Source organism: Alkalibacterium sp. MB6 (assembly GCF_009935905.1).
Classification (GTDB): Bacteria; Bacillota; Bacilli; order Lactobacillales; family Carnobacteriaceae_A; genus Alkalibacterium.
In genome coordinates this window covers 1-50,245 of record NZ_PREX01000019.1, presented here as the reverse complement: position 1 = coordinate 50,245, position 50,245 = coordinate 1, and the positions used below count along the sequence as shown (strand labels likewise).

The 50,245-nt window shown below is 38.5% G+C and carries 45 protein-coding genes and 1 pseudogene; 35 read left to right on the top strand and 11 right to left on the bottom strand.

From position 1 onward, the window contains the following. Nucleotides 1-91 precede the first annotated feature (91 nt). The 5 genes and pseudogenes from pglX to C3945_RS08355 form a co-directional block, all read left to right on the top strand. Nucleotides 92-2,701 (top strand): annotated as a pseudogene (pglX, locus tag C3945_RS08375) (BREX-1 system adenine-specific DNA-methyltransferase PglX); the annotation flags it as partial. 13 nt (nucleotides 2,702-2,714) lie between these two features. After that, nucleotides 2,715-5,267, top strand: coding sequence for a BREX-1 system phosphatase PglZ type A (gene pglZ, locus C3945_RS08370; RefSeq protein WP_161879248.1), 2,553 nt, complete (start codon nucleotides 2,715-2,717; stop codon nucleotides 5,265-5,267). A 55-nt stretch (nucleotides 5,268-5,322) separates the two neighbouring features. Continuing rightward, on the top strand, nucleotides 5,323-5,526 hold the full coding sequence (locus C3945_RS08365; RefSeq protein WP_161879247.1) for a hypothetical protein: 204 nt from the start codon (nucleotides 5,323-5,325) through the stop codon (nucleotides 5,524-5,526). Between the two features lie 154 nt (nucleotides 5,527-5,680). Beyond that, on the top strand, nucleotides 5,681-6,130 hold the full coding sequence (locus tag C3945_RS08360) for a hypothetical protein (protein ID WP_161879246.1): 450 nt from the start codon (nucleotides 5,681-5,683) through the stop codon (nucleotides 6,128-6,130). A 61-nt stretch (nucleotides 6,131-6,191) separates the two neighbouring features. After that, nucleotides 6,192-6,557 (top strand): DUF6718 family protein, encoded by a 366-nt coding sequence (locus C3945_RS08355; RefSeq protein ID WP_161879245.1) that lies wholly within the window; start codon nucleotides 6,192-6,194, stop codon nucleotides 6,555-6,557. Nucleotides 6,558-6,719: 162 nt separating this feature from the next. Here the strand turns inward: C3945_RS08355 and C3945_RS08350 are convergent, their stop codons facing one another. Together C3945_RS08350 and C3945_RS08345 are read right to left on the bottom strand one after the other, a co-directional pair. Next, complete coding sequence (locus tag C3945_RS08350) at nucleotides 6,720-7,034, bottom strand: hypothetical protein (RefSeq protein ID WP_161879244.1); 315 nt, start codon at nucleotides 7,032-7,034, stop codon at nucleotides 6,720-6,722. Further along, entirely contained in the window at nucleotides 7,016-7,285 is a 270-nt protein-coding gene (locus tag C3945_RS08345; protein ID WP_161879243.1) for a type II toxin-antitoxin system RelB/DinJ family antitoxin, read from the bottom strand. The genes C3945_RS08350 and C3945_RS08345 overlap by 19 nt, the downstream gene beginning before the upstream one ends. Nucleotides 7,286-7,473: 188 nt before the next feature. Here C3945_RS08345 and C3945_RS08340 point away from each other — a divergent pair, with 188 nt between their 5' ends. From C3945_RS08340 to C3945_RS08320, 5 genes are all read left to right on the top strand, one after another. Next, complete coding sequence (locus C3945_RS08340) at nucleotides 7,474-8,973, top strand: TIGR02677 family protein (protein ID WP_161879242.1); 1,500 nt, start codon at nucleotides 7,474-7,476, stop codon at nucleotides 8,971-8,973. Further along, nucleotides 8,966-10,129: a TIGR02678 family protein gene (locus C3945_RS08335; RefSeq protein WP_161879241.1), complete on the top strand. Its 1,164-nt coding sequence runs from the start codon at nucleotides 8,966-8,968 to the stop codon at nucleotides 10,127-10,129. The genes C3945_RS08340 and C3945_RS08335 overlap by 8 nt, the downstream gene beginning before the upstream one ends. Nucleotides 10,130-10,133: 4 nt before the next feature. Next, nucleotides 10,134-14,261 (top strand): TIGR02680 family protein, encoded by a 4,128-nt coding sequence (locus C3945_RS08330; protein ID WP_161879240.1) that lies wholly within the window; start codon nucleotides 10,134-10,136, stop codon nucleotides 14,259-14,261. Continuing rightward, nucleotides 14,248-15,549 (top strand): TIGR02679 family protein, encoded by a 1,302-nt coding sequence (locus tag C3945_RS08325; protein ID WP_161879239.1) that lies wholly within the window; start codon nucleotides 14,248-14,250, stop codon nucleotides 15,547-15,549. Before C3945_RS08330 ends, C3945_RS08325 begins: the two co-directional genes overlap by 14 nt. A 122-nt stretch (nucleotides 15,550-15,671) precedes the next feature. After that, nucleotides 15,672-15,836: a hypothetical protein gene (locus C3945_RS08320; RefSeq protein ID WP_161879238.1), complete on the top strand. Its 165-nt coding sequence runs from the start codon at nucleotides 15,672-15,674 to the stop codon at nucleotides 15,834-15,836. 427 nt (nucleotides 15,837-16,263) lie between these two features. On the opposite strand, the gene C3945_RS08315 is transcribed toward C3945_RS08320, so the two are convergent. From C3945_RS08315 to C3945_RS08305, 3 genes are all read right to left on the bottom strand, one after another. Then, nucleotides 16,264-16,830: a hypothetical protein gene (locus tag C3945_RS08315; RefSeq protein ID WP_161879237.1), complete on the bottom strand. Its 567-nt coding sequence runs from the start codon at nucleotides 16,828-16,830 to the stop codon at nucleotides 16,264-16,266. A gap of 187 nt (nucleotides 16,831-17,017) precedes the next feature. Beyond that, nucleotides 17,018-18,337 carry an IS1380 family transposase gene (locus C3945_RS08310; protein WP_161879236.1) on the bottom strand — a complete coding sequence of 440 codons (1,320 nt, stop codon included), beginning with the start codon at nucleotides 18,335-18,337 and terminating at the stop codon, nucleotides 17,018-17,020. A 343-nt stretch (nucleotides 18,338-18,680) separates the two neighbouring features. Beyond that, entirely contained in the window at nucleotides 18,681-19,817 is a 1,137-nt protein-coding gene (locus tag C3945_RS08305; RefSeq protein ID WP_161879235.1) for an RNA-guided endonuclease TnpB family protein, read from the bottom strand. A 90-nt stretch (nucleotides 19,818-19,907) separates the two neighbouring features. On the opposite strand from C3945_RS08305, the gene tnpA reads away from it, so the two are divergent. After that, entirely contained in the window at nucleotides 19,908-20,330 is a 423-nt protein-coding gene (gene tnpA, locus C3945_RS08300; protein WP_161879234.1) for an IS200/IS605 family transposase, read from the top strand. 140 nt (nucleotides 20,331-20,470) lie between these two features. Here tnpA and C3945_RS08295 read toward each other — a convergent pair whose 3' ends face one another. Together C3945_RS08295 and C3945_RS08290 are read right to left on the bottom strand one after the other, a co-directional pair. Further along, on the bottom strand, nucleotides 20,471-22,393 hold the full coding sequence (locus tag C3945_RS08295) for a right-handed parallel beta-helix repeat-containing protein (protein WP_161879233.1): 1,923 nt from the start codon (nucleotides 22,391-22,393) through the stop codon (nucleotides 20,471-20,473). Nucleotides 22,394-22,510: 117 nt separating this feature from the next. Further along, complete coding sequence (locus C3945_RS08290) at nucleotides 22,511-22,816, bottom strand: helix-turn-helix domain-containing protein (protein ID WP_161879232.1); 306 nt, start codon at nucleotides 22,814-22,816, stop codon at nucleotides 22,511-22,513. Between C3945_RS08290 and C3945_RS08285 the strand changes: the two genes are divergently transcribed. From C3945_RS08285 to ffh, 7 genes are all read left to right on the top strand, one after another. Beyond that, nucleotides 22,797-23,105 (top strand): sodium-independent anion transporter, encoded by a 309-nt coding sequence (locus C3945_RS08285; protein ID WP_337249274.1) that lies wholly within the window; start codon nucleotides 22,797-22,799, stop codon nucleotides 23,103-23,105. The two genes, C3945_RS08290 and C3945_RS08285, sit on opposite strands and share 20 nt — an antisense overlap. Before the next feature lie 218 nt (nucleotides 23,106-23,323). After that, nucleotides 23,324-24,025: a ribonuclease III gene (gene rnc / locus C3945_RS08280; RefSeq protein ID WP_161879230.1), complete on the top strand. Its 702-nt coding sequence runs from the start codon at nucleotides 23,324-23,326 to the stop codon at nucleotides 24,023-24,025. Nucleotides 24,026-24,070: 45 nt separating this feature from the next. Then, nucleotides 24,071-27,658 carry a chromosome segregation protein SMC gene (gene smc, locus C3945_RS08275; protein WP_161879229.1) on the top strand — a complete coding sequence of 1,196 codons (3,588 nt, stop codon included), beginning with the start codon at nucleotides 24,071-24,073 and terminating at the stop codon, nucleotides 27,656-27,658. Beyond that, nucleotides 27,648-28,460 (top strand): Cof-type HAD-IIB family hydrolase, encoded by an 813-nt coding sequence (locus C3945_RS08270; RefSeq protein WP_161879228.1) that lies wholly within the window; start codon nucleotides 27,648-27,650, stop codon nucleotides 28,458-28,460. The genes smc and C3945_RS08270 overlap by 11 nt, the downstream gene beginning before the upstream one ends. A 41-nt stretch (nucleotides 28,461-28,501) precedes the next feature. Further along, nucleotides 28,502-29,557, top strand: coding sequence for a signal recognition particle-docking protein FtsY (gene ftsY / locus C3945_RS08265; protein WP_161879227.1), 1,056 nt, complete (start codon nucleotides 28,502-28,504; stop codon nucleotides 29,555-29,557). A 26-nt stretch (nucleotides 29,558-29,583) separates the two neighbouring features. Next, a complete protein-coding gene (locus tag C3945_RS08260) occupies nucleotides 29,584-29,931 on the top strand; it encodes a putative DNA-binding protein (RefSeq protein WP_161879226.1) in 348 nt (115 codons plus the stop codon). A gap of 4 nt (nucleotides 29,932-29,935) precedes the next feature. After that, nucleotides 29,936-31,369, top strand: coding sequence for a signal recognition particle protein (ffh, locus tag C3945_RS08255; RefSeq protein WP_161879225.1), 1,434 nt, complete (start codon nucleotides 29,936-29,938; stop codon nucleotides 31,367-31,369). 75 nt (nucleotides 31,370-31,444) lie between these two features. On the opposite strand, the gene C3945_RS08250 is transcribed toward ffh, so the two are convergent. Beyond that, complete coding sequence (locus tag C3945_RS08250) at nucleotides 31,445-31,783, bottom strand: hypothetical protein (protein WP_161879224.1); 339 nt, start codon at nucleotides 31,781-31,783, stop codon at nucleotides 31,445-31,447. 187 nt (nucleotides 31,784-31,970) lie between these two features. Between C3945_RS08250 and rpsP the strand changes: the two genes are divergently transcribed. From rpsP to rplS, 5 genes are all read left to right on the top strand, one after another. Next, on the top strand, nucleotides 31,971-32,243 hold the full coding sequence (gene rpsP / locus C3945_RS08245; protein WP_161879223.1) for a 30S ribosomal protein S16: 273 nt from the start codon (nucleotides 31,971-31,973) through the stop codon (nucleotides 32,241-32,243). A gap of 99 nt (nucleotides 32,244-32,342) precedes the next feature. Beyond that, a complete protein-coding gene (locus C3945_RS08240; protein ID WP_161879222.1) occupies nucleotides 32,343-32,588 on the top strand; it encodes a KH domain-containing protein in 246 nt (81 codons plus the stop codon). 122 nt (nucleotides 32,589-32,710) lie between these two features. Further along, nucleotides 32,711-33,223 carry a ribosome maturation factor RimM gene (gene rimM / locus C3945_RS08235; RefSeq protein WP_161879221.1) on the top strand — a complete coding sequence of 171 codons (513 nt, stop codon included), beginning with the start codon at nucleotides 32,711-32,713 and terminating at the stop codon, nucleotides 33,221-33,223. Continuing rightward, nucleotides 33,220-33,969 (top strand): tRNA (guanosine(37)-N1)-methyltransferase TrmD, encoded by a 750-nt coding sequence (gene trmD, locus C3945_RS08230; protein ID WP_161879220.1) that lies wholly within the window; start codon nucleotides 33,220-33,222, stop codon nucleotides 33,967-33,969. The genes rimM and trmD overlap by 4 nt, the downstream gene beginning before the upstream one ends. Nucleotides 33,970-34,112: 143 nt before the next feature. Further along, nucleotides 34,113-34,466 carry a 50S ribosomal protein L19 gene (gene rplS, locus C3945_RS08225; RefSeq protein ID WP_161879219.1) on the top strand — a complete coding sequence of 118 codons (354 nt, stop codon included), beginning with the start codon at nucleotides 34,113-34,115 and terminating at the stop codon, nucleotides 34,464-34,466. 61 nt (nucleotides 34,467-34,527) lie between these two features. Here the strand turns inward: rplS and C3945_RS08220 are convergent, their stop codons facing one another. Further along, nucleotides 34,528-35,130, bottom strand: coding sequence for a hypothetical protein (locus C3945_RS08220; protein WP_161879218.1), 603 nt, complete (start codon nucleotides 35,128-35,130; stop codon nucleotides 34,528-34,530). Between the two features lie 225 nt (nucleotides 35,131-35,355). Between C3945_RS08220 and C3945_RS08215 the strand changes: the two genes are divergently transcribed. The 5 genes from C3945_RS08215 (at nucleotide 35,356) to C3945_RS08195 (ending at nucleotide 41,128) form a co-directional block, all read left to right on the top strand. Next, a complete protein-coding gene (locus C3945_RS08215) occupies nucleotides 35,356-35,841 on the top strand; it encodes a hypothetical protein (protein ID WP_161879217.1) in 486 nt (161 codons plus the stop codon). A gap of 16 nt (nucleotides 35,842-35,857) precedes the next feature. After that, a complete protein-coding gene (locus tag C3945_RS08210) occupies nucleotides 35,858-36,280 on the top strand; it encodes an OsmC family protein (RefSeq protein WP_161879216.1) in 423 nt (140 codons plus the stop codon). Nucleotides 36,281-36,412: 132 nt separating this feature from the next. Next, entirely contained in the window at nucleotides 36,413-37,126 is a 714-nt protein-coding gene (locus C3945_RS08205; protein ID WP_161879215.1) for a SatD family protein, read from the top strand. Next, on the top strand, nucleotides 37,116-38,126 hold the full coding sequence (locus C3945_RS08200) for a hypothetical protein (RefSeq protein ID WP_161879214.1): 1,011 nt from the start codon (nucleotides 37,116-37,118) through the stop codon (nucleotides 38,124-38,126). The genes C3945_RS08205 and C3945_RS08200 overlap by 11 nt, the downstream gene beginning before the upstream one ends. A 107-nt stretch (nucleotides 38,127-38,233) precedes the next feature. Continuing rightward, complete coding sequence (locus C3945_RS08195) at nucleotides 38,234-41,128, top strand: insulinase family protein (protein WP_161879213.1); 2,895 nt, start codon at nucleotides 38,234-38,236, stop codon at nucleotides 41,126-41,128. Nucleotides 41,129-41,190: 62 nt separating this feature from the next. Here C3945_RS08195 and C3945_RS08190 read toward each other — a convergent pair whose 3' ends face one another. Further along, nucleotides 41,191-42,621 (bottom strand): leucyl aminopeptidase, encoded by a 1,431-nt coding sequence (locus tag C3945_RS08190; RefSeq protein WP_161879212.1) that lies wholly within the window; start codon nucleotides 42,619-42,621, stop codon nucleotides 41,191-41,193. Nucleotides 42,622-42,687: 66 nt separating this feature from the next. Continuing rightward, on the bottom strand, nucleotides 42,688-43,461 hold the full coding sequence (locus tag C3945_RS08185) for an NRDE family protein (RefSeq protein WP_161879211.1): 774 nt from the start codon (nucleotides 43,459-43,461) through the stop codon (nucleotides 42,688-42,690). Between the two features lie 125 nt (nucleotides 43,462-43,586). On the opposite strand from C3945_RS08185, the gene C3945_RS08180 reads away from it, so the two are divergent. The 7 genes from C3945_RS08180 to C3945_RS08150 all read left to right on the top strand — a co-directional run bounded on the left by C3945_RS08180 (nucleotide 43,587) and on the right by C3945_RS08150 (nucleotide 50,061). Beyond that, nucleotides 43,587-44,150, top strand: coding sequence for a hypothetical protein (locus tag C3945_RS08180; RefSeq protein ID WP_161879210.1), 564 nt, complete (start codon nucleotides 43,587-43,589; stop codon nucleotides 44,148-44,150). A gap of 244 nt (nucleotides 44,151-44,394) precedes the next feature. After that, nucleotides 44,395-45,258 (top strand): hypothetical protein, encoded by an 864-nt coding sequence (locus tag C3945_RS08175; protein WP_161879209.1) that lies wholly within the window; start codon nucleotides 44,395-44,397, stop codon nucleotides 45,256-45,258. A 110-nt stretch (nucleotides 45,259-45,368) separates the two neighbouring features. Continuing rightward, the gene (locus C3945_RS08170) at nucleotides 45,369-46,226 is read left to right on the top strand and encodes an SDR family oxidoreductase (protein WP_161879208.1); all 858 of its coding nucleotides are present in this window, start codon (nucleotides 45,369-45,371) and stop codon (nucleotides 46,224-46,226) included. A gap of 208 nt (nucleotides 46,227-46,434) precedes the next feature. Then, entirely contained in the window at nucleotides 46,435-47,166 is a 732-nt protein-coding gene (locus C3945_RS08165; RefSeq protein WP_161879207.1) for a tyrosine-protein phosphatase, read from the top strand. A 107-nt stretch (nucleotides 47,167-47,273) separates the two neighbouring features. After that, nucleotides 47,274-48,302 (top strand): M42 family metallopeptidase, encoded by a 1,029-nt coding sequence (locus C3945_RS08160; RefSeq protein ID WP_161879206.1) that lies wholly within the window; start codon nucleotides 47,274-47,276, stop codon nucleotides 48,300-48,302. A gap of 19 nt (nucleotides 48,303-48,321) precedes the next feature. Next, nucleotides 48,322-49,167: a patatin-like phospholipase family protein gene (locus C3945_RS08155; protein WP_161879250.1), complete on the top strand. Its 846-nt coding sequence runs from the start codon at nucleotides 48,322-48,324 to the stop codon at nucleotides 49,165-49,167. Between the two features lie 42 nt (nucleotides 49,168-49,209). Continuing rightward, nucleotides 49,210-50,061 (top strand): DUF368 domain-containing protein, encoded by an 852-nt coding sequence (locus tag C3945_RS08150; RefSeq protein ID WP_237585520.1) that lies wholly within the window; start codon nucleotides 49,210-49,212, stop codon nucleotides 50,059-50,061. The last annotated feature ends 184 nt before the right edge of the window (nucleotides 50,062-50,245 follow it).

Genomic DNA, 50,245 nt, shown 5'->3' with positions numbered 1-50,245 from the left:
GGCTGGCAAGCCTTTTTTGTTTGTTCAAGCTTCTAAGATTTTCGTTGCAATACTATCTACTTTTATATTGCCATAAACACCAAGTTGTGGATCGGGTCATATTTTAGTTTATGCCTTTGAAGTCTTTCATAAATTATACTTATCTCGAGGATATCTAGAACGAGACATACCTAAGTTAATTATTGAAAATAATCTGTATGGGTTAGACATCGACAAGCGTGCTGCTCAGTTAGCAACATTTTCTGTTGTCATGAAAGCTAGAGAATATGATCGTCGCTTATTTAGTCGTGACTATAGCGTTCATATTTATAGCATTGAAGAGAGCAACACGATAACTGAAGAGCAGATGCAGTTGTTTTCTAAGAATGATGACCAAGTAAAAGAAGCCATACAGTCACTATATACCACATTTTATGATGGTAAATTGTATGGTTCAATTATTCAAGTACCAGAAATTGACATCCCATTAATTGAAAAGCAATTAGAATACTTCAGAAATGAGTCGAAACTAGACATATTTACAAGTGAGCTCGTTGAATATGTTTTTCCATTAATTGAAGATTTAATAGATCAATATAGAGTATTAGTAATGCAATATGAAGTCGTTGTTACAAATCCGCCTTATATGGGTAGCAAAGGTATGAATGCATACTTAAAAAAATATGTAAATAAAAACTATCCCGATGAAAAAAGTGATTTGTTTGCAGTGTTTATAGAAGTGACTAAATATTTTACAAAGGATAATCATTACACAGCTACAATAAATCAGCAGTCATGGATGTTTTTATCTTCTTTTGAAAAAGTTCGTAGTAAATTATTAAAAAACCAAACAGTTATTAATATGATTCACTTGGGAACTAGAACTTTTGAAGAAATCGGTGGGGAAGTTGTACAAAATACAAGTTATATTTTAAGAAACACTCCTATTAAGAATTTTAACGGTCAATATATTCGTATGGTAGACATTAAAAATGCCGAGGAGAAAAAACTGAATTTTAGAAACCAGAAATTATATTATTCAAATCCAGAAATTAACTTCAGTAAAATACCAGGAAGTCCAATAGCTTATTGGGCTAGTGATAAAATAATTGAAGCATTTCAAACGGGTTCTACTTTAAGTGATATTGCAGAACCTAGACAAGGTTTAGCGACTGCGGATAATAATCAGTTTTTAAGAATGTGGTATGAAGTTCTCCATAATAAAATAGGATTTAATTTGAAAAGTAATATAGAGGCTAAAGGTAGTCAATTAAAATGGTTCCCCTACAACAAAGGAGGCAGTTTCAGGAAATGGTATGGAAACAATGAGTACATTATAAATTGGGAAAATGACGGTAATAGAATTAAGAATTTTAAGTTTTCAAATGGTAAACAAAGATCAGTTATTAGAAATCCTAATTACTATTTTAAAGAAGGCCTGACTTGGTCATCTCTTACATCAGGTAATATATCATTTAGAAAAACTCCAAATGGATATTTATTCGATAGCAAGGGTCCAATGTTATTCTTAAAAGATAACAATTTAAATATAGACGACTACTTAATGTTTTTGAATTCAAAAGTTACAATGTATATTTTAAAATTATTGGCACCGACTTTAGATTTTAATCAAGGACCAATCGGAAATATTCCACTTGTTGCTTTCCAAATAAAAAATAAACAACGAGCTGAAAATATTGTTAAATTATCTAAATCCGACTGGGACTCCTTCGAAACGTCCTGGGACTTTGAAGAGCACCCATTCTTAACTTACAAAGAAGGTAGTTCTCGTATTAAAGACAGCTTTGAAAAATGGGAAGAAGTCGCTAAAGATCGCTTCTACCAACTAAAAGAAAACGAAGAAGAGTTAAACCGAATCTTTATTGATGTCTATGGCCTTCAAGATGAACTGACACCTGAAGTGGAAGAAAAAGATGTAACGGTTCGCAAAGCGGATAGAGAAAGAGACATTAAGAGTTTCCTATCCTATTTAGTAGGCTTGATGTTTGGTCGCTATTCTCTAGACAAAAAAGGTTTGGCTTTTGCTGGTGGAGAATGGGACACAAGTCTCTACACGAGCTATCAGCCGGATGAAAACAACATCATTCCTATTACTCAGGATCAGTACTTTGAAGATGATATTGTGAAAAAAATAGAAGAATTATTAACCGTTATTTATGGAGATGAGTCACTAGAAGACAATCTGATGTTTATAGCGGAATTTTTAAAGAAGAAGGCCACTCAAAGTGCTAGGGAACGTATCCGTGAGTACTTCATCAAAGACTTTTACAAAGATCACGTTAGAACCTATCAAAAACGCCCGATATACTGGCAGTTTAATAGTGGTAAACGCGGCGCATTTAAAGGACTGATGTACCTTCACCGCTATGACAAAGATACTATCGGTCGTTTGCGTACTGATTATATCTTGCAAGAAAGTAAAGTGTTGGAGAACATGATTGGGTATGAAGAACAAATCTTAAATGATGACACCAGTACCCAGCAGCAAAAAGCACGTGTTCAAAAAATTATTGAAAACCACATGAAAGACCGCGAAGAACTAGCTAGGTATTCTGAAGTCGTTAACCACGTTGCTCGAAAACAAATCGAACTCGACTTAGATGATGGCGTGTTGGTCAACTATGAAAAATTCCAGAATAATGAACTCGTCACAAGCGAAACCACGAAGCCAATTAAGCAAAACATATTCGACAAATTATAAAGGAGGCAAAGAGATGGCGAATGATGTAATCAAACGAATTGAAGAGTCTTTTTCCACTCCTTTAAAAGACGGCGAAGCCCGCAAAATCCTTTATCTTTATGATGAAGAAGAGACTTATTTAGAATCCATCACTGAATGGTGTCAAGAAACAAACCAGTGTACGGTCATAAAAGTTACGCCATCCAACTATTTTCACACTAGTTTTCTAGTTGAAAGAGAACACGTAAATGATAATCTCTTTTTGTACTTCGCAATGGAAAAACCAGCTTTGGGTGATAACCCTTTGATGGATATCGTGCTGTACAGTGACGAGCTCAAAATTGATGCAGAAAGTCAGTTGTATATTACCTTGGGCATTGAAGAGACTAATACGGAAGTCATTGATGCTGTTTCTCAGTATCCCGTCTTTTTCCGTTCAAAAGACAGAATCAACCGGTTTAAACGATTGTTTGATCAAAGTCCCTTTCAAACGAAAGAAGCGGTCGACTACAGCGTTTTTGCTGCTTTAACTAAAGCCTCTTCACCAAATTGGATGAGTGTATTAATTGAACTCTTTGAAGAAGCAGCTTCTCAAGAGTCAGATAAATGGGAAGCTATTGTTAAGTTTGGAAACGAAGAACGCTTTTGGGATGTATTCGATTTTATAATAGGTTACGGACCAGAAACGAGTCATTCAGGTTATCTGTCGATCGGCGAGTTAATGAAACAAGTATTCTTAACCTATTTAGATACTGAACTGGAAGGCAAGTCTCCAAAAGCCTTCCAGTCGTATCTTTTACCTAAAACCAATCCTGTCATTGTATTTATGAACCAGTGGATGAACCAAAAGAATAAAGAAGAAAGCTTTGCATTTGTTTCTACAGTTATTGAAAGCCAACTGGTTCTAGATGCTCTTTTCCAAGACTTACCAAGCACCGTGCTTGCTAGACTTGAGACATTTAAGTGGTTTGACAAGGCCTTGATTAAGCAGAGCGCTGAAGCTATAACTATAAATGCAACCGATTATGAACGACTGACGCCTCTACTTTCCAAGAGACGCAATACGTTTTGGTATCCTGAGTTTCGACCGGTCTACCACTTTTTGCAGTGGAGCGTCAAATTGTTGCATTATGTCGAACAATTCAACTCTGATTTTTCAGGAATGACGGATGTAAATGATATTTGGAATTATTATGCTGAACATAGTTACCATATCGATCAGGCTTATCGCAAACTCTACACCTATTGGGATCAGTTAAGTAGTGGCCACAAAGACACGGTTAACTTAGTGAAGGAAGATTTAGAAAGACTGTATGTCAATCAATTCCTACCTAACTTCACCAGCAAGTGGGATCGATACTTCTCTAACCAAAGCACCTTTGCTAAAAATAAATTACAACATCACTTCTTTAAGCAAGAAGTTAAACCCTATAGTAATCAAGATAGACGGATTGTTGTGTTGATTTCTGATGGGTTACGCTATGAAGCTGGGAAGGAATTGTTCCTAGAATTAACAAAGGAAACGCGTTTTAATGGAGAAATTGACTGGATGCAAACGGAATTGCCTTCAATAACGTCTCTTGGTATGGCGAATTTGTTGCCGCATGATAGAATACAGCTTTTAGAAAATGGAGAGGTCTTGATTGATGGCCGTTCAAGCAAAGGTTTAGCTAATCGAGAAGCTATACTCAAAGAAAATGGTCATCCTGATTCCATTGCAGTGACTGCTGATCAGTTGCAACAATTCAACAAACTTCAGTTAAGAGAAACTCTAGCTGGTAAAAAAATTATTTATATTTACCACAATAAAGTGGATGCGATAGGAGATAACCGCCCAACAGAGCAAGACGTTTTCTCTGCCACACGGGATTCTATATCTGAATTGAAACAACTAATGCACCGCCTAACTAACGAATTAAGTGTGAGTTCGTTTTTAGTTACGGCCGATCATGGTTATCTCTATACTCGATCTGCTATTCCTACCAGCGCCAAAGTGCAGCTAAATGCTGATATGGATGCGTGGATTAAAAATAAACGATTCATTTTATCTGAAAAAGAAAAAGAAGATACGAAAGGTTTGAGTTTTGCTTTATCAGAACGTCTGGATACTGATGGATATGTTACCGTTCCAAGAGGCTTAAATCGCTTTGCCTTACAAGGCGGAGGGTATCAATACGTTCACGGTGGACACTTGCCTCAAGAGATGATGGTTCCACTTTTGCGTATCAAGACAGACCGAAGCAAGAATGAAATACCGGAAGTAGAAGTTAACCTGGTGAGCCAAACTCGTCATATTACAAATAACATTGTATGGTTAAACTTCCTACAGCTCGAAGCAGTATCAGAGAAGAAGAAAGAAAAACGATTGAATCTTTACTTTGAAGATGAACAAGGCAGAAAGATCTCAAACGAAGTTGTTCTCATTGCAGATAGTGAGATGACCAGTAGTGACGAGCGTGTCTTTACTGAGAAGTTTGTCCTGCTAAATGAATCCTACAGTCCTTATGAGACCTATTATTTTGTAATGGAAAATGCCAATGACTCAACTGATGTAAAAAAAGAAGCTTTTAAACTGGATTTAGCATAGATAACAGCACTGTCTTTAAATAGGCAGTGCTGTTTATTGAATAGGAGGTGAAAAAGTGGGCTACAAGAAAAGAAAAAATGAAAACAATGAAATGGAAACCATGACTGAAGAAGACTATTACGGGTATTACTTCATTGCTGGGTTTACAGACGGTGGCGCCCCGTATGGGATTACGATGGAAGGGGCAGAAGAACAAGGTCTGCTTGAAGATGAAAAGAATCCTCAACAAACAGTATCAGATGATGATTTGCCGTTTTAATGTGATGAGCCAAAAAACAGTACTGGACTTAAATTTGGACAGTACTATTTTCTTTATTAATTGTAAGGGATTGCATTGTATAAAATCGTCTAATAGATTATACTGTCACTATAAAGCGGAACGTACGTTCGCTAAAAATGAGGAGGACGATGTCATGCACTTGATGAAATTTGAAGACCACGTTGATTTTGAATTATTAAAAATTGGGAAGGAATTTTATGAACGAGGATTAGTATTAAGAGTGGAACAAACTTTTAATGACAGATATACTATTTGGATAGCTGATTCATTAGATGTGCGCATAGTTAATGTAACAGTCAGTGATTTCTATGAAGTTTTTTATAATCATTGTGATTGTACTTCAGATAGAGACCATAAATGTGAGCATCAAGTGATTGCTTTGTATGCTGTAAAGGATTATTTAAAATATGAACAACTTACCTGGAATTTTGATTCATGTAAAAAACAATTAGAAGAAGAACTTTATGATATTCAGAAAAGAGATTTAGTAGACCGATTGGTAGAGATTATTAAAATCAATCCGTTAATAACAAAGATACTTTTCTCAGAAAGTGAACTGAAGAGAGTCATTTATAAAAAATAGCAAAGTGGAAGAAGTATGTTATTAGTTAAAAGATTAGATACTGATTTCGAGGAGGTGTACAATGATTTATATTGTAGCTAAACAATTAAGGTTAAAAGGATCTATTGCTTACCCATTTGACAAATCAGACCCTGATTATTCAAGTTATTTGGCAGACAAATATTGCGAAAGAGGTATTCAAATTATTATTGCTGGTAACTTAGGGAGTCTTGATGAATATAATCCAGTTACATATGTACAAGATAAAAGTACATTTGAAACTATAATAGATAAATTAATTGAAGAATTGGAAAGTAAACTTCTGTACGCAGAAGCAGTTAAACGCTTGGAAGAGTTCGAAAAAGATCCGGTAACTTATACTGATGAAGAAGTAAGAGGGAACCGTTCAAAAGTCAATCTCTACGATTCTAATGATGAATGGGAATGATTTATGTGTAAGATAGTCTCTTTTTAAATGCTAAACTATTGTTCATAAAAAAGCAGTGACTATACTTTGGCAGTGCTTTTTTGGTTGCGGTTCACTTTTTTTGCAACTAAAACACAAGCGTCATTAATCGGTATAACCATAATAGTTTTCTATAAATTCTTTTTAACCTTTTATATCTGCGAATGAAAGGTTGCCCATCTGTTTATATGAAATAGTTATTAAATCGATAGTGGCTGTTGCACCGACATCAATCCAAGACTTCATTTGCAACCCGGCACTTTTCCAGTCTTGAACTGGATAATACTGTCCTTTTATGGCTACAGACTTATTTTCATATTTACTTGATATTCTAAAACATACTAATGTCTTGTCCATTTTTCTTATAACAACTGCTGGTCTCGCTTCACCATCTGTAGAATGGGCAAATTCTCTAAAAACAATCACAGTACCATGCGGTTTCATGCTACGTCTAACCATTTCATTAATTCTTCGGTGGTGCTAAATTCTCTGTTAGGAATAAGTTCAACCGCTTTTTGTAGTGTAATTATACTTTTTTCTTTTTCAGTTAAGCTTAATGCAAATGGCATTTCTCCTTTTACTGCTACTCTTTTGTATAGTGCTGTAATTATAACGGTAGGATTAATTCCTAAAGATTCTAAAACATCATCAACTTCATTTGCTAAATCTCGTTCGATATTCACTTGGATTTTTTTCTTTTCAGTTGCCATGAGAAACACTCCCTTTTTTGTTTAAATTATTATGATAATCATAAAATTTTTATATAGAAAACCAGACGAAGATAGTGATTTTATAGACTGCCAAACAAAAATTCTTTCAAAATTAACAGAACAGGCTTTCTCCTATATATCAACTATGCTAAACTGAAAGAACTAACACAGTTAAAGGACGGTTATGAATGTCTCTAAGAAAAGTGAAGGAAGCCTCATATTTAACAGCGGAAAATCATGTGCGGTACCGGATGATTTTGCGCTATTTTTATATCCAGCATGAACGTATGCGAGAATTCATGTTTCCTGAAGAAGTGTTTACCTACTTAAAGGAACAGGAAGGTTTTTTAGATTATCAAGAAGATACCCTGCATCAAGATTTGGATCAATTAGTAAAGTGGGGGAACTTAAAACCGACTCAAGAGATGGGTCATTCGAAAACGATTGAAGAATATAAGAAAAAACGATTTCGCTATCAGCCGTCTCCTTATACGATTGAGTTTGAACGCATGCTAATTGAGATGGAAAACAAAGAGGAATCTTTTGGAGGAGCTTTGGAACGGACTCAGTTTACACGGCTGTATCAACTGCTTCAAGAGGTTGAAGACATTGTTTTTCAAAACAAAGTAGTCAGTGACGAAGAAACCAGTCAGCTTTGGGAAGACATACAGACTTACTTCCGCCAAATTGCTAAAAACACATCGGATTATATTGCCTACATAAATAGTGAAGAAGTAGAAGAACGAATGAAAACAGAAGCCTTTTTGACCTACAAAGATCAGTTTACTAAATACTTGAGAGAATTTATCCGAGCCATGCAGTCAACGTCGGAGCAAATTAGAGAACTGTTGAAAAGTCTTTCGACTGCTGAAATGACTCGTTTTTTTGAACAAGTCTGGAGACACAAATCCCAAGCACGTTTCGAAGAAGTGGATGTGACTGAAGAAACGAAGCCCTTCGACGAATACTCAGGTAAATGGGAAGCGATACAATCCTGGTTTAGAGGAAACCACTCTTTTGGTGCTAGTGAATCTGACATGTTACTCGAGCGTACGACTGAAGCAATCCGAAAAATCACACAAGTTGTTCAGCGTATGGGTGAACGGAATCAGAACTTTAGAAGTCGTCGGGAAGATTACATTCATTTATCCAAATGGTTTAATGACATAGAAGATATAGACGATGCTCATATTTTATTTGCAGCAGCTTTCGGTGTGAGTCATACTCGTCATTATTATATGACTCAGTATCCATCTGATGATATTTATACGGATACCTGGGATTTAAATCCAGTTATTCACGAAACTAAACCGATGATACGTGCCTACCGTGAAAAAAGTAGTCCTGGAGCGGTTATTGACCGTTCTGAAAAACGACAAGAAACCAGAAATAAGTATTTAGAAGAAAAACGACAGGAACGTCAGTGGATTGACGAGTATATTAACGATCACCGGATTGATTTAGATAAAATTGAGAAGATAGAACCAAACGTTCGACAGATTTTTTTATCATGGATAGGAAAAGCTATGGGCAAGGATGATCAAACGATACAAACAGATATTGGCATGCGTGTAAAAGTAATCAGGCACACAAATCGAATCGTTTTGCACTCAGATGACGGTGATTTAGAGATGCCCAATGTATCATTTATAATAATGAAGGACAAAGGAGAAGGAACCGATGCTTGAAACGGGATTTAACAGCAACCAACAAGACGCTTTTACTATTCTATGTGAAAACTTCTGGGTTCTTCGAGAAAAGGATCCAAAGAACTACCAGCTCATTCGCGAAAATGAAAGAACATTAAAATACTATATTTCGGACAAACTAGGTTTCTCCTTAATTGTCCAGAAAGACTTTATAAAGATGGAAAAAGTTCCTGTTAATCCCAAAAGGTGGATGGGAATAATGGATTTTCAAACGCCTAGAGATTATGTGTTGTTTACTTGCGGTCTCGCTTTTTTAGAAACACATGCTGTTGATGCTCAGTTTTTATTGTCGGAAATGGCTTCTGAAATCGAGGAACTCTATCCGGGATTGTATCCACTAGATTGGACTAATTATCAGCATAGACAATCACTGGTTCGTGTGTTAAAGAAACTCGTTGAATTGGATTGCATTAAAGAAATTGATAGTTATACTGGCGGGCTGGAAGAGTTTTCCCATTCACAGGAACAAGAAGTCTTGTATCAGGCAACAATCTATTCGCGATACTTCATGCGTAACCACAGTCGCTCATTAAAGGAATGTCAGACAGTAGAAGATATTTTACTCATGGACTGGGAAAGTAATCAAGAAGACTTAAGACGGAAAAGGGTCTACAGAAAATTACTACTGGAACCAGCCGTGTACCGAGAAAATGAAGAAGATCAGGACTTTGATTATATTAGACGGTACCGAAACCGTGTGCGAGAAGACATTGAAGAACATACACCATTTGAAATGGAAGTAACAAAGAATACCGCGATGCTAACGTTGCCCGAACAAAAGCAACAGTATCAATCTTTTCCTGACCGAAAAGCGCTGTCAAATATGACACTTCATATTCAAGCACATGTTAACCACAATCAAGATAGCTTTGAACCCAATCCATTTGGAGAAGTACGTTTAACACGCGCCCAATTTGAACAACTGATTGAACAAGTAAGAACGGACTATCAAGATGGGTGGAGTATCGAATATCGTGAAAAAAGTGGACTGAAAAAGATTGCGGATGATGTCCTTCATCACATGAGAGATTGGGCCTTTGTGAGAGTGGAAGAAGAGACAGGGTTAATTGTATTCCTGCCAGCAATTGCACGCATGATTGGAAAATACCCGAGTGATTTTGAAAATGGGGGATAATGGAATGAAAACAATAGGGAACAAATGGCAAATCAATCGAGCAGGCTTATTTAACTATTGGTACTACGAAGATGAAACCTTTGATTTTTCAGGAGGAAAACTCCTTCTTAGAGGGAACAACGGCTCCGGTAAGTCCGTTACGATGCAAAGTTTTTTACCTGTTTTACTGGATGGGTCTACTCGGCCAGAGAGACTCGACCCCTTTAATTCAAGAGCTAGACGGATGGAAGATTATTTGCTGGGTGAAAAAGAAGTCTCTGGTATCGATGAGCGGACAGGTTACCTTTATATGGAATTTAAAAAGCAGGAAACGGATCAGTACATAACTATTGGGATAGGCCTTCATGCAAGGAGAGGGAAACCATTAAAGTTCTGGGGGTTTTTAATCACAGATAATAGACGAATAGGTCATGATTTTTCTTTATATACAGATGACATTCATGATGGGACACGAGTCAAAATACCCCTTTCCAAAATACAATTGCGTAATCGTGTAGAGATTGGTGGTCATGTCGTCGATACAAGACAAGAATACGCTCATCTTGTGAATCAATCTATCTTTGGATACGAAACAATGGGAGAATACGACGATTTAATCAAACTGCTGATTCAACTGCGTAGTCCTAAGTTATCGAAAGATTTTAAACCGACTGTAATCTATGAGATTTTAGAAGACGCTCTTCCTCCTTTGACAGATGAGGATCTAAGGCATTTATCAGATACGATTGAACAAATGGATCAGACAAAACAGCAGTTAGAACAGTTAGATCTCGAAAGTCAGGCGCTGTCTGAATTGAACCGGGTCTATACATCTTATAATAAAAAAGTGTTAGTGGATCAGGCAGAAGGCTTTACTCAAACATCAGATGAATTGGAAAATGAAAAGCATGCCTATGACTTAAAATACAAAGAAATTCGTTCTCTAGAAGAATTAATCAGCCGTTTAGAAAAAGAAATAAAGGAACATGAAATTGATATTAGTGTATCGGAAAAATTAGTTGACCGATTGAAACAGCATAAAGTTTGGAATTTGGAAAAGGAACACAAGGAAAAAAGAGAAGCTTTAGAGAAAGAGACAGGCCAGTTAACAGCCATTCAGTCTCGCTTGTCTTCAACTCGAGAAAAAGAATACAGTAACCGCAAATCGCTAGATACGGTAGAGTTATCCATTCATAAAAAAGAAAAAGCCTTGCAGTCTATTTTAGAAGAGCTGGAAACGGATGCAACGGAAGCATCTTTTTATGAGACACATCGCCTTCATGAGGACGATTTTAGTGCCAATAAGACAGTCGTTTTTTCCTTTTCAGCATGGCATTCTCAAATTAGCAGCCATCTCGTTCGTCTAGAAGCTATTTCAGAAGAACTACGTAAATTGGATCTTTTAAAAGACAAGTATGCAGAAAAATCGAGAGCCTTAGGTAAAGTTGAAGAACAAAGAGATCGTTTGCGACATGAAGAACAGGATTGGTCGAACTGGTTTAAAGAAGAAAAAAGAAATCAGTTGAACGCTATTCATAACTGGATGAAAGATGCAGATCACTTAACCATTTCGGACGAGGTGATTCAGTCCATTTCACAACAAATGGATTATTTATATGAGGACGCAACTTACGCAAACATTAGAGAGCCCATTCGAGACGTATTGTCTGATTATGAATCTGTTCAAAATCGTGAGCTTGCTGAGTTGGAGACGAAAAAATTAGCTTCACTCAAAAGAGTAAATGAATTAAACCTAGAACTGACTGAATGGAAGAATAAAAAAGATCCTGACCCGGACACTCATCCTCTAACCAAAGAATCTCGTCAAGTATTATCGAAAAAAGGCGTCCATGCGTCTCCTTTATATAGTGTGGTCGAGTTCCAAGATTGGATTAGTGAAGATACTAAAAAACGAATCGAAGCGGCATTGCTGGATACGGGGTTGATGGACGCACTCATTACAGATAAAGATACGGATATACGACATGACCGAGTACTGAAATCTAATCCTCAGCTGATGGCCTATACGCTCGCGGATATATTGAAACCTGATTTAGATGAAGAGGACAGTCTATCTAAAGAAGAAGTAGACGATATCCTTAGAAGTATATTAATAGATGAATCAGACAATCAAGTCCTATCCATTTCAGAACAGGGAAACTATTCGATCGGTTTAATGAAGGGGCATGCTGTTCCAGTAGAATCAGTCCGCTTTATCGGAAGAACTGCCCGTAAACGGTACAGAGAAGAAAAAATAGCAGTTTTAGAATCTGACATCTTAGCAGAAGAAGACATATCCAATGAACTAGACCATTTAATTGATACTTTAAAGCAGACTATTGTATCTGCGAAAGAACAGTTTGCACGCTTTCCAAATGATGAAGACTTATCAGAGACCTATAGAAACTTAGAAAAAGTCCGCTTTAATTACGGTCAGTTAAATACTCAAGTGTCAGACTTGTCAGAGGAATTAATGCAAATTGATAGCGCTACTCGTCAATTAGCAGTCCAATTAGATAAAGAAAGAAAAGGCATTTCTTTACAGTTAGAGCTTGCTATTTATCTAGAAGCGATTAAACGCATGCGTACCTACCAGGGACACGTACGGGAATTATACCGGGAACATGGCCTGTATTTGATTGAGAGCCAACGTAAAGAGGAAATAGGCAATCGATTAGACGATCTGGAAGAGGACATGCTTCAGTTGAAAGGGGACGAACAAGTTAGCGAGGGAAGGATTAGTCATTTAATAAAGGAAATTGACCAAATAAATAAACAGATGAAACAAGAAGGCTTATTAGATATTCAAAAAGAAATTGAACGTGTACAGACGACATTAGAGCAATTAACTCACTCCAGCATGAAAAAAAGAGAAGAACGTTCCGCAAGTGAAAGAGACTTGCATCATGCAGAAGAAGAGATAGGTAAACAAAAAGAACGCGTGTCATTTTGGGCACAGTTGAAAAAAGAATGGCAAAACTCTTTTGAAACAGAGTATAAAAGAGGGTTTTATCAGCTTGATTCAAAAGGGTTAAACTGTGAAGACTTGGCACGAAGTGTAATTAAAGAATTAAAACCATCTTTAAAACAAGAAACATCTCAGCTCGTTGCACGCTTATCTCGTGTCAGAAATGATCAGCAGGATTATCTGATTAGGTACAGTCCTCTACAACGAACGATTCATATGGATAGTCCAGAGTGGATGAGTAAAAATACCACTAGTTTTTATCAGTCTTATATTGATAAATGGACAAGTGTTCGTTCAAGAGACTTAATTGAAATGACTCACACAGAGAAAAAAGTAAGTCCTTATAAAGTAGAAATTGATTTAAACCAGGAACGCGATCGTCAAAAGGTATTCCTAGATGATCAAGACAAGCAATTATATGAAGAAATACTTTTTCACTCTGTTGGAAATAAACTACGTGCCCGAATTGGACGAGCTGAACGCTGGGTTGACGAAATGAAAGCTTTAATGGAATCTAGACAGGATTCCAGTGGCCTGCATTTCTCAATAAAGTGGAAAGCGCGAACAGCAGATACTGAAGAAGAATTAGATACGAAGGACTTAGTATCCTTACTCCGCCAAAATCCGCGATTATTAAAAGATGAAGATATTGACAGTGTCACGACTCATTTTCGTAAAAAAATTGATCGTGCAAAAGCGTTGATGGATGACACGACTGAAATACAAACTCTGCTTCAGGTGTTAAAACAAGTCTTGGATTATAGACACTGGTTTTCATTTGAATTAAGTTTCCAGCGAACCGGAGATGAGAGGAAACGGCCATTAACTGACAATCAGTTCAATAAATTTAGTGGGGGAGAAAAAGCAAGAGCGATGTATATTCCTTTGTTTATTGCTACTTATTCACGGTATCTGGAAGCAGGGGAGAATGCACCTTATATCATCTCCCTCGATGAAGCTTTTGCAGGAGTCGATGATCAAAACATTGCGGATCTCTTTGAAGTTGTAGAAGAACTTGGCTTCAATTATATTATGAATTCTCAAGCTCTTTGGGGAGATTATGAGACCGTCTCTGAATTAGCTATTAGCGAATTGTATAGACCCCAAAATGCGGATCATGTGGCAGTCATTCGTTACAACTGGGATGGCAAAAAAAGGACGTTGTTGACGAATGAAGAAGGATAAAACAAAAGTGAATGCTGCAGTTCAGTACTTTAAGTTAGATTCTGTTTATCAAAAATTGTTTAAAGACTTTAAGAAAAAATATGAGTCTTTAGGACGAGTTGCTGGCACAGTCTCATTAAGCACATATTCAGAGGAAGAAAAAGCAGTTCTCGCTGAGTTTTTAGGGTTGCGTAAAGATAAATTAAGTGAAAAAAACAAAGTATCATTAGTTCAGTTTGAAAAACAGTTAAGTACCTATCGTTATGGAGATATTGACTTACATGAGTTACTCGAAACGTATTTTAATCAAGTCATTATGTCTAATAAACAAAGAGCGCAAAACAAGTTAAATGAAAAAGATACATTCTTTTCTCATTTAAAAAACTCCTATACCTCCATCAATGAATGGGTAGATTATATTGATTCAAAGCCTATCAATAGTTATTGGATTCATCGTTTGATTGATGAATCTTTTGAACGGTTTGAAAATTATGCTAAATTATTAAATAAAAGCATCGAGTCACTGCCTGAAAAACCAGTGCGCTTACCCGTTTTGGCTCAACAAATGACATCAAATCCGCATGCATTTGATCGCAATGAGATGTTAGGTAGACTCTTGATTCATCTTTTAGCTTTTAAATTGGGTGAAGAACAAAACGTTCCGAATACCAGCGAAGAAATAAGTGAATTACTATTCTCATATAACATCTTGAGAGATGATATAACGAACTTTGTGACAGTAGCTAATCTCCTAGCTAGAACAGATTCACCTAAAGATGACTTATGGCATGCAGCAAGTAAGACCAATAGTGTCTTAAATATTCCGATTAGGGAGTTACTTTATGTGCGTTCCTTATATCCAAACACTACAAAAAAAGAAGTTTGGGTAGTTGAAAACTCCGGGATTTTTTCGAGTTTGTTAGATGAAGTACCTTCTATACCTCTCATTTGTACTCATGGCCAGTTTAAGTTAGCTGCCTGGAAGACTTTTGATTTACTCATTGAATCAAATTGCACATTACATTATGCAAGTGACTTGGATCCTGAAGGGTTGGGCATGGCCTATCGTTTACTAAATCGGTATCCTCAACATGCTAAACTCTGGAAGATGGATACACCATCCTACCGAAAGTCATTATCTAAAAATGAGACACTCTCTGAAGCTCGTTTGAATCAACTTTTAAGCATTGATCATCCTCAACTTCAAGATGTCAAAAATGAAATGATGAGAGAAAAATTTCCGGGGTATCAGGAAGCCTTGTTAGATGAAATGGTAGTGGAGCTTAAGAAAGAGATGGAGGCTATATAAAATTGAGGATAAAATATCTAATAGACCTAAGAAATATTATTCGATGTAATTAATGTCTGTTAAAATAAGATAGAAAATTTTACGGAGGGTTGGTAATATGCGAACTATAGAAGCGAGGAAGCATGGTAATACGATTACAGTTACTGTACCTGAAGGGTCACGGTGGGGCCTTCACGTATATTCCAAAAGAAAAGAATATCTTTCAAGAAGCATACGAAAAAGGAATTGATTTAAGGGATGAAGATTGTATTGAAGAAGATAGTCCAGTAGGCAGAGAGTTATTATGAACTATACAAAAAATAATTATTTGCTAAAGTGGTTTTATAGAATTAGCAGCTATTACCACTAACTAGAAACGTTAGAAGCAAAAGGCTTGTAGGAAGTAATTAAAGTTATGAATGTAACGAAATTCACGAGATTAAACTAATTTATTAAAGAAGTTTGCTTTCTATCTTGAAAATAACATCTAAAATAAAAGTAGTGAAAAGTATGCTTTCATTTTAACAGGTATCTTACCTGCTAAAGTGGGTAGTGTGCTTTTTTCTATGATCAAGACGCAAGAGCAGCAAGATTAAGCCACCACTCTTTAAATTTTGGATTGTTTTCCGTAATACCAAAGGTTGAGAGAGTACCAAAATCGTAGCAGTTTGTGCACTCGCGTATTTTAAGTTCCGTAATACCAAAGGTTGAGAGAGTACCAAAATGCCATTTCCATTATACCCTACTATTAATAATCGAATCAATGTAGGTTTGATATTGTTCAGAGATCCCCGTAGTATCAAGCCTAAAAGGTATTTTAGTGAGATAAAGTAATAGAAAAATATAAATATAAATCTCAATGTTATCCACAGTACCGTATGATAAAAGCACTGTTTTTTCGTGTGAGTTATCCACAAGCTTAGTATACAAGTTCTTCGCCTCGGCAAATATTGAATTATTCCATACAAAAGGTAGTAATGACGCCATTTTATTTGATTGCTTATCCAGAATGACTTCATTTAGTACTTTATTGTTGTATTTAAAATTTACAGTTTGGTCAAGGGATACAGCAGTCACGATAATAACTTGGAAATTCTGTTTATTTAAATATACAACCAAATCTTCTAATTCAGATTTAGTTAAGTGGTTCTCTGGTGCTAGTATTAAAAAGATGTTTTTCTTGTTTTTGTACATTGAGTGAATCATCTTAATTTCGTTTGTTAAGCTTTCAAGTGAAGAAGTAGGGTGGCTAATTGTGACTAATTTTTTCTTAACTATTTCCTTTTTACCTGAATAATTCATAGCTCTAAATTTAAGCTATTTTTTTGAACAAAGTGCCTATATTTAAATCAGGCTGATACATTCTTCCAAAATAATGTGTTTTCGAACAGGATATCTACGGAAGAAGGCTATAATAAAAATTATTTGTCTATTTAAGGACAGACTGACCCCTTGGAAAAATAGATTAAAAATTTTTACGATAACTAGCCTAAATCCATTGCCTAGATCGCCGTAGGCGTTCAAAAACCTTATAAAATTCAGTTTGATACACATGATAACTCGACAGTTTGAGATAGACTTGTCTACCTGTTTTAATGAGTTTTCCGGCAACTTTAAGCAATGTTAGTCGGATGGAATGAATAGTCATCCCTTGGTTCTTTTTATCAAAGCCGATAGTCTTTAGACAGTTGATGAGGTTGTATGCAAGCAGACTAATCATCATTCTGACATGATTTTCTAAGAAGCGTGGACTATCTGTTTTATCGAAATAAAAACCACCTTTCGCTTCTTTGATGAAATTCTCCATTGTCCCTCGCTTGCCGTAAAGAGAGAATATGACTTCAGGTGAGACATTATCGGATAGATTAGTCACAATGAATGCGTGTTGAAAGAGGAGTTCTCCTGCTTCACGGATTGATCGAATACAGACACGACGGGGTTTCGACCATGATTGTGCTTGATAAGTCATTGAAAAATACTGAACTTCCCGATCTTCCCATTTTTGGTTATCCCCGTAAAGAACGGATTGCTCAGCTAATTGACTTAACCTCCGATTGTTCTTTAATCGGATCACATACTGACTTTCATTTTCTTCACAAGACTCATACACCTCTGGTGTTGCGAAGCCACTGTCTCCACGAACCAATATGTCAGTATTCGGTATGGATTCATTGTAGTGGTGTAACAATGGGTCGATAAAGGCTTTCACCCCTTTAGATGTGTACTGATTACCTGAACGCAGTTCAGCTTTTAAGAAATCTCCAGTCAGTCCGTCAAAGGCAACTAATGGGTGGTAGCCGTAGGTTTGATAATGTGCATTATAATCTGTTTGTTCTTGATGGCCAAAGGTATCTGAATGAGTGGAATCGAGATCAATGATTAACTCGGTGTCATTGCGAATCAAACGCGCTTTATCAATGAGCGACTGATTTAATGATTGTAATTGACCCACATTTTCCGTGGTGAAACGATCCAGAAACCGTGAAATTGACGATTGTGAGGCTAATTGTTTTCTGCCTAACACCATTTGAAAGACTGGATCATGTTGTAACAGATTAGCTGACGAGTCTGCCGAATAACTAGCAATCAGTTGCATAATGAGCTGTTCTAATATCGCTAAATTATCATGCGTGTAGTAAGCACGGTTATCTTTAATGTCCAGAAGTGATTTTGCCAAATCAGAAAACTTGAAGGTATCCATTACTTCTTTAACTAAGACTAAACCCGAATCACTCGATAAACGACCACCTGTATGCGAAATGATGATGTTTGAATTGAATTTTACCTGGTTTTTGTGTAAGCTAATCATGAAGAGAACTCCTTTCTTATGGTTGGTTTAGACACCTTTACCATATCAGAATGGGGTTCTTTTTTCATCACTTAACAGGTGAAAATGAAAAAGTAAATTTAAGCTGCCGTTAGGCAGTTGGCACATGTTTCAACGAAAAGAATGAATTGTTCAGGTTTTATAGTCTTGCAATTCGAATTCTACAGGTATGCTAATTTGTTCATTCAACATGAGAACATCTTCTTGCAGCTCTTCCCAGGTTTCGACAAACTGCTTATGAACTACATCGGCACTAAAGTACCGAGTTTCTAGGAACACTCAGAACTTGATATTTGCTATTTCAAACAAATATCAGCGGTTTAAGCTATTGACTAAGGCTCATCCCAAGCCCAATGTTTCTTATGTTTTTACTTGCATTAATGTCTCTGTCGTGGGGAGTATTACATTCAGGACAGATAAAACTTCTAATGTTTAGAGGTTTTTTGCCCGTTTCAGAACCACATGAAGAGCAAATCTGTGATGTTTTATAAGGATTCACAGCAATAAATTCTTTTCCATAAGCCAGACATTTGTATTCCAACAGCGTTCTAAACATTCTCCATGATTGAGAAGCGATGTTTTGAGCTAGTTTGCTATTCTTCATCATATTAGATGTTCGCAAATCTTCAATACAAATAACATCATACGTCTCTACTAATTCAGTTGTTATTTTGTGAAGATAATCTTTGCGTGTATCCTTAATCTTCTGATTCAGTTTAGCTACTTGGATTCTGGCTTTTTGATAATTCTTTGCACTTCTTAGGTCAATGCCTTCATTCTTAGCTTGAATGCGTCTTCTAGCTAATCGTTTTTCCCAGTAATGCAGTTGCTTCTTGTACTTTCTATCCAAATATAAAGAAGGGTATTTTATTCCATCAGAAGTAATCGCTAAATCAGCCAATCCTAAATCTACCCCAACTATTTTGTCTGTCTTAGGTAGTTCTTGGTTTTCGCACTCTACTAATACAGAAATATAATAGTTGTTGTTGGATTTACGGGTAACAGTAACTGATTTGATGTTGTTATTATTAATGTGGTTCAGAGACATTCTGCACTTAACCCAACCCAATTTGGGCAGTTTAATGTACTTTTGGTTATGGTTGAATCGAATTGTTCGTTCAAGGGTCTTATAAGACTGTTTATGAATCTTTCCTGATTTGAACCGTGGGTAATTTGATTGTTTTTTAAAGAACCTATCAAATGTTTCTCGAAGCGTTTTAACAGAATTTTGCAGAGCTTTAGAGTCCACGTCTTTCAACCAAGCATACTCTTTTTTCATTTGAGTGAGCAAAGAACTTAGTTTACTGAAAGATAACATGTTCAAATCTGGATTGTTTTCGTATCTTGTGTTTAGCATATTCAACATTTGATTCCAGACAAATCTTGAATGCCCAAACGTCTGATTGATTAAAACTTGTTGGTCTTTGTTCGGGTAAATTTTCCCTTCAATTCCTTTATACATGTCTATTCACCACCTTTCTGTTTACATCATACCCTGTGTGTAGTAAAATGTAAACAGAATACGTTTGATTAGAAGGGATTTGTTGAAAAAATGTTAGTGAAAACAAGAACCAATGTGTATGATTTTAATTTCCATTTAGTCTGGGTAACAAAATACCGAAAGGAAATTTTTGCAACAGAAGCATTACGTGAAAACATGAAAGAAATATTATTAAAATTAGCAGAAGACAATGATATCGTGATTCAAAATCTTGAAGTATTACCTGACCATATTCATTTAATGATTTCATTTCATCCAAAGCACTCTGCTAGTAAAATCGTTCAAACGTTAAAGGGTGGTTCGGCAAGAATGTGGTTTAAAAAATACCCTGAAACGAAAGAGCAGTTGTGGGGAGGACACTTATGGTCAGGTAGCTACTTTATGTCTACATTAGGGAATGTATCAACACATATTGTTAAAGAATATATTGAAAACCAATTAACAGAATATAATGCGGGTCGCCCAAGACGCTAATTCACCTCGTCACTGAAGTAACGAGTTCTCTTAGCTGACAACCCGTATAGAAAGTTAGCGACAGAAGAGGGCAGGCATATATAAATATGATAAAAGAGGCTTCACCCAATAATGGATAAAGCCTCTTTAAATGTATTCAATTATCCCCACACTTTAATGCGGTTAGCTCCGGCTTTCAAGTTGGATAGGGGACCGAGAACGGTTTGTCCTTCTTTCACTTGACCGAGTAAATCTGTATCAATAATCACTGCGCTGCCATCTGGGTTTTCAAATTCAGCGTCAACTAGTCTGACTCGCTCTAGTGTGTGAGTGGAGTGGACGTCACCGAGTAACTCCTCAAAGTTATCCGGCAAGTTTATTTCCAGATACACGTCATTGCCTTCCTCAACTAATTTAATTTCTGGGTTATGATCAGATACTAAATTGGTTTCTTCTCTGTCAAATGGTTTCGCACCATTTAAATAAGCGTTTTGATTAATGTAAACCGGTTGTTCCACTTTATTAAAGGCACCGTGGTCACTGCCTGTTGTGTCGTGAACACTACCGATGTATTCCTCTAATGACGTGGTGTAACCGTCATAGTGGAAGGTTCCCACTTTACCAAGGTCGCCGTCGTTAATAAAGATGTTGTTGTACCATCGGTCGTCACCACCATATACAGGGGCCGTTCCTTTGACATCTGTACTGTGAGGGATGTGGTAAGGAGTAGAGCGGTCAAGCATTTTACTTAATTGCATGTGTCCACGAACAATATTGTTAATGTAAGCTCCACCTTGAGCGTGGTTGTCTAAGGCATAATCAGCCGTTAAAATATTGTGATCAATCAAGAATGGGCCGCTACTGACTTCAACAAATAAATCACGGTTGTTGTTGTAGAAAATGTTGCGACTCACGCGTGTGCCTTGTAGCTGCCAGTCCAACCAAATACCTAAAGTCGTGTCGTGGATACGGTTGTTATAAATTTGAGTGTCAATAGCAGCGTGTAATTTAATGCCACCAATTTCGTGTCCGTAGAATTGACGTTTAATGGCAATGTTATAAATGTGGTTATTGTAGACTTCACTGAAAATACAACCTAAGTGTCCAACAATACCATTTTGTCCGCAGTCGTAAATTTTATTGTTACGGATAATGTGCGAACCAACGCGTTCTTTGCTCCAGCCAATTTTACCAGCAGCAAATACTGTTTCCAATTGATAGTGGTAACCAGGTTTATCTTGACGTTTCGTGTAGTGGTTATCACCAGTTGAAATCTCTTTACCCATACTGATTCCACTACATTTCGAGTCGTGAACGATGTTGTCTTCAATAATCCAACCCTTACTCCAGTGTGGACCAATTAAGCCTGGTTGATCAGCAGTAGGTGGAGTCCAAGGAGTAGCTGCTTGAGCTAACTCGAATCCTCTAACTGTAATGTAGTCCATACCCGTCGTTTCAGGGTAGAAGACCGTTTGACGAACGTTGATTTCTGTTAATTCTTCATTTGGATTATAGTCGTGGAAGTTAGCGTAGATGGTTGTATTGTCTTCGTCAACTTCTGTATGCCAGACATAAATCGTTTGTTCAGGGTCATGGGAAGGGACTGTTTTTCGAGTCCAGCCGTCAACCATTTCCGTTACTTTTTCCGCTTTAGACACCTCTTCAAGCGTTTCTACTTCATAGAAGGATTTTCCATTTAAGTAAACTTCTCCTAAATGACGTCCTGGACTGTCGATAATCCAGTCACCGGAGATTTCCTCTTTATACGGATTGAAATCGCCAAAGAATTCATTAGGGATGACGACTTTCCATACAGTTCCGTCATGTTTCTCCCAATTATCGATTATTTCAGACCCTTTAATCACGACGTTTTCACCTTCAGCAGCTTGATAGGTGATGCGTCTCCAGTTGCTTAAACCAGGTTGTTTAGGGTTGACCCACTCACGGTAAACCCCTTCATGAACTGTTACAGTATCGCCAGCAACTGCCAAAGAAGCGGCTTTATTTATAGTCAGTAATGGTTTATCTTTTGTGCCATCGTTTAAATCAGAACCCGTTTTTGCGACATGATACTCTCTTACCAATTTGCATTCCTCCTTGTCATATTACATTCATTATAGTGAAGAAAACGGTTTTATGACAGACGGAAACTTGTGTATCGTTAGACATTTTTTGTCATATTTAGGAAGCACACGCCGAGATTAATTTTCCTCTGAAGGGTACAAACCTTCTAAAAAGCTAAGGAGTTGCCACTTCTTTTCATCCGGGAGGGTAGCGATAACGAAGTGAAGTTTGGTGTCCACAGTGCTGAATTCTTCATTGAAGAACGAGGCGAGTGAGACACCTAATGCCTCACAGATTCTACCTAATGTTTTTAGCGATAGTTTACAGTAATTATTTTCGACTGCTGATATAAAGGAAGGGGAGACTTCTATTCGTTGGGCCAATTCTTTAGCTGTTATATGTGATGCTTTTCTAATCGTTTGAATTCGATTTCCAATATCCATATCTTACTTCCTCTCATACAAATTAAACGGTTCAGTATTCTTTGGGTCCGTGTTGAATTTCAAAGAGTTATTTACTCCTAACGACGATCCCAATCATGTTGTGTTTGACTTTAAAAATGCTAAAGTGATGGACTACTCAGGTGTCGAAGCGATTAATAGCATGATTGAAAAGTATGATTCCTTAGATAAAAAAGTAACCTTAAGAAACGTCGGAAGCTATAGTCAAAACCTCTTTAAAAATGCAAAAGAAATAACCAGTATCACTAAAGAATCAATCGAAGTGAACTAGTCATCTATATAAAAAGGTGTGCCCTTATGTTACTTAACAGAGTGGGGTACACCTTTTTTGACTAGTTTAACGAAAATGACAGTGATATGGTGAAATGTTTAAAGGCATCTATTTATAATAAATGCACATCCTTCACAAGCTTATCCTTTAGAATGTTTATTTTTCCCGTCAAATCAAGTATACTATTAAAGGTATAGGCATGAGAGGAGGGTTAAAGAATGAAAACAATTGTGAACCATGTCAAAGAGGTATTTGGATTGACGTTTCATGATGAATCTATTTTAATTGAAGCGTTCACTCATTCATCCTATGCGAATGATCACCGCGAAGAGAATATGAAAAATTTGGAGAGACTTGAGTTTTTGGGGGATTCCGTTTTGGAATTAACGGTGTCAGAATATTTATATCATAAGTACCCCATACATCCGGAAGGCCAGTTGACTCGTATGCGTTCGTCCATTGTTCGAGCAGAAAGTCTGGCACAGTTAGCCAGAGAACATCAGCTCCAGCACTTTGTTCGTCTTGGAAAAGGCGAAGAGCAAATGAATGGTCGTATGCGTGTATCGCTGTTATGTGATGTGTTCGAGGCTTTTATAGGCGCCATATTTATTGATCAAGGAATGGACGTTGTGTTGTCTGTTTTAAATCAGGTGCTCTTTCCGAAAATTGATTCCGGTGCTTTCTCGCATGGGATGGATCATAAGACCGCCTTGCAGGAATTATTGCAAAAAAATGGCGTTGTTACGATTCAATATAAAGTAGTAGATAAAAGAGGACCTGACCATGACCGAGAATTTGTTGTGGAGGTTTATGTCGAAGAAGATGTCTTTGGGCGAGGTGTTGGGCGTTCTAAAAAAATGGCCGAACAAGCAGCCGCAAAACAAGCATTGGATATGCTTGAAGAATCGAAAGAATCGTAGTGGTTTAAGACAACGAATCTGAACCCTATGAAGGAGAGAGTAGCAGTGCAATTAAAACGATTGGAAATTAAAGGATTCAAGTCATTTGCGGATAAAACCATCATCGATTTTACTGATGGGATTACAGCAGTCGTCGGTCCAAATGGCAGCGGAAAATCAAATATCATTGAAGCCATTCGTTGGGTAATGGGAGAGCAATCAGCAAAAACTCTTCGTGGGGGCCGTATGCATGATGTTATTTTCTCTGGAACGGATACGAGAAAAGCAGTGAATATTGCGGAAGTCACTCTGGTTTTAGATAATCAGGATGGCTTTCTTCCTATAGATTTCGAAGAAGTGAGTATTAAACGTCGCATCAACCGAAATGGTGACAGTGATTACTATATTAATAAAGAAACGTGTCGCTTAAAAGATATTGTGGATTTGTTTATGGACTCTGGCTTAGGTAAAGAATCCTTTTCGATTATTTCCCAAGGGCAAGTAGAAGCTATCTTTAATAGTAAAGCAGAAGATAGACGATCTATCTTTGAAGAAGCAGCGGGTGTATTCAAATATAAACTGCACAAGGAAAAAGCAGAGCGGAAATTGTTTGAAACACAAGACAACTTAGATCGTGTTCAGGATATCTTGTATGAATTGAATGCCCAAGTTGAACCCCTTCGTAAGCAAAAAGATAGTGCTGAATCTTATGTGGCTCAAAAAGAAGAGCTAACCGATTTAGATATTGCGTTATCGGTGTTGAAAATCAACCAATACAGCAAGGAACTAACGGACAGTAAAGAGACGATTTCACGCTTGTCTAAAGAAGCTGAAGAGCTGCAGTCAAGTATTGAAAAAGAGACTTCAGAAATGAAGAAGCACAAACACACCCTTCATGAAAGTGAAGTTAAACGAGAAACTATTCAAGCGAACACGATTGAAACAGTTCAGCAATTAGAACGAACCGAGGCCAGGTTAGGTCTGGTCGAAGAAAGAGAGAAGCATAAAGACGCGTTGCTTTTTGAAAAAGAAGACAATCTAAAACACGCTCGTTTACAGTTAGAAGAGTTAGAAAACGACCGTCAAACGATTAGTGACGAGTATGCGACTCAACAAAGACGAGTGACGCATTATAAAAAAGAATACAACCAATTAAACGAGCAACTGAACCGTTTAACTGGGAATAAAGAAGAAGCGTTAGAGTCCTTAAGAGCAGATTACATTGATGCCATGCAGAAAAAGGCATCTTTAACGAATGAAGTTACCTATTTGGAAAGACAGTTGCAGCAATCAACTATGCAAAGAGAGAAACATAACTTATCCAGCGAGAATGTCCAGAAGGCTTTGCTAGTGGCCAAGCAATCGTTAGAAGAAAAACAAGGCTTACTTAAGGAATGCAAGGCATCGATTGAACACTTATTACAGGACTATAAAGAGACCAAGGTAAGCTTGGACCAGATTCAAGAGGCGTTTAAACAAAAAACGGCTCGTTTACAGCAAATGGAAAGCCAATTAAACCGCGCTCAAGCGAAGCAGTCCAGCTTACTGGAAATGCAAGAGAACTATGCTGGTTACTTTGCTGGGGTCAAAGCAGTGATGACTGCCAAGCAATCATTAAACGGTATTGTTGGAACAGTGGCCGATTTAATCGATGTCCCTGTAGACTATACAGAAGCCATTGATGTGGTTTTAGGAGCATCCAGTCAGTTCGTCGTCGTTGAGGACGAGAAGTCTGCACGAGATAGCATCCAGTTTTTGAAAAACAAACGCGCCGGTCGAGCTACCTTCTTACCTTTAACAACCATTAAAAAACGATCCTTGTCATCTACTTACCGATACAATGCTTCTTTAGTCGATGGTTTTGTTGGTGTAGCCAGTGAGTTGATAACCTATGATGACCATGTCTCTCATGTCATTGAAAATTTACTGGGTAACACCATAGTGGCCAAAGACCTAGAGTCTGCGAACGCTATTGCTCGAGCTGTTCAGTTTAATGTTCGAGTCGTCAGTTTAGAGGGAGACATGATGAACGCCGGTGGATCGATGACCGGTGGTGGAGGGAAACGTTCCTCCAATGCTCATCTCTTTTCTCAGAAAAAAGAAGAAAAAGCATTGCGTATTGAAATTGATGAACTAGAAAAATCCATTCAGTTACGAACAAATGAACTCACTTCTGACCGCGAACGTGTTAGCGAGCTGACAGAGCGACTGGAAGACAAAAGACTGGCTGGCGAAGACCACCGTCTAATAGAACGTCAGCTTGAAAATGATGTTGACCAATTTGAGTCATCGGTTGTCAGATTAGAAAGAGAAGAAAAAGGTCTGCGTTATGAATTCGAGGAAGCCTCTTCTGAAGTGATTCGCTTAACTGACCAGTTAAAAACGGTAAAAGAAAATCTATTGGACGCTGAACAGAGTCGCGAGAGAATCGACGACGAAATGAAGCAGTTATCCAGTGAAAAAGAAGACCGCCAAAGCCAGCAAGAGCGCATTGAAAAAGAACGCGCCCTTGTCATGGAAGATTGGAACAAGGCTCGCGAAACATTGGCATCGGTGCAATCGAAAAAAGAAAGCATTGACTTACGTATCAAGGATACCCAAGCAATGATTAATAGCCTGACGAGTCAATTGGATGATTTGAAAACCGGAGAAGTTTTGGAATCCAAAGAAGAATTGCATGACCAACTCACTCACTTAAAAGATAAGCTGGTTACTCTAAAAGAGAATGAGCGCTCGCTCAAAGAGGAACAGTCTCGTGTTGAAGCCAACATCGCTTCTCTTGAAGAAAGTAGTGAACTGCTTCAAACTAAACGCACTCACATTCTGGATGAGAAAAACAAATTGGCTATTCAGTATTCTCGTTTGGATGTGTCCATTGACCATTTACTCAACTACTTGTCTGAGGAATACGCGATTAGTTATGAAGAAGCGAAACTCAATCAACCTGTTGACTTGGATGTAGAGTACACTCAAAAGCGCGTAAAACTACTCAAAAAAGGTATTGAAGAGTTGGGTCCAGTTAACTTAGCTTCTATTGAAGAGTATGCCCGAGTCGCTGAACGGTATGAATTCTTATCATCTCAACAAAGCGATTTACTTGAAGCAAAAGCAAAACTCTATGACACGATGGATCAGATGGATAACGAAGTGAAACGTCGCTTCTTGGAAACATTTAACCAAATTAAAGATCAGTTCGCTCTTGTCTTTCCACGCATGTTTGGTGGAGGGAAGGCTGAACTGCTACTGACTGACCCAGATGACTTGCTTCACTCTGGAGTTGAGATTATCGCTCAGCCACCTGGGAAGAAATTACAGTCTTTAAGCCTGTTATCTGGTGGCGAACGCGCCTTAACAGCTTTATCTTTACTCTTTGCTATTATTCAAGTGCGTCCGATTCCGTTTTGTATTTTAGACGAAGCAGAAGCGGCACTTGATGAAACGAATGTGACACGCTTTGGTCGTTACTTGCATGAATTCGCATCTGACACGCAATTCATTGTGATCACTCACCGCAAAGGAACGATGGAAGAAGCCGACTCCTTATACGGCGTAACGATGAAAGAAAGAGGCGTATCCAAATTGGTCTCTGTTCACTTAAAAGACATGAATGACCAATTGGTGAGCAAAGAAGATGGAGGAAACTATGTCAATTAAGCTGATCGCCATTGATTTAGATGGCACCTTATTAAACAGTCAACGTCAGGTTTCGAAACGCAATAAAGAAGCGATTTTAAAAGCAAAACAGCAAGGCGTCAAAGTAGTTCTTGTGACTGGTCGCCCGTTAAAAGGTATGCTTCATATATTAGAAGAATGCCAGCTGCTTGAAGAAGGCGACTTAGGATTAACGTATAATGGTGGGTTAGTTCAATGGACGAAAACAGGCGAAACACTTCGTCAAATCACGTTGGATAAAGATGAGGCCAAAGATGTCTATGAGTTAAGCCAGGCGCTAGACTTGCCTTGTAACTTTATCGACTTAGATACAGTATACGAACCACCTTACCCAACTGGAAAGCCGTCACAGTATCCGCTAGTCATGAAGGCACTGCCTTTTAAACCGATAGACATGGCGTCTTTGCCAGATGACTTTCCGATTAATAAGATAGTCATGTGCTGGCACCAAGAGGAATTAGATGAGAAAATCAAACTCATTCCAGAAGACTACCATGACAAGTATACGATTATGAAATCCCGGTCTAATTTGCTCGAGATACTACCTAAAGCGGTAGATAAAGGCAAAGGATTACATTTGTTATCTGACCTTTTAGCTATCGACCTTGAGGATATGATGGCGATTGGTGATCAGGAAAATGATTTGGCGATGGTCAAAGAAGCTGGTATGGGTGTCGCAATGGCTAATGCAACGGATGCGGTTAAAGCTGTTGCTCAAGTGGTCACTCGTTCGAATGATGATCACGGAGTAGCCTATGCAATAGAAAAATATGTGTTAAACTAGTGAAAGCAATCTAACTAAGCTATAGAAAGAGTGAAGCCGGTATGGGATTATTTGATAAAATAAAATCTGCCTTTACGGGTGCCGATAAAAAGGCAGAAACCGAAATAGGAGAAACGTCCACCGCTAAAGACACGACGATTGAACCAGCAGATACTCAAAAAGAAACAGAGCAATATGAAAAAGGTCTTCAGAAATCTAGACGGTCCTTTACTAGACGGTTAAATGAACTCTTAGCAAACTTCCGATATGAAGACGAAGAGTTTTTCGAGGAACTGGAAGATTTACTAATTGAATCAGACGTCGGCTTTGAAGCGACCATGGTCATTGCTGATAAATTACGTTATGAGTCAAAGGTTGAGAACGTCCGCAGTATGGCGGATGCTGAACGCGTGATTGTGCAAACGATGGTTGACTTATATGGTGAAACGAATCCAGATCACCATGTCTTTAATGAAAACCCAGATGGACTGACTGTTGTCTTGTTTGTGGGCGTGAATGGTGTTGGTAAAACAACAACTATTGCCAAGTTGGCTCATCAATACATTGATAAAGGAAAAAAAGTGGTCCTGGCTGCTGGAGATACCTTCCGTGCGGGTGCGATTGAACAGCTTCATATATGGGGTGACCGTGTAGGGGCTCAAGTTATATCCACCAAACAAGGTGGCGATCCAGCTGCGGTTGTTTATGACAGTATTCAAACGGCTCAAGAACAACACGCTGATATCTTACTGATCGATACAGCTGGCCGTTTGCAAAACAAAAAGAACTTGATGAATGAGCTTGAAAAAATGAAACGCATTATCAGCCGTGAAATTCCAGATGCCCCTCATGAAACACTCTTGGTATTGGATGCGACGACTGGTCAAAACGCGTTAAGCCAGGCGAAAATATTTAAAGAAACCACTGACGTAACGGGCATCGTCTTAACGAAGATGGATGGAACAGCTAAAGGTGGGATTGTTTTGGCAATTGGGAAAGAGTTAGGTATTCCTGTTAAATTCGTTGGACTAGGTGAAACAATGGATGACTTGCATCCATTTGACACTGAGAAATTCGCTTACGGATTGTTCAAAGAATTGATTCAACAAACAGTATAATATAAATATAAAGGTGGATGACTAAATTGGAATTAGAAAAAACGTTGCGTATGAACCATTTATTTGCTTTTTACCGTCCACTTTTAACTCCTAAACAGCAAGAGTACATGGAGCTTTATTATGGAGACGACTATTCGTTAGGTGAGATTGCTGAAGATTATTCAGTCAGTCGTCAAGCCATTTATGATAACATTAAACGCTCTGAAGTGATTTTATTAGATTATGAAAAGAAACTTCGGCTGGTAGAAGAGTTCGAAAAAAGAAAAGTTGCTGTGAAGGCTTTGCGCCAATACGCAGAAGAACACTATGGAGAAGACAGCCGTCTAAAAGAATTGATTGATGGTATTAATTTTGATTCAATGAGAGAGGAATGAAAGTATGGCCTTTGAAGGGTTAACAGGTCGATTGCAAGATGCTTTTTCCGGTTTAAGAAAGAAAGGAAAAGTAACTGAGGCCGATGTAAAAGATGTGATGCGTGAAGTGCGTATGGCATTACTCGAAGCCGACGTTAACTATAAAGTCGTCCGTGAGTTTGTTAAAACAGTACGAGATAAATCACTTGGTGAGGAAGTACTGGGTAGTTTAAATGGTGGTCAGCAAGTTGTCAAAATCGTTAACGATGAATTAACTCAATTGATGGGTGGCGAGCAGGAGAAGATTGTCTTTGCTGAACCTGGTCAAGGTCCAACTATTTATATGATGACAGGTCTGCAAGGGGCAGGTAAAACGACCACTGCAGGTAAACTGGCCAATTATTTAAGAAAACACGAAAAGAAAAAACCGTTAATGGTTGCAGCAGATATTTATCGTCCAGCAGCGATTGATCAGCTTCAAAACTTAGGTGAGCAGTTGGATATCCCGGTATTCTCTATGGGTGACCAAGTCAGTCCCGTTGAGATTGCTGAAAAAGGGATTCAACAAGCCATTGAAGATGGCAGAGACGTGGTCATCATTGATACGGCCGGTCGTTTGCATATTGACGAAACGTTAATGGATGAACTAGAAGATGTAAAAGCAGCTGTCAACCCTCATGAAATCTTCTTAGTCGTTGATGCCATGACCGGTCAAGATGCCGTTAACGTTGCCGATTCCTTTAACGACAGATTAGATATTACCAGTGTTATCCTGACAAAACTCGATGGCGATACCCGTGGGGGTGCAGCTTTATCTATTCGTTCCGTTACTCAAAAACCAATTAAGTTCACCGGTACCGGTGAGAAACTGGATGCGTTAGAGCCGTTTTATCCAGACCGAATGGCTAATCGTATTTTGGGAATGGGTGATATTCTTACCCTGATTGAACGTGCGCAACAAGAAGTGGATGAAGACCGTGCGGCCGAAATGGCAGAGAAGATGCGTGAAAACCGCTACGACTTTAACGACTTCATTGAGCAGATGGATCAAATGCAAAACATGGGACCACTGGAAGATATCATTAAAATGATTCCGGGTATGAACAAAGTACCGGGTATTAATGATTTTGAAATGGACCCTAAAGATATGGCACACATGAAGGCCATTGTGTTATCTATGACTCCTGAAGAACGTGAAGACCCCGAATTGTTGTCTCAAAAGCGCAGACGACGTATTGCTAAAGGGTCTGCTAGAGATATTGCTGAAGTTAACCGTTTAATCAAACAGTTCAAGCAGTCCCGTGATATGATGAGTAAAATGTCTAAAGGGAATATGGGCGGACTTGAAAATATGCTTGGCGGCGGCGTTAAAGGCAAGTTAGGCAAGATGGCCATGAACAGCATGTCTAAAAAAATCAATAAGAAGAAAAAGAAAAAAATCGTCCGCAAGAAAAAATAATTAAGATGAAAAAGACGACCAGAGACCAGATGAGTGGGGTATCCACTTCACCGGGTGACTGGTCGTCTTTTTCATTCAATCCATCCAGTACGCTTTCTCTTCTACAAGGGCTTTTAACTGTTGAAGTTCGTCTTCTGTAGGTAAATCTTGATTGGTTTTCAAATCAGCGACTCGTTTAGAGCTGACACCTAAATACTCTTCTAATTCTTCTTCAGATAAGATATTCTTTTCGATTAGTTCTTCAACTCGGGCTGTATAGATAATGGATTCAATGTCTCGATCAGTTAAGTCATCGTCTACTGCAAATTCCAGTTTGAGTAACTCTTTTAAGGACTGAATATCAAGCAGGGCGCCAATTCCTTTTGCCAGCAACTTAATTTGTTGCATGATAAAATCTTGATCCTCTATAGTCATGCCGCATAACCTCCTATGTGTTCATTCATCTTACCATAATTTTTTTCGCCTCTGTAAAGAAAAAACACTTTACATTCTTTTTTTTCCATGTTATGATAATTATCGTGAGTTTGAAAGACATCAACTCAAGGTATTTCTTCTTAGAAAAGAAATCTTATCTTTAAAAATTATCAGGAGGTGCAAGTAAATGGCAGTTAAAATTCGTATGAAACGTATGGGTTCAAAAAGAAATCCTTTTTACCGTTTAGTCGTTGCAGATTCTCGTTCGCCACGTGATGGACGTATTATCGAACAGGTGGGAACTTACAACCCTGTATCAGAACCAGCTCAAGTCAAAATTGATGAAGAGTTAGTCATGAAATGGTTAAGAGATGGCGCAAAACCATCTGAAACTGTAAGAAACTTACTATCTAAACAAGGAATCATGACTCGATTCCACGAAGAAAAATACAACAAATAAGGTTAATTTAATTAGTCGTTGAAGAAGAAAAGAAGAGGCCATATGCCCCTTTCTTTTCTTCCTTCTGTATACTTAGTATAATAAAGAAGGATGGGTATTATGACTGATCAAGAAATGAGAGAATTAATCAGAACGATTGTTGAACCGTTAGTCAGTCATCCTGGTGAAGTCACCCTTGACTTGAAAGACACAGATGAGTTTCATGAGTACTTGTTGTCTGTGCATCCTGATGATGTTGGCCGAGTGATCGGCAAAAAAGGACGCATTGCGAAAGCGATTCGTGCGATTGTCTACAGCATTCAATACGATGGATCGAAACGTGTCCGTCTAACGATTGTTGACTAGGTTTTGAGTGACTTCATTACCTTTGACAATGGTCTTATAGTTAAACACATACATGGGGTGACTCTTCGAGTTCATCCCTTTTTTATTCAAAAATAAGCGAGATTCAGAAAGGAATGAGAAGAATGGAATATTTTGACGTCGGTAAAGTTGTGAATACCCATGGGCTTAAAGGTGAAGTAAGAGTCATTTCCATTACTAATTTACCAGAGGTTCGTTACCAAACAGGTGAACCATTGACTTGGTTTGGAGAAGATGGCACATCAGTCGAGTTGACCGTCAAAAGTCACCGTGTCCACAAGTCTTTTGACTTGTTAACCTTTGAAGGTTATTCGTCCATCAATGATGTCGAACACTTTGTTGGAGGCATGCTTCGCGTCAATGAAGAGCAAATGATTGAACTTCCTGAAAATGAGTTCTTCATTTCTGACATTATCGGCTCCTTAGTAGTAGAAGACACAGGAGAAGAAGTTGGCAAAGTAAAAGAAGTGCTGGAGACTGGTGCCAATGATGTGTGGGTGATTCAGCGACAAGGCAAAAAAGATTTACTCATTCCTTATATTGAATCAGTTGTTTTGGATGTGGATGTTGACGACAAGCGTGTCACCATTCATATGATGGAAGGGTTAGACGAATGAAGATAGATGTGGTCACTCTTTTCCCTGAAATGTTTGACGGGCCTATGGGTCATTCCATTATGAACCGGGCAGCTGAGAGAGGCTTGCTGGACTTTAACCGGGTGAATTTTAGACAATTTGGACTAGGGAAACACCAAATGGTCGACGATACGCCCTATGGTGGGGGAGCAGGCATGTTACTTAAACCTGAACCTTTATTTGATGCGATGGCACATATTGAAGAGCAACACCCATCTACCAAAAAACGAGTCATTTTAATGGATCCGGCCGGTAAACCATTTAATCAAAAAATGGCTGAGGACTTTTCAAAAGAAGAGCACTTGATCTTTTTATGCGGTCATTATGAAGGCTATGACGAGCGTGTCAGGTCCCTTGTGACTGATGAGGTCTCTTTAGGTGATTATGTCTTAACAGGTGGGGAATTAGCCGCTATGGTTATGGTAGATGCTACCGTCCGATTACTTCCAGGCGTGTTGGGAAATGCCGTATCAGCCGAGACAGATTCTCATTCAAGCGGCTTATTGGAACACCCTCATTATACACGACCCGCTGATTATAAAGGCATGAAGGTTCCCGAGGTCCTCATGAGTGGGAATCACGGCCTGATTGAAGAGTGGCGCCATAAAGAGTCATTAAAACGGACGTTCTTCAGACGGCCCGATATGCTTGAAGGCAGAGTATTAACCAAGCAGGAACAAGAGTGGATTGCTGAATGGCAAAGGGACTTTAATGAAGACGAATCATGATTTTTTTAAAAGAAACAAGTAAAAACCCTTTACAGTCTTTTTTATGTATGGTAAAGTATTTACTTGAGTGGGTAACCACTTTTATTACGCAATATTCCGCTGGGACAAGCACCTAAGAGTGTTGCGCGAGAGGAGAAGATAAAATGAATCCATTAATCGAAGCTATCACAAACGAACAACTACGTTCAGATCTTCCTGACTTCCGTCCTGGAGATACTGTAAGAGTTCACGCTCGTATCGTAGAAGGCACTCGTGAGCGTATTCAGCTTTTTGAAGGCGTGGTTATCAAACGTCGTGGACAAGGAATCAGCGAAATGTATACTGTTCGTAAGATTTCTAACGGTGTAGGCGTAGAGCGTACATTCCCAGTTCACTCACCACGTGTTGCAAAACTTGAAGTGACTCGCCAAGGTCGTGTACGTCGTGCTAAATTGTACTACCTACGCAACTTACGCGGAAAAGCTGCTCGTATTCCAGAGCGCGTTCGTAACAAATAAGATGACTAATGAAAAGCTGTATTCTCTTTATGAGAGTACAGCTTTTTTGTTTGTCTTTCCGTTAAAAATTTGGATGATTCACTTTCCACCTATTGTCTTGATGGGTTAACTGGTAGACGGTTACATAGCGAGAAGAGCCAAGCTCAACGCCTATTTCGACCAATCGGTCATCTTCTGCATCACTGGCTTCTTTTACTGTCAGCTGGTCAAAGTATCGGTAAGTAAGGGCATCTTCTTTGACATCCGATGCCGCCATCCCGTCGTATAGGACAGTAGAAAATGTCTCTAAATCATCGAATTGTCCATTGTTGTACGTCAGAGCTTGAATCAATTCCACATCATCTGTCGCAAAACCATGTAAGTAAAGTAGCAAGGCAGATTCAGGTGACAGGTTAGCTAAACGTTCCTGTTTTTTATCTTCTATAAACAGTGTGGCTAGTCGTTTATCTTGTTCAGAAAGCTGTTCGAGATAGGAGAAGGGCATTGTCAATTGATTGATCAATTCTTCTTGCTGCGATACGGTCTCTTCCAAATCGGTTATACGCTGTTCTTGCTGGTTTATCGTTTCTTGTTGTTCGGCTAATAGGTCGCTTTGATCTTGATTTGTACATGCCACTAAGTTTAATGAAAGTAAACCGATAACCAATAGAATACCTTTACCCAAATGAGCAGCCTCCTAGTCAATTAATTTAAGCTCATTATACCCTTCGTGGAAGCCTTTTCCAATAGTCGTTCTAAAGATTTCAAGCCTTTCTTTTACTGTCATTAAAGGTTTCCTGATAAAGTCATGACAATTCTGTGAGAACCCTATAATTAGTAAGCGGTTTATGCTATAATTGTATTCGTGCGATGCATGAACGACTATATTTACTTATATGGAGGATTTTACATGAGCGTTATTACAGATAACTTTAAATATTTAGCACAAGACAGAAAGATTCAATTTAAAACAAGAGAAATCGAAGCGCCTATCCGCAACAAAGATGGCGAAGAAACACCCCAAAAACAGCTGATTTTCCAAACAGCTTTACGAGTGCAGAAAGATAAAGCAGTAGCTTGTGGTGTCATTATTCATGAATCAGATGCAACAAGAGTGAACTATCAAATCACTTACAATAAAATTGGATACGTGACTGACCGTAACAAAATGCCTGAAATCGTTACTGAGTTAAACGAAATCAACGCGATGCGTTCAGGATACTACCGTTTCATCGTTTCTGGAGACGGCGAAATTATCATGCGCCACTTAGGTATCACTGGTGAAGACGTTAGTCCAATGATGGATACCTTTGTTTATGGTGGACGTATTTTGGCTGCTTTGCTTCCAGAACTGGCTAAAATTGATGGAGTAGACGTTTCTCAACGCAAATCCTAAGAAAAGAGTGACTGGTTTGACTGATTATCTTTATAAAACAACTGTTCATAATACGGATGGTCTAGACGGTGTTGCTTATGTTGAAGGGGATAGAGGATTGGCTGTTGTAACGAGCAATCCATTAAAAGATACCCCAGGGACTAATCCTGAAGAGCTCTTTGGTTTATCCATTACAACATGTTTAAATGCCACTATTCAGTCATTATTAAGAGGTAGAGGGTATACCTATAAGAGCCGAGTTTCAGCTGACGTTGAAATGAGACGCGAAAGCAAAGAAGTGGGTTATTACTTCCAAGTAACAATCACTGCTTCTATAGAGGAACTGGATTTAAGTGAAGCTGAGCGATTAATCGATGCAGCTGAAAAACGCTGTCCAGTAGCCAAGCTCACAAAAGGATCCTCTACGGTAACTGTTCAAACAGTTCCTTATACTAGCTGATGGGAAGGCTCTGTAAACGATATTCGGTTTACAGAGCTTTTTTTAATAAACCATATTTAGTTGATACTTGATAATCAACTAAATATGGTTTATATTTTTAATGAGAGACATAAAGAAGAGGAGGGAAAAGACATGAGCCAGTTAAAAGTGGCTATCATTGCCGATATGATTGCATCAAAGAAAATGAAAGAACGACCGGCTATTCAAAATGTGTTGGCTCACATCATTAACGACATCAATGACCAATACAGCAGTCGACTGGAATCGAATTTAACGATTACTTTAGGAGACGAATTCCAAGGCATTGTTTCCGACGTCGAAACAGCCTTCTATTTTGTCGACCTCATCAGTCTACGGCTTCAGCTGCTGAGTTTAGAGGAAACTGGAGAAGAAGCCACTTTAAGATGGGGGATAGGGATAGGAGAATTGACTACACCTATTCAAGACAAACGCTTAAGCATTGGTTCAGACGGTCCCGCTTACTGGCATGCCAGAGAAGCAATAGAAGGGATTCATGGTCAAAATGATTACGGTCAGTCAAATGAGCGAATGATAACAGGAAAAGATGATTCCTTTTACAATAGTATTATCCGCCTTCAAAACGTCATTCGTAATGGGTGGACAACAACGCAAAAAGAAACAGCTTATTATGTATTAAAGACTTCTGGCTACAAAGAAATAGATAATCAAGCCATTCGTCTGGCATTAAATGAAGGGTTAAGCAAATCGTTCAGCAATCAAACCATCAGTAAGCGCCTCATTTCTACTAATATCAAACAATACACGCAATCCCGACGATTGCTAGCTGAAAGAATTGAAGAATGGAGACATGCCCATGTTAATTGAAGCATTAATTGCCCATATTTTTGCAGATTTATATTGCCGACCGACTAATGAAGATGATTCATTTCGTGACACTAATGAACCGTCCATCCATTATTTATGGGGAACGAGCTTGGTTTATCTAATTATTTTATTATTAAATGCGACTTCCTTTAGTTTCTACTGGACAGCACTATTTTTACTCGTGGTTCTTGGAGTAAGTGTATACGATCAGTTTTTAAAAGTTAGACTCAATCGATTTTTAAATAACAGTTTATTGACTAACACAAACCAAAGCATGCACCAGCTGTATTCAAAGAATAAAGGGATTCTATTGTTCTTACTCCATCAATTGATTAAAGTCCTTTGGATTATCATCATTGACCATTGGCTTAGTGCTGTCAGAAACCCTTTAGAGTACTTGATTGTTATTTTTGTCTCACTCATGATTATAGGGTTTTTATATTATAGACGGAACCCTCATTTTGTTCTGAATGATACAAGTCGTAGTAACTTCTATCAATACATAGCTTTATTACTCGTATCAGCGGCTATTGCTTTATTTATCAGTTTCTTGTCCTTGGAAGGCCTTAACTTGGTTGGCTCCCAGGGATTGCTTTCAGCCCCATTTATGTATCCAAATGCTTACCAATTATTCATTAGTGGTGTTCTTGTCTTATTGCTGTTAATGCGTCCAGCTAACCGCATGATTCGACTGTTTAGTTTACAATATGACCCAAAAGAAATAAAAAAAGAGTCTAGTGTTAGACGTGAAGACTCGCCGGCGTCGGGATTTAAAGGAGCAGGAGCGATGATTGGTAACTTGGAACGTCTGCTGATTTTACTCTCGTTTATATTCGGTAGTTTGCTGTCAATCGTAGCCATTCTATCCATCAAAGCCTTTGCCCGGTATAAGTTAATTGCTGAAGATCCTTACTTTTCAGAATACTTTGTTATCGGTACGATGCTCAGTGTCTTCATCACATTTGCATGTTATGTGTTGTTCCTTTTGCTACTTTTTTAAAAGAGAATACCTTCCTTTATAATTCCTTTTCATGGTATGATGTCTTAAGATAAGATTCTTATGAGAAAGATAAGAATAACATAACAATTGAAGGAGTAGAGTGATTAATGGCATTTAAAGAAATAGAAACACAAGCATTACCAGACATTCAATCCGTTGGTACGATGTATGAACACGAAGAAACAGGTGCTCACGTTTTATACATAGCCAATGATGATTCAAACAAGGCTTTTACTATTGGCTTCAAGACACCACCTTATAACGACAATGGTATCGCTCATATCTTAGAGCACTCTGTGTTAAACGGTTCAGAGAAATACCCTTCAAAAGAACCTTTTGTGGAACTGATTAAAGGGTCATTAAATACGTTCGTTAATGCCATGACTTTTTCAGATAAAACCATTTACCCAGTCGCTTCAACCAACCAAAAAGACTTCAAACATTTGATGGGTGTGTATTTGGATGCTGTCTTTAAACCAAAATTATATAACGACCCGCAGATCCTTGAACAAGAAGGCTGGCACTACCATTTGGAATCGCCTGAAGACGAACTCATTTACAAAGGTGTTGTATACAATGAGATGAAAGGGGCGACTGCTTCTCCGGAAAGACAAGTGTATAATCACTTAACTAGCCAATTGTACCCAAACAGTATTTACGCTTATGAATCAGGCGGAGATCCAAAAGCCATCCCATCTTTGACTCAAGATGAATTTATTCAGTTCCACCAAACATATTATCACCCGTCTCAGTCATTGACCGTTTTATATGGTGATTTAGACATTAATGAAGCCTTTGACGCTCTTGAAGAGTATTTTGGAGGGGTGGGTAATGAAAAAGCTGATATTGATTTATCTGTGGAGATGACTCAACCATCCGATGAGGTCTTTGAAGACACGTACTCCATTACTGAAGGGGATAACCCTGAAGGTAAAGATTATTTGGCACTAGGCTGGCATGTGGCTGAACCCGATGATGCGCTAAATAGTTATGGTCTGAAAGTACTAGCAGAGATTCTATTCGGAAATAACCAGTCACCTTTGAAAAAAGCCTTACTGGATGCTGAAATCGGTGGCGACATTAATGGCGATTCAGATGAAATAGGTTTCCCGACTGCCTTTATGATTATGGCTAAATACTCTGATGCTAAGAAAATGGATCAATTTAAACAAGTGGTAAACGATACACTGACTGACTTGGTTAATAAAGGGTTAGACAAAGAGTTAATTCAAGCAGCTATCAATAAAATTACCTTCCAAACAAAAGAGTCTGTTATTTCAGAAGACAGCCCTCGTGGTGTCATTTATGCAATAACAGCATACAGCACGTGGTTATATGATAAGAGTCCTTATGTTAACTTGTCGTTCTCACAGTACTTGGAAGAACTGGCTCGATTAGCAGAAGATGGGTATTTTGAAAATCTCATTAAAGAGAAGTTACTGGATAACCCTATGCGTATCGCTATTGCTTTAAAAGCTGAACCAGGTAAAAACGACCGCTTAGAAGCAGAGACGCATAAAAAATTACAAGAATACAAAGCAACATTATCAGAAGATGAAATCAATGAGATTGTGTCTAAAACACAGGCTTTAATCAAACGTCAAGAAACACCGGATAAGCCAGAAGACTTGGCTAAAATCCCGACGTTGACGAGAGAAGACATGACAACTGATACAGAGGATTACCCTATTGAAGTGTCGCCATTTGGAGAAGGGACATCCTTCTATCACACCCCTCAATTCACATCAGGTATCGATTATGTGGGTCTTTACTTTGACATCAAAGATTTTGAAGCAGAAGACTATAAACAATTAAGCTTTTTAAGCAGTTTACTAAGTGAATTGAGAGTCAGCTCTTATGATTCCGCAACGCTGCAAAGACAAATTGACTTGCATACCGGTGGCATTTACGGAACGGTTTCTGTTTATGAAGATACTCAAGGTGAATTGAAGCCTTACTTTATCTTACAAGGGAAAGCGTTAGAGGACTCATTAGATCAGTTACTGGCCTTAATGAAAGATATCGTAACGGATACGCAATTTGATGAGCAGTCTGATATTTTGAAACTGACTCAACGATTCATTTCAAGCTTTGAGCAAAAAGTTAACTTTAGAGCACATACGATTGCTGCAGTTCGTGCGCTGAGCCAAATTAAATCTGTTGCTAAATTAGAAGAATTAACTGACGGCATCGATCAATTTAATTATTTGAAAGAAACGCGTGACGGCTTGCAGTCCAATGACTTTGCAAAAATCAGTCAAGAACTAGCCTTAACTTTGTCTCGCTTGATGAATAAAAAACGATTGAACGTGGTCTATACGGGTGCACAGGATCGTGGTAAGTTAGTTAAAGAAAAACTGGAGAGAGTCTTTGCTGACTTGCCAAGTCAAGAATTGGAAGAGTCCGCAGTCATTGAAGCTGGCCAACGTCAAAACGAAGCCTTCGTTACTGCCCAAGACGTTAACTATGTAGCGAAAGCCGCAGATGCTAAAGGGATTCTTGACTATAATGGTGTGGCAAACTTCTTATCGACTGTTTTCCGCTATGAATTCTTATGGAATGAAATCCGTGTGAAAGGTGGCGCTTATGGTTCCTTATACCGCCACGGCAGAAATGGAAGCTTTAAACTAGCGTCTTACCGAGACCCTAATATTAGTAAAACGTTAGATGTTTACAATAAACTGCCAGAGTTTGTTGCTAACTTAGACTTATCGGAATCTGAACTCGTGAAATATATTATTGGCACACTGAGTCCACTAGAACAGCCTCAGTCGGCCATAAGTAAAGGGGTGACGGCTTTCGGACGCTTACAACGCGGGTTAACTAGCCAAGACATCGTTCGCCTGAAAGAAGAGATTCTAGCAGTTGAAGCAAACGACTTAAACACACTAGCTGATCAGTATAGAGAAGTACTGGAAGAAAGCACGATTACCGTTATAGGTAACAAATCGCAAATCGAGAAAGAGAAAGACTTGTTCGACGAAATCTATGATTTGTATTAATAAATAGCAAATAAGACGTTCCTACCTATGTGAGTTGGGTAGGAACGTCTTTTTATTGGCTATTATTTAGCTTTTACAAATTCATACAAGGTTTTAACCGGAATACCCGAAGCGCCGTCTGGCAAGTATTTATTTCCTTTGGCAGAAGAAGAGGTTCCTGCAATATCCAAGTGAATCCAAGGTGTTTCTTCAACGAAGTGCTCCAAGAAGGCAGCGGCAAACATCGTGCCAGCACCTGAAGGGTTAACGGCAATATTAACTAAATCACTGATTTTACCTTTGGTTTGTTGTTTAAAATCATCGTGAATCGGTAGTTGCCACATGTCTTCACCGGTAGATTTAGATACTGCTTGGAATTCATCCAATAAAGCTTGATCGTTTGTCATTGTACCGGTAATGTTTTTACCTAAAGCGGCAATGACTGCACCTGTCAGCGTAGCTGCGTCGATGATGCATGACGAATTCACTTTAGTTGCTGCATAATACAAGGCATCAGCTAAAATTAAACGGCCTTCAGCATCTGTATTCAATACTTCAATGGTTGTTCCTTTTAGAGAACCGATAATGTCACCGTTCTTCATTGCATCGCCAGCAATCATATTTTCTGTCGCAGCAATCACAGCCACCGCATTTTTCTGCACCTTATTATTCGCTAGGGCGTACATCGTCCCAATCATGGAAGCTGCTCCGGCCATGTCTGTTTTCATGCCTGCCATGCCTTTAGCGGTTTTAATTGCATAGCCACCACTATCATACGTCACGCCTTTTCCGACTAAAGAGACTGCCGGTTCACTGTCACCTAATGGCAAGTAACTTAGAACAATCAATCGAGGCTCTTTAACAGATGCGTGAGAAACAGCAAGTAAAGCGTCTGCGCCCATCTCTTCTAGTTGTGCTTTGTCAAAGACCTGAACGTCAACATCTGTTCCTTCAAATTTATCAAGGACTTTTTGTGCGAGCGTTTCAGGATACAAGTCATTAGCAGGGGTATTGACTAAATCTCTTGTTAAATTCACACCATCAAGTAAAGTCACGACTTCTTCAATCAATTCCGAAGCGTCATCTACCTCTGTTAAAAGGCTAACTTGTTTGAGGCTGTTCGTTTGTTTTTCTGATTTGTATGTATCGAATGTATAATCTGCATGCAAGGCACCTTCAACCATACCCTTCAACACATCCGATTCACTTAAATCTCCAACAGAATGAACTTTAAAAGAAGCTTCTGTCACTTTCACTTTATTTAGTTCTTTAGTGGCAGTGGTGGCCGCATGGACGATAGAATCTTTCGTTACCTTCGTTTCGTCACCTAAGCCAACCAATACAACATTCTCGCTGTTTGGACCTAAGTTAGTAAAGACCTCATTTGATTTCCCTTTAAAATCTAAGGTAGACGTCACGTATGAAGAAACGTCTTCACTCAACATATCCAAGCTTTGACCGTTTGAAACAAGATAAACCGTTACAGCTGTTTGTTCGCCTGTCGTAAATTGCATTCTCATTCTCCTAGTTAAATGGTTTTTAATACATAAGATTAGAATACCATTAAACAACATAAAAATCTAATGAGTTTTTAAGTTAAACGATTCTTCTGTTTCTTCCATTACTCCGTTCTGATTGTACCGAACCTCTTTAATGGTAACCCGTCCTGATTTGTGAACCAATAGGGCAGTGGTATTAACCGTTCCAAACTCGTTGCCTTTAATAAATATAGGGGAGGCACTCATCGCGTTATCATAAGTTAAACCGTCCGGCACATGGCTGATTGACTCAACCGGCACATCATCTTTGAATAAAATAATTAAGTCATCCAACCGTGGTTCAGACGTCCTGCTTAGGTAGTCTGTTAATAAAAGACGAGAGCGGTCTTTTTTGTGGTTGCTTAATTCGTCATAGGTGTTACTCACCGCATGAGTACCCGCTTGGAAGTGAGACGTGTCGTTTGTGGCGTTTGAGTACATATAAAGGTTGTCAATCGTTCCAAAAAGTAGATGATAGCTGTCATAATCAAACCGGTGATCCTTCAACTGGTTTAAGACTGCTTCCGGTTGACTATCATCTGTTAAATAGTCCTTGACTAATAAGCCACGGGACTTGGTCTCACCATTTTTTGAAAAGTCGGTAAACGGGTGGTTCGTCAAAGAAGCAAAGCGTCCTGACAGAGTAACCCCTGACCAGGTACCACCATGTTTTTTATCACGACCAGCAAGAACATGAGGAAAATCAGCCCATTGATGCAAAGGTAAACTAGGGCGTTCGTAAAACTCATCCCTGTTTTGAACAAGAATGAGAGGGTAATCGTCATTTAATTTGTATTGAAATGTCACTAGACACATGGTAATAACGTCCTTTAATAGCTAATTTTCTTTATTCATATCATAATCTTAAAAAGGGTATCCATTCAAGTCTCTTTCTTGCTAAAATAGAAAGGAGCATATTTGCAAAAGAAGGGATTGGACTCATGTCGGCTTTAACATTATTATTAAAAGAAAAGCCTTGGGCGAGGCACTATTTATTTGTGGATCCAGATTTAAAAGAGAATGATATTGTTTTCGAAGAGAATATAGTTAAGTTTAACTTTTTCATCTCGTCTATAGAAGAGGTTGAAGAAAGTAGTGATTGGGAGACTTATGCCTTGCCTAAACACCAAGCTACAGTTGAATTGCTTGCGGTATTTAAAGTGATGAGAAAAAGCGAAACAATCCTAGAAGACGAACGATTGATTTTTTTGGATGCGTTGACCTCATTTGTCCGTAACGAATTTCAAAAAGGCAGAAGTCTGGATGACCTTTTTAGAGATAAAGATGCTCTGGCCATCAGCCGACTATACCAAGTGGCCGATCAGAAATGGGCCAAGAAATATTTGACTTGGGTTCTTTATGAACTGGGAGTTATCAGTATGAGTAAAGGGCCAGATTTGTTTGGTGAAAACGACAGTGCCTCACAGACCTATACACATTTAAAACGAGCATCAAATGAAGAATGGCGCCCACAAAGGCATTTTTCAATCGATGAAAGAACATAGTAATTTATGAAAAACAAACGCGTTAAATGCATTTACAAATATATATAAATAGATTATGATTATCACAATAGTTCGATAGCGCTTGCATATCATTAAGTTAGTTAACGGAGGGGGTTATTTGCATAAGATTGTGAAGTTACACACATAAACTGTAGTTTGTACAATTTTTTGTAGCAAAGTATGAAAGGCGACTATAACTTAACTAATGCTGGCTCCTATGAACAAGCTAAGCATAGCCTTAATAATGTCAACAAATCTTAGTATTCCAAGCACGACTGTGTATGCAGAAGAAACTAACCTTAACGTACAACAATTGAAAAACGATCCAGAAGTCGAAGATATTATGGCTTTTCAAAATCAAGTGAAAGATGAAATAGGCGCTGTCTATTTTGAACATACGGGGGCACACCTGGAGAATCCAGCGTCTAGGATAAATCTTGAAGAGGCCTACAAGGTTTATATTGATGATTATTTTTTCGAAGAAATAAGTGAATCAAAATCAGTTGAAGAAAGATTAGCAGATGCGCCCGTTATATGGTACTACGAGATTCCGATAGATGAATCTTTATACTTTGTCGAAATCAGTAAAGGCAATCCGATTGATGAGTCTTTCGAATGGACAACGCAAGAGCTAAATTACCTAAAATCAATTGAAAACAAATGGCATATTTCCGGAGTAGGTTACTCCACTGAACCGACTTTTACTGTGGAAGAGACGTTGGGAGCAGTCGACACGTCTGAAATGTCCATCGAGGAGGACGTCTATCTTGTAGGTGGCATGAAGCTCATCAATTTCCCCGCCGCCATTTTAACTGAAAATCAAGAGCCTCAAGCCATCGTGCCACTTAGTGAATTAGCAATAGAAGGTACGCCAGAAGAGATGGAAGCCGTTTTACTTAGTCCCGCCGATTCAGAAATAGAGGTTTATGATTTTGAGATTCTCTGGTCAAGCATCGTGAATACCGAAGTCAGTGATAATGTCGGAGGTAGTGTGATTGATCTTAGTATGCAATATGAAGAGGAGTCGCTATCCGCCCTTTATATCTCAGGAGCTGCTTTATTAATAGGAACGGGATTAATTATACTTAAGAAGAAATCACCTAACTAACTATTTGGTTTTATATTTAATTAAATACTCTAAAAGCCTTTATATTTTTAAATAGTGAATGGTTTTTGTACACTAATGAAAGAAGCATAAATAAAAAGGGAGGCTTTTTGATGAGTACAGAAACAATTTTAATTACAGGAGCAGGGACAGGATTTGGGAAAGGCTTTGCTTTTGAGTTAGCCAAACGAGGGAAACGTGTCATTGCAACAACTGAGGTGTTGTCTCAAGTATCTGCATTGGAAAATGAAGCGGAAGAAAAAGGGCTGACCATTCAAATTGAAAAACTGGATGTCACTGATCCAAGTGACCGAGAAAAAGCTTGGGCATGGGATATTGATATCTTAGTCAATAACGCAGCTATAAAAGAAGGCGGCTCACTGATTGATATTCCAGAAGCAAATTTAACCAATCAGTTTGATGTGAATGTGTTCGGCCCTGTTCTATTGACTCAAGGCTTTTCAAAACAAATGATTAAGAGACAAAAAGGACGTATTGTCTTTGTGTCGTCTGTATCGGGTATGATGGTTAACCCATTCTCTGGACCTTATTCAGCATCGAAGTTTGCGACAGAAGCAGTGGCCAATACCTTAGCCCAGGAATTACAAGAATTCAATATCGAGGTAGCGACTATTAATCCAGGACCTTATTTAACAGGATTTAATGACAGAGAGATGGAAACGTGGAAAAGTTGGCAAGATGATCCGTCTACACGGGTATTTAACTATGATGAGATTGCTTTCCCATTTGAACAATATGACCCGATGGACGTGATTGAACCAGGTATTAAAGTGATTCTTGGTGAAACGGACACTTACAGAAATGTGATTCCAGAAGATATGATTGAACAAGTTAAAGAAGAGCAGCAGAAAGTGTGGGAGATGTCGTCGACGAAAGATTTGGGACAGCGTCATGCTATGGTTCAAAAAGCTTATGATTTAAACCCACGGACTAAAGCCGAAGACTATTAACAGAGTGAGAACAATAGACTTTGTTTTATTTAAATAAATTATTCAAACTCCCTTGTGCTGGTTACGACAAGGGAGTTTTCTGATGGAGCAAAATCGTTCACTGATTCAGCACGTATAAGTTGCATATCGACTGTGTAAATGTAAGCTATATATGTGTTACTATAGATTAGGAAATTGTTCTAAAACAAAGTAAAAAGGAGATAGTTAGATGATTGATATACATGCTCATTTACTGCCAGAAGTGGACGATGGAGCAGACTCAATAGAAGAAACATTGCGCTTAGCTCGTGCTGCGGTGAAAGAAGGCATCACACATACCGTTTTGACACCTCACCATAATCTAAACTGGTTTATTAATGAAAAAGATAAAGTGATTAAATTAACAGAGATGGTTCAAAAGGAAATCGAAGCTGCCGGTATACCATTAACTGTATCACCGAGTCAGGAGATTCGAATGAATGAAGAGTTCGCAGAAGAGATTTTAGCTGGAAACTACTTACCACTCGATCAAAAAGGAAAGTACTATTTAGTTGAGTTCTCCTGGAATGAATTCCCGGATTTCGCACGTTCTTATTTAAAGCAAATGCTCGATGCTGGAATGATTCCCATTATTGCTCATCCTGAACGTCAAAATCCATTTATTAAAAATATTGATTTGTTAAGAGAATTAATTGATATGGGCTGCTTATCTCAAGTAACGGCTTCTTCTATTACGGGCGGCTACACCAGACGCATTAGACGTGCCGCGAAGAAAATGATGAAAGAAAACTTGATACACGTCATTGCATCAGATACGCACCATCACGTTAAACGCCCACACAACATGGTTGAAGCATTAAGAATAATTGATAAGAAGTTTTCACCTGAATATAAAGACTATCTGGTTAACAATGCGACGAAGATATATAATAGTGAAGAGATTCAACCGTTTCATAAGTAATGAGCAGCTGTTGATTACAATTCATTTTGAATTTCCTCCACGAATTGGAATCATTACATCAATCAAAGAAAAGGAGTGTATGAACAAAAGGGTTCATACGACAAAGTATGTTTAAAAAAGAAGAGACACTATCGTTTTTGACAGAGTTACTATCAATCAATAGTCCAACTGGCTATACTCATCATGCGATTCACTTTTTAAAAGAAACCGTAGATGAATTGGGGTTCAAATCAGAAACGACTCCAAAAGGGAATTTGCTGGTTCACGTCGAAGGAAAAGACGCCTCTCAAACCAGAGGGTTAAGTGCTCACGTGGATACACTGGGCTTAATGGTTCGTTCCATAAACAGTAACGGGACATTAGCCTTAACCAAACTAGGTGGACCACTCACGCCAACGTTGGACGGAGAGTACAGTGATATCATTACCCGTGACGGCAAAGTCTACACTGGTACCATTTTGTCAAAATCACCTTCCATCCATGTGTTTAAAGATGCTTCCACAAAAGGACGCGACATTGATAACTTAGTGGTTAAATTAGACGAACGTGTTGAATCGAAAGAAGACGTTCAAAACTTGGGTATCCAGCATGGAGACATCATCGCTTATGATCCAAAAGTGGTCGTCACAGAATCTGGTTTTGTAAAGTCACGCTTTTTAGACGATAAAGCATCTGTATCCATTTTGATTAGTTTACTGAAGCAAATCAAAGCAGAAGAAGTAACGCCTTCGACTAACATGACGTTCATCTTCTCAACCTATGAAGAAGTCGGACACGGTGCCTCTTGGATACCAGAAAACATTACAGAACTCCTAGCCGTTGATATGGGCTGTATCGGTGAAGATTTAGCTTGTACAGAATACGATGTCTCTATTTGTGCGAAAGACTCATCCGGACCCTATGACTACGAGATGACGAGTCGCTTAATTACCTTTGCAAAAAATGAGAAATTAAATTTTGCTGTCGACATATATCCAATGTACGGTAGCGATGCGTCTGCTGCCTTATCAGGAGGGGCAAATATTAAAGCTGCTTTAATTGGTCCTGGCGTATCAAGCAGTCACGGAATGGAACGCACACACGTGGATGCCATAGAAAATACATTCAACTTACTGTGCGAGTATATAAAGAATTAAGTTAATGAAAAGTGATTCAATGTCAGTAGGGATGGTTTTAGAAGGTGGCGGCATGCGCGGTTTATATACAGCTGGCGTGTTGGATACCTTGTTAGACGAAGAGATTAAAGTCGATGGGATGGTCACTGTGTCTGCAGGTGCCTTATTTGGGATAAATTATGCCTCCCGTCAAAAAGGAAGAGCGCTTCGGTACAATTTAAACTACATAAATGACAAGCGCTATATCAGTTTAAGAAGTCTGCTTAAAACAGGTGATATGGTTAATAAGGAATTCGCCTATTATACCGTTCCATTTTCGTTAGATGTCTTTGACGAAGAGGCATTTAAGCAGTCCGGCATCGATTTCTATGCCACAATCACAAATATGGAAACAGGAGAACCTGAATATCAACTCATTACTGATCCGTTTGATCAGATGGAATATTTAAGAGCATCAGGGTCGATGCCTTTTGTATCTAAACCAGTCTCCATTAATGGGGTGAAGTATTTAGACGGTGGCGTGAGTGATAGCATACCCGTGGCAAAGGCAAAAGAACTGGGTTTTAATAAACGACTAGTTATTTTAACTCGACCACTCGTTTACCGAAAAACCCCCGCCAACGAGTTCATAATTAATTTACAGTATAAATCGTACCCTCATTTCAAAGAGAGACTAAAAACCAGATACAACAATTACAACGACACCGTTGAATCGATTAGTGCACTAGAACAGTCTAACGATATTTTTGTTATCAGACCGTCAAAAACCATTGAGATTGGTCGTTTGGAGAGAGACCCTTCCAAGTTACAAGCCATGTATGATTTGGGCGTAATGGATGCTAAAAATAGAGTGACTGACTTGAGAAATTATTTAGCTGATTCATAAGAAACAAAATAGCATTTGACACTGCTGGAAGGAGCTTAGAATGTGAACGTCAAAAAAGCAAATATAAAGAGTCCCTTTAACTGGCTCGTTCGCTTCATCAAAGGGATGTTTATTGGATCGGGTGCGATTTTACCTGGGGTAAGTGGAGGTGCTTTAGCTGCAATTTTCGGCCTGTATGAACCTATCATAGAGTTTCTATCGGATATTCGTACACACTTCACCAAAAACGTGTTGTACTTTTTACCTGTCGGATTAGGTGGCCTTTTTGGTGTGTTCGTTCTGGCAACTCCGATTGATTATGGTCTAACTCATTTCCCTGTCCATGTACTTTGGGGATTTATTGGTGCTATATTTGGGACCCTTCCTTCTTTGTACAGAGAAGCTGGCAAAGAGGGGAGAGAAAAGCGTCACATCGTTATAGCCGTGACGACAGCTGTTTTAGCTTTTTCACTCCTTATTTATGCCAATAACCATCTTGATATCGAAGTCCCTCAAACGACGCTATCCTGGCTAATAGCTGGAGGGATTTTTGCAAGCGGCATGATTGTCCCTGGCTTAAGCCCTTCAAATATACTCATTTATCTGCATCTATACCAGCCGTTAACCGCAGGCATCCGAATGCTAGACTGGTCAATCATTTTTCCTTTGGCAATAGGTGCGGTTATCGTCGTCCTTAGCTTTTCAAAACTCATGAGCTTACTCATGGATAAGGCCTATGCGACTGTTTTTCATCTCATCCTCGGCTTCGTTGTTGCTTCAACCGTCATTATTGCTCCGGACGGAATCCTTTACCAAGGTTTTCAATTAATGGATTATGTAAGTGTAGCGGCTATATTTATCGTTGGCTTACTGTTAGGGTATTGGATGGGTCAATTAGAAGAGCGATACAAATAAGTAAATAACTACCTGCATTGGCTTACATAAGCTAGTGCAGTTTTTTTATCATGGTGGAGGTCTTATGCTTTACTTTTAAAGTAAGCGGTGTCATAATAGGGGTGTTGTTTATGGCAATATAAAAGTAGATAGTATTGCAACGAAAATCTTAGAAGCTTGAACAAACAAAAAAGGCTTGCCAGCC

Bases quoted from the DNA above. Each gene is read 5' to 3' on its own strand.
- pglZ (WP_161879248.1), top strand. From the start codon at position 2,715: ATGGCGAATGATGTAATCAAACGAATTGAAGAGTCTTTTTCCACTCCT.
- C3945_RS08360 (WP_161879246.1), top strand. From the start codon at position 5,681: ATGCACTTGATGAAATTTGAAGACCACGTTGATTTTGAATTATTAAAA.
- C3945_RS08355 (WP_161879245.1), top strand. From the start codon at position 6,192: ATGATTTATATTGTAGCTAAACAATTAAGGTTAAAAGGATCTATTGCT.
- C3945_RS08350 (WP_161879244.1), bottom strand. From the start codon at position 7,034: ATGGTTAGACGTAGCATGAAACCGCATGGTACTGTGATTGTTTTTAGA.
- C3945_RS08345 (WP_161879243.1), bottom strand. From the start codon at position 7,285: ATGGCAACTGAAAAGAAAAAAATCCAAGTGAATATCGAACGAGATTTA.
- C3945_RS08340 (WP_161879242.1), top strand. From the start codon at position 7,474: ATGTCTCTAAGAAAAGTGAAGGAAGCCTCATATTTAACAGCGGAAAAT.
- C3945_RS08335 (WP_161879241.1), top strand. From the start codon at position 8,966: ATGCTTGAAACGGGATTTAACAGCAACCAACAAGACGCTTTTACTATT.
- C3945_RS08330 (WP_161879240.1), top strand. From the start codon at position 10,134: ATGAAAACAATAGGGAACAAATGGCAAATCAATCGAGCAGGCTTATTT.
- C3945_RS08325 (WP_161879239.1), top strand. From the start codon at position 14,248: ATGAAGAAGGATAAAACAAAAGTGAATGCTGCAGTTCAGTACTTTAAG.
- C3945_RS08320 (WP_161879238.1), top strand. From the start codon at position 15,672: ATGGTAATACGATTACAGTTACTGTACCTGAAGGGTCACGGTGGGGCC.
- C3945_RS08315 (WP_161879237.1), bottom strand. From the start codon at position 16,830: ATGAATTATTCAGGTAAAAAGGAAATAGTTAAGAAAAAATTAGTCACA.
- C3945_RS08310 (WP_161879236.1), bottom strand. From the start codon at position 18,337: ATGATTAGCTTACACAAAAACCAGGTAAAATTCAATTCAAACATCATC.
- C3945_RS08305 (WP_161879235.1), bottom strand. From the start codon at position 19,817: ATGTATAAAGGAATTGAAGGGAAAATTTACCCGAACAAAGACCAACAA.
- tnpA (WP_161879234.1), top strand. From the start codon at position 19,908: ATGTTAGTGAAAACAAGAACCAATGTGTATGATTTTAATTTCCATTTA.
- C3945_RS08290 (WP_161879232.1), bottom strand. From the start codon at position 22,816: ATGGATATTGGAAATCGAATTCAAACGATTAGAAAAGCATCACATATA.
- rnc (WP_161879230.1), top strand. From the start codon at position 23,324: ATGAAAACAATTGTGAACCATGTCAAAGAGGTATTTGGATTGACGTTT.
- C3945_RS08270 (WP_161879228.1), top strand. From the start codon at position 27,648: ATGTCAATTAAGCTGATCGCCATTGATTTAGATGGCACCTTATTAAAC.
- ftsY (WP_161879227.1), top strand. From the start codon at position 28,502: ATGGGATTATTTGATAAAATAAAATCTGCCTTTACGGGTGCCGATAAA.
- ffh (WP_161879225.1), top strand. From the start codon at position 29,936: ATGGCCTTTGAAGGGTTAACAGGTCGATTGCAAGATGCTTTTTCCGGT.
- C3945_RS08250 (WP_161879224.1), bottom strand. From the start codon at position 31,783: ATGACTATAGAGGATCAAGATTTTATCATGCAACAAATTAAGTTGCTG.
- rpsP (WP_161879223.1), top strand. From the start codon at position 31,971: ATGGCAGTTAAAATTCGTATGAAACGTATGGGTTCAAAAAGAAATCCT.
- C3945_RS08240 (WP_161879222.1), top strand. From the start codon at position 32,343: ATGACTGATCAAGAAATGAGAGAATTAATCAGAACGATTGTTGAACCG.
- rimM (WP_161879221.1), top strand. From the start codon at position 32,711: ATGGAATATTTTGACGTCGGTAAAGTTGTGAATACCCATGGGCTTAAA.
- trmD (WP_161879220.1), top strand. From the start codon at position 33,220: ATGAAGATAGATGTGGTCACTCTTTTCCCTGAAATGTTTGACGGGCCT.
- rplS (WP_161879219.1), top strand. From the start codon at position 34,113: ATGAATCCATTAATCGAAGCTATCACAAACGAACAACTACGTTCAGAT.
- C3945_RS08215 (WP_161879217.1), top strand. From the start codon at position 35,356: ATGAGCGTTATTACAGATAACTTTAAATATTTAGCACAAGACAGAAAG.
- C3945_RS08205 (WP_161879215.1), top strand. From the start codon at position 36,413: ATGAGCCAGTTAAAAGTGGCTATCATTGCCGATATGATTGCATCAAAG.
- C3945_RS08200 (WP_161879214.1), top strand. From the start codon at position 37,116: ATGTTAATTGAAGCATTAATTGCCCATATTTTTGCAGATTTATATTGC.
- C3945_RS08195 (WP_161879213.1), top strand. From the start codon at position 38,234: ATGGCATTTAAAGAAATAGAAACACAAGCATTACCAGACATTCAATCC.
- C3945_RS08190 (WP_161879212.1), bottom strand. From the start codon at position 42,621: ATGCAATTTACGACAGGCGAACAAACAGCTGTAACGGTTTATCTTGTT.
- C3945_RS08185 (WP_161879211.1), bottom strand. From the start codon at position 43,461: ATGTGTCTAGTGACATTTCAATACAAATTAAATGACGATTACCCTCTC.
- C3945_RS08180 (WP_161879210.1), top strand. From the start codon at position 43,587: ATGTCGGCTTTAACATTATTATTAAAAGAAAAGCCTTGGGCGAGGCAC.
- C3945_RS08175 (WP_161879209.1), top strand. From the start codon at position 44,395: ATGTCAACAAATCTTAGTATTCCAAGCACGACTGTGTATGCAGAAGAA.
- C3945_RS08170 (WP_161879208.1), top strand. From the start codon at position 45,369: ATGAGTACAGAAACAATTTTAATTACAGGAGCAGGGACAGGATTTGGG.
- C3945_RS08165 (WP_161879207.1), top strand. From the start codon at position 46,435: ATGATTGATATACATGCTCATTTACTGCCAGAAGTGGACGATGGAGCA.
- C3945_RS08160 (WP_161879206.1), top strand. From the start codon at position 47,274: ATGTTTAAAAAAGAAGAGACACTATCGTTTTTGACAGAGTTACTATCA.
- C3945_RS08155 (WP_161879250.1), top strand. From the start codon at position 48,322: ATGTCAGTAGGGATGGTTTTAGAAGGTGGCGGCATGCGCGGTTTATAT.